General features: G+C 72.1%; 53 protein-coding genes (2 of these 53 only partly in view). 35 read left to right on the top strand and 18 right to left on the bottom strand.

The window, feature by feature from the left end:
* The 3 genes from AY578_RS18730 to AY578_RS18740 form a co-directional block, all read left to right on the top strand.
* Positions 1-275 carry the final stretch of a response regulator transcription factor gene (locus tag AY578_RS18730; protein WP_019526478.1) on the top strand. 454 nt of this gene lie to the left of the window's left edge, so only the last 275 of its 729 coding nucleotides appear in the window; the start codon falls outside the window, past its left edge; the stop codon is at positions 273-275.
* Between the two features lie 48 nt (positions 276-323).
* On the top strand, positions 324-1727 hold the full coding sequence (locus tag AY578_RS18735) for a sensor histidine kinase (protein WP_258903125.1): 1404 nt from the start codon (positions 324-326) through the stop codon (positions 1725-1727).
* A gap of 73 nt (positions 1728-1800) precedes the next feature.
* Complete coding sequence (locus tag AY578_RS18740; protein WP_019526480.1) at positions 1801-3066, top strand: ArgE/DapE family deacylase; 1266 nt, start codon at positions 1801-1803, stop codon at positions 3064-3066.
* Positions 3067-3087: 21 nt separating this feature from the next.
* On the opposite strand, the gene AY578_RS18745 is transcribed toward AY578_RS18740, so the two are convergent.
* The 4 genes from AY578_RS18745 to AY578_RS18760 form a co-directional block, all read right to left on the bottom strand.
* Positions 3088-3717 carry a VOC family protein gene (locus tag AY578_RS18745; protein ID WP_136238120.1) on the bottom strand — a complete coding sequence of 210 codons (630 nt, stop codon included), beginning with the start codon at positions 3715-3717 and terminating at the stop codon, positions 3088-3090.
* 69 nt (positions 3718-3786) lie between these two features.
* Positions 3787-5289 (bottom strand): SulP family inorganic anion transporter, encoded by a 1503-nt coding sequence (locus tag AY578_RS18750; protein WP_019526482.1) that lies wholly within the window; start codon positions 5287-5289, stop codon positions 3787-3789.
* Between the two features lie 364 nt (positions 5290-5653).
* Entirely contained in the window at positions 5654-6148 is a 495-nt protein-coding gene (locus AY578_RS18755; protein ID WP_051101707.1) for a DUF4396 domain-containing protein, read from the bottom strand.
* A 106-nt stretch (positions 6149-6254) separates the two neighbouring features.
* The gene (locus AY578_RS18760; RefSeq protein ID WP_258903126.1) at positions 6255-7133 is read right to left on the bottom strand and encodes an alpha/beta fold hydrolase; all 879 of its coding nucleotides are present in this window, start codon (positions 7131-7133) and stop codon (positions 6255-6257) included.
* Positions 7134-7446: 313 nt separating this feature from the next.
* Here AY578_RS18760 and AY578_RS18765 point away from each other — a divergent pair, with 313 nt between their 5' ends.
* Positions 7447-9390 (top strand): AfsR/SARP family transcriptional regulator, encoded by a 1944-nt coding sequence (locus AY578_RS18765; RefSeq protein WP_258903128.1) that lies wholly within the window; start codon positions 7447-7449, stop codon positions 9388-9390.
* A 184-nt stretch (positions 9391-9574) separates the two neighbouring features.
* Entirely contained in the window at positions 9575-10537 is a 963-nt protein-coding gene (locus AY578_RS18770) for a phosphotransferase family protein (RefSeq protein ID WP_251143386.1), read from the top strand.
* A gap of 51 nt (positions 10538-10588) precedes the next feature.
* On the opposite strand, the gene AY578_RS18775 is transcribed toward AY578_RS18770, so the two are convergent.
* Entirely contained in the window at positions 10589-11197 is a 609-nt protein-coding gene (locus AY578_RS18775) for a hypothetical protein (RefSeq protein ID WP_189903154.1), read from the bottom strand.
* Between the two features lie 327 nt (positions 11198-11524).
* Between AY578_RS18775 and hemL the strand changes: the two genes are divergently transcribed.
* The 7 genes from hemL (at position 11525) to ccsB (ending at position 19396) form a co-directional block, all read left to right on the top strand.
* Positions 11525-12841, top strand: coding sequence for a glutamate-1-semialdehyde 2,1-aminomutase (gene hemL / locus AY578_RS18780; protein ID WP_137208958.1), 1317 nt, complete (start codon positions 11525-11527; stop codon positions 12839-12841).
* A gap of 47 nt (positions 12842-12888) precedes the next feature.
* Entirely contained in the window at positions 12889-13536 is a 648-nt protein-coding gene (locus tag AY578_RS18785; RefSeq protein WP_202503494.1) for a histidine phosphatase family protein, read from the top strand.
* Between the two features lie 154 nt (positions 13537-13690).
* Positions 13691-14971 (top strand): polysaccharide deacetylase family protein, encoded by a 1281-nt coding sequence (locus AY578_RS18790; RefSeq protein WP_258907412.1) that lies wholly within the window; start codon positions 13691-13693, stop codon positions 14969-14971.
* Between the two features lie 77 nt (positions 14972-15048).
* Complete coding sequence (locus AY578_RS18795; protein ID WP_020700193.1) at positions 15049-15708, top strand: TlpA family protein disulfide reductase; 660 nt, start codon at positions 15049-15051, stop codon at positions 15706-15708.
* Position 15709: 1 nt separating this feature from the next.
* Positions 15710-16483, top strand: coding sequence for a cytochrome c biogenesis CcdA family protein (locus AY578_RS18800; RefSeq protein ID WP_019526493.1), 774 nt, complete (start codon positions 15710-15712; stop codon positions 16481-16483).
* Positions 16484-16487: 4 nt separating this feature from the next.
* Positions 16488-18287: a cytochrome c biogenesis protein ResB gene (gene resB, locus AY578_RS18805; protein WP_028959995.1), complete on the top strand. Its 1800-nt coding sequence runs from the start codon at positions 16488-16490 to the stop codon at positions 18285-18287.
* Positions 18284-19396, top strand: a complete 1113-nt coding sequence (gene ccsB, locus AY578_RS18810) for a c-type cytochrome biogenesis protein CcsB (protein ID WP_019526495.1) — start codon at positions 18284-18286, stop codon at positions 19394-19396. The genes resB and ccsB overlap by 4 nt, the downstream gene beginning before the upstream one ends.
* A gap of 72 nt (positions 19397-19468) precedes the next feature.
* Here ccsB and AY578_RS18815 read toward each other — a convergent pair whose 3' ends face one another.
* The 5 genes from AY578_RS18815 to AY578_RS18835 all read right to left on the bottom strand — a co-directional run bounded on the left by AY578_RS18815 (position 19469) and on the right by AY578_RS18835 (position 22856).
* Positions 19469-19927 (bottom strand): nucleoside deaminase, encoded by a 459-nt coding sequence (locus AY578_RS18815; RefSeq protein WP_028959996.1) that lies wholly within the window; start codon positions 19925-19927, stop codon positions 19469-19471.
* Positions 19928-19934: 7 nt separating this feature from the next.
* Positions 19935-20279 carry a hypothetical protein gene (locus AY578_RS18820; RefSeq protein WP_019526497.1) on the bottom strand — a complete coding sequence of 115 codons (345 nt, stop codon included), beginning with the start codon at positions 20277-20279 and terminating at the stop codon, positions 19935-19937.
* A complete protein-coding gene (locus tag AY578_RS18825; RefSeq protein WP_019526498.1) occupies positions 20276-20821 on the bottom strand; it encodes a DUF6232 family protein in 546 nt (181 codons plus the stop codon). The genes AY578_RS18820 and AY578_RS18825 overlap by 4 nt, the downstream gene beginning before the upstream one ends.
* Before the next feature lie 360 nt (positions 20822-21181).
* Positions 21182-22411, bottom strand: coding sequence for a hypothetical protein (locus tag AY578_RS18830; RefSeq protein WP_215188227.1), 1230 nt, complete (start codon positions 22409-22411; stop codon positions 21182-21184).
* Between the two features lie 118 nt (positions 22412-22529).
* Positions 22530-22856 (bottom strand): PLD nuclease N-terminal domain-containing protein, encoded by a 327-nt coding sequence (locus tag AY578_RS18835; RefSeq protein ID WP_028959998.1) that lies wholly within the window; start codon positions 22854-22856, stop codon positions 22530-22532.
* A 66-nt stretch (positions 22857-22922) separates the two neighbouring features.
* Here AY578_RS18835 and AY578_RS18840 point away from each other — a divergent pair, with 66 nt between their 5' ends.
* Together AY578_RS18840 and mqnP are read left to right on the top strand one after the other, a co-directional pair.
* On the top strand, positions 22923-24380 hold the full coding sequence (locus tag AY578_RS18840) for a menaquinone biosynthesis decarboxylase (RefSeq protein ID WP_019526501.1): 1458 nt from the start codon (positions 22923-22925) through the stop codon (positions 24378-24380).
* Entirely contained in the window at positions 24377-25282 is a 906-nt protein-coding gene (mqnP, locus tag AY578_RS18845) for a menaquinone biosynthesis prenyltransferase MqnP (RefSeq protein WP_028960000.1), read from the top strand. The genes AY578_RS18840 and mqnP overlap by 4 nt, the downstream gene beginning before the upstream one ends.
* 10 nt (positions 25283-25292) lie before the next feature.
* Here the strand turns inward: mqnP and AY578_RS18850 are convergent, their stop codons facing one another.
* Complete coding sequence (locus AY578_RS18850; protein ID WP_258903132.1) at positions 25293-25898, bottom strand: rhomboid family intramembrane serine protease; 606 nt, start codon at positions 25896-25898, stop codon at positions 25293-25295.
* Positions 25899-25989: 91 nt separating this feature from the next.
* On the opposite strand from AY578_RS18850, the gene AY578_RS18855 reads away from it, so the two are divergent.
* From AY578_RS18855 to AY578_RS18895, 9 genes are all read left to right on the top strand, one after another.
* Positions 25990-26676, top strand: a complete 687-nt coding sequence (locus AY578_RS18855; protein ID WP_078504653.1) for a UbiX family flavin prenyltransferase — start codon at positions 25990-25992, stop codon at positions 26674-26676.
* 113 nt (positions 26677-26789) lie between these two features.
* On the top strand, positions 26790-27248 hold the full coding sequence (locus tag AY578_RS18860; protein WP_019526505.1) for an Lrp/AsnC family transcriptional regulator: 459 nt from the start codon (positions 26790-26792) through the stop codon (positions 27246-27248).
* A 49-nt stretch (positions 27249-27297) separates the two neighbouring features.
* Positions 27298-28461 carry an aminofutalosine synthase MqnE gene (mqnE, locus tag AY578_RS18865; protein WP_019526506.1) on the top strand — a complete coding sequence of 388 codons (1164 nt, stop codon included), beginning with the start codon at positions 27298-27300 and terminating at the stop codon, positions 28459-28461.
* Between the two features lie 711 nt (positions 28462-29172).
* On the top strand, positions 29173-29697 hold the full coding sequence (locus AY578_RS18870) for a GNAT family N-acetyltransferase (protein WP_019524421.1): 525 nt from the start codon (positions 29173-29175) through the stop codon (positions 29695-29697).
* A gap of 118 nt (positions 29698-29815) precedes the next feature.
* Positions 29816-30133 carry a DUF4229 domain-containing protein gene (locus tag AY578_RS18875; protein ID WP_019524422.1) on the top strand — a complete coding sequence of 106 codons (318 nt, stop codon included), beginning with the start codon at positions 29816-29818 and terminating at the stop codon, positions 30131-30133.
* A 318-nt stretch (positions 30134-30451) separates the two neighbouring features.
* Entirely contained in the window at positions 30452-31771 is a 1320-nt protein-coding gene (locus tag AY578_RS18880; protein WP_019524423.1) for a dicarboxylate/amino acid:cation symporter, read from the top strand.
* A gap of 164 nt (positions 31772-31935) precedes the next feature.
* Entirely contained in the window at positions 31936-33594 is a 1659-nt protein-coding gene (locus AY578_RS18885) for an SPFH domain-containing protein (RefSeq protein ID WP_215048296.1), read from the top strand.
* Positions 33591-34916, top strand: coding sequence for an SPFH domain-containing protein (locus AY578_RS18890; RefSeq protein WP_161231952.1), 1326 nt, complete (start codon positions 33591-33593; stop codon positions 34914-34916). The genes AY578_RS18885 and AY578_RS18890 overlap by 4 nt, the downstream gene beginning before the upstream one ends.
* A gap of 23 nt (positions 34917-34939) precedes the next feature.
* Positions 34940-35632: a TetR/AcrR family transcriptional regulator gene (locus AY578_RS18895; RefSeq protein WP_019524426.1), complete on the top strand. Its 693-nt coding sequence runs from the start codon at positions 34940-34942 to the stop codon at positions 35630-35632.
* Here the strand turns inward: AY578_RS18895 and AY578_RS18900 are convergent.
* On the bottom strand, positions 35602-36462 hold the full coding sequence (locus AY578_RS18900; RefSeq protein ID WP_019524427.1) for a MaoC family dehydratase: 861 nt from the start codon (positions 36460-36462) through the stop codon (positions 35602-35604). The genes AY578_RS18895 and AY578_RS18900 overlap by 31 nt on opposite strands.
* A 1-nt stretch (position 36463) precedes the next feature.
* Positions 36464-37771, bottom strand: coding sequence for a 3-oxoacyl-ACP reductase (locus AY578_RS18905; RefSeq protein WP_019524428.1), 1308 nt, complete (start codon positions 37769-37771; stop codon positions 36464-36466).
* 100 nt (positions 37772-37871) lie between these two features.
* Here AY578_RS18905 and AY578_RS18910 point away from each other — a divergent pair, with 100 nt between their 5' ends.
* Positions 37872-39158, top strand: coding sequence for an acetyl-CoA C-acetyltransferase (locus AY578_RS18910; RefSeq protein ID WP_028960009.1), 1287 nt, complete (start codon positions 37872-37874; stop codon positions 39156-39158).
* A gap of 241 nt (positions 39159-39399) precedes the next feature.
* Positions 39400-41322 carry an AMP-dependent synthetase/ligase gene (locus AY578_RS18915; protein WP_019524430.1) on the top strand — a complete coding sequence of 641 codons (1923 nt, stop codon included), beginning with the start codon at positions 39400-39402 and terminating at the stop codon, positions 41320-41322.
* Positions 41323-41330: 8 nt separating this feature from the next.
* Here AY578_RS18915 and AY578_RS18920 read toward each other — a convergent pair whose 3' ends face one another.
* From AY578_RS18920 to AY578_RS18930, 3 genes are read right to left on the bottom strand one after another with little or no spacing between them, the layout of a single operon-like run.
* The gene (locus tag AY578_RS18920) at positions 41331-42017 is read right to left on the bottom strand and encodes a class I SAM-dependent methyltransferase (protein ID WP_136238129.1); all 687 of its coding nucleotides are present in this window, start codon (positions 42015-42017) and stop codon (positions 41331-41333) included.
* A 49-nt stretch (positions 42018-42066) separates the two neighbouring features.
* Positions 42067-42381 carry a branched-chain amino acid transport AzlD family protein gene (locus tag AY578_RS18925; protein ID WP_019524432.1) on the bottom strand — a complete coding sequence of 105 codons (315 nt, stop codon included), beginning with the start codon at positions 42379-42381 and terminating at the stop codon, positions 42067-42069.
* On the bottom strand, positions 42378-43082 hold the full coding sequence (locus tag AY578_RS18930) for an AzlC family ABC transporter permease (RefSeq protein WP_136238130.1): 705 nt from the start codon (positions 43080-43082) through the stop codon (positions 42378-42380). Before AY578_RS18930 ends, AY578_RS18925 begins: the two co-directional genes overlap by 4 nt.
* A 68-nt stretch (positions 43083-43150) precedes the next feature.
* On the opposite strand from AY578_RS18930, the gene AY578_RS18935 reads away from it, so the two are divergent.
* A complete protein-coding gene (locus AY578_RS18935) occupies positions 43151-43717 on the top strand; it encodes a helix-turn-helix domain-containing protein (protein WP_136238131.1) in 567 nt (188 codons plus the stop codon).
* 198 nt (positions 43718-43915) lie between these two features.
* Here AY578_RS18935 and AY578_RS18940 read toward each other — a convergent pair whose 3' ends face one another.
* Positions 43916-44119: a cold-shock protein gene (locus AY578_RS18940; protein ID WP_006133199.1), complete on the bottom strand. Its 204-nt coding sequence runs from the start codon at positions 44117-44119 to the stop codon at positions 43916-43918.
* Positions 44120-44417: 298 nt separating this feature from the next.
* On the opposite strand from AY578_RS18940, the gene AY578_RS18945 reads away from it, so the two are divergent.
* Positions 44418-45266: a menaquinone biosynthetic enzyme MqnA/MqnD family protein gene (locus AY578_RS18945; protein ID WP_019524435.1), complete on the top strand. Its 849-nt coding sequence runs from the start codon at positions 44418-44420 to the stop codon at positions 45264-45266.
* A 181-nt stretch (positions 45267-45447) separates the two neighbouring features.
* Positions 45448-47250 (top strand): serine/threonine-protein kinase, encoded by a 1803-nt coding sequence (locus AY578_RS18950; RefSeq protein WP_258903138.1) that lies wholly within the window; start codon positions 45448-45450, stop codon positions 47248-47250.
* 24 nt (positions 47251-47274) lie between these two features.
* Here the strand turns inward: AY578_RS18950 and AY578_RS18955 are convergent, their stop codons facing one another.
* Positions 47275-51981: an FtsK/SpoIIIE domain-containing protein gene (locus AY578_RS18955; RefSeq protein ID WP_258903139.1), complete on the bottom strand. Its 4707-nt coding sequence runs from the start codon at positions 51979-51981 to the stop codon at positions 47275-47277.
* Between the two features lie 329 nt (positions 51982-52310).
* On the opposite strand from AY578_RS18955, the gene AY578_RS18960 reads away from it, so the two are divergent.
* The 7 genes from AY578_RS18960 to AY578_RS18990 all read left to right on the top strand — a co-directional run.
* Positions 52311-52610: a WXG100 family type VII secretion target gene (locus AY578_RS18960; protein WP_078492978.1), complete on the top strand. Its 300-nt coding sequence runs from the start codon at positions 52311-52313 to the stop codon at positions 52608-52610.
* A gap of 100 nt (positions 52611-52710) precedes the next feature.
* Complete coding sequence (locus tag AY578_RS18965; RefSeq protein ID WP_136238133.1) at positions 52711-53034, top strand: hypothetical protein; 324 nt, start codon at positions 52711-52713, stop codon at positions 53032-53034.
* Complete coding sequence (locus AY578_RS18970) at positions 53031-54551, top strand: putative T7SS-secreted protein (protein ID WP_136238134.1); 1521 nt, start codon at positions 53031-53033, stop codon at positions 54549-54551. Before AY578_RS18965 ends, AY578_RS18970 begins: the two co-directional genes overlap by 4 nt.
* A gap of 186 nt (positions 54552-54737) precedes the next feature.
* Entirely contained in the window at positions 54738-55943 is a 1206-nt protein-coding gene (locus AY578_RS18975) for a hypothetical protein (protein ID WP_258903142.1), read from the top strand.
* 3 nt (positions 55944-55946) lie between these two features.
* Positions 55947-56498 carry a hypothetical protein gene (locus AY578_RS18980; RefSeq protein WP_136238136.1) on the top strand — a complete coding sequence of 184 codons (552 nt, stop codon included), beginning with the start codon at positions 55947-55949 and terminating at the stop codon, positions 56496-56498.
* A 94-nt stretch (positions 56499-56592) separates the two neighbouring features.
* A complete protein-coding gene (locus AY578_RS18985; protein WP_136238137.1) occupies positions 56593-57084 on the top strand; it encodes a hypothetical protein in 492 nt (163 codons plus the stop codon).
* Between the two features lie 94 nt (positions 57085-57178).
* Positions 57179-57671 carry the 5' portion of a hypothetical protein gene (locus tag AY578_RS18990; RefSeq protein WP_258903144.1) on the top strand. The gene runs 269 nt beyond the window's last position, so only the first 493 of its 762 coding nucleotides appear in the window; its start codon is at positions 57179-57181; its stop codon lies beyond the right edge, outside the window.

Here is a 57671-nt window from a genome sequence, read left to right on the forward strand (position 1 = left end):
GCATGGACCCGCAGGCCCGCCGGGCCTGGCGCGGCGACCGCGAACTGGAGCTGACCCGCACCGAGTTCGAGCTGCTGGAACTGCTGATCCGCAACGCGGGCGTGGTCCTCGAGCACTCCACCATCTACGACCGCATCTGGGGCTACGACTTCGGCCCCGGCTCCAAGAACCTCGCCGTCTACGTCGGCTATCTGCGCCGCAAGCTCGACGAGCCCGGCGCCCCGCAGCTCATCCACACGGTGCGCGGGGTGGGTTACGTCCTGCGGGAGGGCTGAGTGGCCGTCGGCGGCGGTGCGCACGGGCCGTCGGTTGCGCGTCACCGGATGCGGCTGCTGTCGCTGGGCACCACCTTCGCGGTGGCGTTCGCGGCGGTGACGGCGACCGTGACGCTGCTGGTCGGCTTCCTGTCGTACAACGCGGCCGCGCGGCTGGTACGGGTGGACCAGCAGTCCGTGTTCGACGAGGTGGTGCGGGACCTGCGGGACGAGGTCCGGACGAACCGGATGTCGCCGCACGACTTCTCCTCCGCCGCGCCCGGCCACGACCTGGTGCGGCCGGCCCGCACGGACGTGCAGGTGCTCGGGCCGGACGGCCGGATCGTCGACCCCGGCGACCCCGGGCTGCCCGTGGAGGACGACGACCGCCGGGTCGCGGGCGCCGCCGCGGCGGGGCGGGTGGTCGTGCACGCCGGGGTGGACGTCGGCGACGACGTCTACCGGGTGGCGACCGTCTCCCTGGGCGGCGGCCGGGGCGCGGTGCAGGTCGCGCAGGAGTTCAGCGACACGGAGGACCTGCTGCGGGCGCTCCAGCGGCGTACGTTCCTGCTGATGGCGGCCGTGGTGGTGGCCGCCGGGCTGTTCGGCTGGTGGCTGGCCCGGCGCATCACACGCCGTCTGGTGGTGCTCACCAACACCGCCGAGGCCGTCGCCCGCACCCGCCACCTCGGCATCCAGGTGCCGGTCGCCGGCTACGACGAAGTGGGGCGGCTCGGGCGTGCCTTCGACCGGATGCTGGGGCGGCTCGCCCAGTCCGAGGAGGACCAGCGCCGGCTGGTCCAGGACGCGGGGCACGAACTGCGCACCCCGCTGACGTCCCTGCGCACCAACATCTCGCTGCTGCGCCGCATCGACGAGCTCCCGCCCGACAGCCGCGAGGAGCTGGTCGCCGATCTCGCCCAGGAGGCGCGGGAGCTGACCGACCTGGTCAACGAGCTGGTCGACCTGGCGGCGGGGCAGTCCGACACGGAGCCGCCGCAGCGGATCGACCTCGCGGACGTCGCCGAGGAGGTGGCGGGCGTCGCCCGGCGGCGCACGGGACGCGAGATCGTGGTGCACGCCGGCGGCGACACCACGACCCACGGGCGGCCCGGGATGCTCACCCGGGCGCTGTCCAACCTGGTGGAGAACGCGGTGAAGTTCGACCGGGAGGGCCGGGCGCCCGTGGAGATCCACGTGGCGGGTCCGGCCCGCCCGGGCACGGTGCGGGTGGAGGTCCGCGACCGGGGCCCGGGCATCGCCGACGCGGACCTGACCCGCGTCTTCGACCGCTTCTACCGCGCCGCCGACGCACGGTCGCTGCCGGGTTCGGGCCTGGGCCTCTCGATCGTCCGCGAGGTCGCCCTCGCCCACGGCGGAGCGCCCTACGCCTTCCACCGGGAGGGCGGCGGCACGGTCACGGGCTTCACGGTGGCGGGGGCGACGGGGGAACGGGGCGACTCGGGGGCGTAGCCCTCGCGTCGGGTGCGCAGGATGCATGCGGGGGGCCGGGTCGGGCCGGCCCCGGCATGAGGGGAGGGGCGTCGTGCTGAGCGACGAGGAGAGTGCCGCGCTGGCCGCGGTGGACGCGGCGGCGACCGCGCGGACGCTGATGGAGCTGATCTCCGTGCCGAGCGTCACGGGCAGCGCCGCCGAGGCGGAGCTGCAGCATCAGCTCGCCGGGCGGCTGGAGTGGCTGGGGCTCGACGTCGACCTGTGGTCGATGGACCTGCCCGCGCTGCGCGCCGACCCGGACTTCCCCGGCACGGAGGCGCCGCGCGAGGAGGCGTGGGGGCTGGTCGGGACGACCCCCGACGGGGGCGACGGACCGACGCTGATCCTCCAGGGCCACGTGGACGTCGTACCGCCGGGGGACCTGGCCGCGTGGGACGGGGACCCGTTCGTGCCGCGGGCGGAGGGCGACCTGGTGCACGGGCGCGGGGCGTGCGACATGAAGGCCGGTCTCGCGGCGCACCTCGCCGCGCTGGCCGCGATACGGGCGGCCGGGACACGGCTGCGCGGCCGGGTCGCCGTGCACTTCGTCGTCGGGGAGGAGGACGGCGGCCTCGGCGCGTTCGGCACGCTGCGGCGCGGTCACACCGGCGACGCCTGCGTCATCGCCGAGCCCACCGCCAACACGCTGATCACCGCCAACGCGGGCGCGCTGACGTTCCGGATCGCCGTGCCGGGCAAGGCCGCGCACGGCAGCTCCCGGGAGCAGGGCGTCAGCGCGGTCGACGCCTATCTCCCGCTGCACCGGGCGCTGGCCGCGCTGGAGGAGGAACGGAACCGGGACCCGGACCCGCTGCTCGCCGAGTACCCGATTCCGTACGGCCTGTCGGTGGGCACGGTACGGGCCGGGGACTGGGCCAGCAGCGTGCCGGACCTGCTGGTCGCGGAGGGCAGGTACGGCGTGCGGCTCGGCGAGGACCCGGCTCAGGCGCGCGCGGAGCTGGAGCGGTGCGTGGCCGAGGCGTGCGCCGCCGACCCGTGGCTGCGGGAGCATCCGGCGACGGTGACCTGGCCGGGCGGGCAGTTCGCGAGCGGCATGCTGCCCGAGGGGCACCCCCTCGCGGACACGGTCGCCGCCGCGCACGCCGACGCGACGGGCGGTCCGGCGCCGCGGCGGCGCGGGGCGCCGTACGGCAGCGACCTGCGGCACTACACGGGCGCCGGGACACCCACCCTGCAGTACGGTCCCGGCGACATCGCGGTGGCGCACAGCGCGCGGGAGCACGTGAGCGTGCGGGAGGTGGTGGAGACGGCGCGGACGCTGGTGCTGACGGTGCTGCGGACGGTGGGCACGAAGTGAGCGGGCGCGCCGCCCCGTGTCTCACTCGTCCGGCTTCCGCTCCGGCGCCTCGCAGACGAAGCCGTCCGGGTCGGTGAAGGGGCCGACCGGGCTGACGAGCGTGATGCGGTGGGAGCCGCCGCCCTCGACGGGCACGCCCGCGACCTTCGCCAGCGCCTTCCGCTTGTACAGGGACAGCTTGATGCTGCCGGGGTCTCCCGCGAACTCGACGTACTTGCCGCCGAAGCTCTTGCCGACGGTGAGCCCGCGCTCGACGTAGAACTGCTTGCTCGCCTTCACGTCCTCGACGCCGAGCAGCAGCACGATCTCGTCGATCGTCCGGGTGACCGGGACGGTGTTCTTCTTCGTCGAGGTCACCAGCTGCCAGATGGTGCCGTCGGGCGCCTGGACGACGCCGCCGTAGCCCCACAGGGACTTCTCGGCGGGCTTCAGCTGGGTGGCGCCCGCGTCGAGCGCGGCCCGGTGCAGCGCGTCGACGTCGCCGGGCTGGGACGTCACCAGCGACAGGGTGAAGCCGCGGAAGCCGCTCGTGGGCTCGTCGGAGGGGCGCAGGCGCACCCGCTCACGGTCCAGGCCGAAGGCGTCGGCGTAGAAGTGCGCGGCGGCCGTGGGGTCGGCCACCTCCAGCGTGACGGAGTCGATGGAGTTCATGCCGTCGACGGTAGGACCGCCTCGGCCGCCGGCGCTTCTCGGAAACTGACCGCTTGCCCCGCCTTCCGGTCAGCCGCCGGTGAGCTCGCCGCTGAGCGTCTTGTGCATCCGTGCGCTGGGCTCGTTCAGGCCGACGATCTCGACGGTCTTGCCGCGCTGGGCGTACTTCGTCTCGACGGCGTCGAGCGCGGCCACCGAGGAGGCGTCCCAGATGTGGGCGGCGGACAGGTCGATCACGACCCGGTCCGGGTCGGTGGCGTACGAGAACTGGCCGACCAGCTCGTTGGAGGAGGCGAAGAACAGCTCGCCGGTGACCTGGTAGACCACCGTGCGGCCGTCCGGGTCGGTGACCGCGGTGACCTCGGCCAGCCGGGCGACGCGCCGCGCGAACACCACCATCGCGGCGATCGAGCCGACGACGACGCCGATGGCGAGGTTGTGGGTGGCGACCACGCAGACGACGGTGACCAGCATGACGACGGTCTCCCCGACGGGCATGCGCCGCAGTGTCCTCGGCGCGATCGAGTGCCAGTCGAACGTCGCCACCGACACCATCACCATGACCGCGACCAGCGCCGCCATCGGGATGTCGGAGACGACCGGCCCGAACACGATGCACAGCACCATCAGGAACGCGCCCGCCAGGAACGTCGACAGCCGGGTCCGCGCCCCGGACACCCGCACGTTGATCATCGTCTGGCCGATCATCGCGCAGCCGCCCATGCCGCCGAAGAAGCCGGTGACGATGTTGGCGACTCCCTGCCCGACGGACTCACGGGTCTTGGAGGAGCGGGTGTCGGTGATGTCGTCGACCAGCTTGGCCGTCATCAGCGACTCCATCAGACCGACCAGCGCCATGGCGAACGCGTACGGCGCGACGGTGGTGAGCGTGTCCAGGGTGAACGGCACGTCCGGCAGCCCCGGCACGGGCAGCGACGACGGCAGGTCGCCCTTGTCGCCGACGGTCGGCACGGCGATCCCGGCGGCGACGGTGATCACGGTGAGGATCACGATGGACACCAGCGGCGCCGGCACCACCGTGGTCAGCTTCGGGAAGAACACCATCATCGCCAGGCCCGCCGCGATCAGCGGATACACCGGCCACGGCACGTCCGTCATCTCCGGCACCTGCGCCATGAAGATCAGGATGGCGAGGGAGTTCACGAAGCCGACCATCACGCTGCGCGGCACGAACCGCATCAGCTTCGCCACCCCGAGCGCGCCCAGCACGATCTGGAACACACCGGCCAGGATCACGGCGGCCACCAGGTACCCGAAGCCGTGCTCGCGGTTGAGCGGCGCGATGACGAGGGCGACGGCGCCGGTCGCCGCCGAGATCATCGCGGGCCGCCCGCCGACCAGCGCGATCGTCACGGCCATGGTGAACGAGGCGAACAGCCCGACCGCCGGGTCGACCCCGGCGATGACCGAGAAGGAGATCGCCTCGGGAATCAGCGCCAGCGCCACGACCAGACCGCCGAGCACCTCGGTGCGCAGCACCTTCGGGTCGGAGAGCCAGGACGGACGCCGGGGGCCGCGCAGCCAGGCGGACGGGGACAGGGCGGAGGACATGGACAAGGAAAGGGACCTGTCGTTGCTCGGGCGCGCCGGGGACGGGGCGGGGCACGCGGGAGGAGGGGGGTGCACCCAGCGGGCTGAGTGCCGTTGATCAGCGGGCTCGGCGCCCGGGGACCACGGGGGTGCGGCGCGGAGGGACTCCGGACGCCGACGGGGGGCGAAGGGTCACGGCGGGAAGGCAGCGGCGCGGGGCATCACGGACATGCGCTCGCTCTCTCCTGCGGACTGCGGTCTTCGCCGGGGGCTTCGTCGGCCCCGACACGGCTGACCCGTCCACCTTACCGGGCGCCCGCGCCCGCCCGAGTGCCGTGCGGACTCGGGCGGGCGCGGGCGGAAGAGTGTTCGGGCGCGGGCGGGGTCAGTGGTGGGCGTGGACCACCGCGTGGCCCTTGCCCCGGCCGATCATCCACTTGTTGACCGGGGTGGTGACCAGGAAGGCGACGGCGAAGCCGCCGAGCAGCGCGTACCAGAACAGGCCGTCGGACAGCTGGGCGTCCATCGCCCCCGGGGTCAGCGCGACGATGGCGTTGTCGATCAGCTCCATCACCGCGATGGAGACGGTGTCGGCGGCCAGCGCGATCTTCACGGCGGACTTCAACGACACCCCGGCGCGCACGACGGCGAAGAGGGTGAAGGAGTAGCCGAAGACGAAGGCCAGGCCGATGGCCAGGACCATCGTCGGGACGTTGCCCCAGAGCAGGGCCGTGCCGACGACCATGCCGAGGATCTCGCCGATGGCACAGCCGAGCAGGCAGTGCAGCGTCGCCCGTACCGCCATCGGCCAGGTCGCGCCGGGCGGCGCCCCGTGCCCGGCACCGGTGTGCTGGTGCATGGCGTGGTCCACGGACCTCATCCCCCTTCGAAGCGTCACGGGGACGGTGTGTGTCCCCACGCACACGATGAACGGTATACCCCCTAGGGGTATTCCCGCCAGCGGTGATTGTCTACCTCGGGGCCCGTCACCGGGCCAACAGGTCCCGGATCGCCGCCGTCACCTCCTCGGGCGCCTCCTCGGCCATGAAGTGGCCGGCCTCGGTCAGCCGGTGGTCCAGGTCCGGCGCCCAGGCCCGCCACACCGCTGCGGCGTCGTAGCCCAGCTGGGCGCCCCAGTCCTGCTGGAGAACCGTCACCGGCATGGTGAGCCGGGTACCCGCATCGAGGTCGGCCCGGTCGTGCTCGATGTCGACGGTCGCCGAGGCCCGGTAATCGGCGACGATCGACGGCACGGCGGCGCGGCTCGCCCGCAGGTAGGCGTTCCGCACCTCCGGCGGCAGCGCGGCCGGCCCGGTCGCCCAGGCGTCGAGGAACGACCCGAAGAAGGCGTCCGCGCTGCTCGCGATCATCGTCTCCGGCAGGCCGGGCGGCTGCGCCATCAGATACAGGTGGAAGGCGACCGCCGCGGAGACGCCGTGCAGGACGTCCCACATGTCGAGCGTCGGCACGACGTCGAGGATGCCGAGGTGGGTGACCGCCTCCGGGTGGTCGAGCCCGGCGCGGAAGGCGACGAGGGCTCCCCGGTCGTGCCCGACGAGCGCGAAGCGGTCGTGACCGAGGGCGCCGGCCAGGGCCACGACGTCGGCCGCCATCGTGCGCTTGGCGTACACGCCGGGGGAGTCGGCGTCCGGTTTGTCACTGGCGCCGTAGCCGCGCAGGTCGGGACAGATCACGGTGTGCTCGACGGCGAGCCGCTGGGCGACGTGCCGCCACATGAGGTGGGTCTGCGGAAACCCGTGCAGCAGCACGACGGGACTGCCGTCCCCGCCGACAGCTGCGGCCACCTCGACGCCGTCCACGCCGGGAAGGCGGAGGTACTCGAAGCCGGGGATGGTGGGGGTCATGGGATGCGTCCGTTTCTCCGGGGGTGCGGTGACCGGAGCAGCGTGGGGGAGGGCGATGAGCAGCGGATCAGTACGGCGGGGGCATGCGGTTCCGGCCCACCTGCTTTCAGCCCGTCCGGCGCGTGAGGACGAGGCCCGCCAGGGGCCGACGAGGGGACGTGGGGCGCAGCCCGCTTTCAGCCCGTCCGGCGTTTGAGGACGAGGCCCGAAGGGCCGAAGGGGGTCTGGGGCGCAGCCCCAGGGACGGGACGGGAAGGGGCGGCGGGGGCGACTCAACCCAACCCGCACCTCCCTCACCCGCGAAGATGACCCCATGCGCATCGACGTCCTAGGCGCCGTCCAAGCCTCCAGGGACGACGGCACCCCCGTCCCCCTCGGCGGCCCCCGCCACCGCGAACTCCTCGGACGTCTCGTCGCTGCCGAGGGCCGACTGGTCACCACCGCCACCCTCATCGACGACCTGTGGCCTGAGCACCCCCCACCCCGCGCCCTCGGCTCCGTCCGCACCTTCGTCGCCGCCCTGCGCCGCGCCCTCGAACCCGACCGCCCACCCCGCACCCCACCCCGCGTCCTGCTCACCGAGGGCCCCGGTTACGCCCTGCGCCTGCCCCGCGAGGACGTCGACGCGCACCGCTTCCAGGACGCCCTGGCCCGCGCCCGCCGCACCCCCGGCGAGGTGACCGCGCTCGGCGAGGCGCTCGCGGCCTGGCGCGGCCCCGCCTACGCCGACGTCACCGACTCCGCCTGGGCGGAACGCGAGCGCGCCCGGCTGGACGAACTGCGGGCGGAGGCCGTCGAACTGCGCGCCCGCATCCTCCTCGACCGCGGCGAAGGCGCCGGCCTGGTCACCGACCTGCGCGACCACATCGCCGTGCACCCCTGGCGCGAGCCCGCCTGGACGCTCCTCGCCCGCGCCCTCCACCACGCGGGCCGCCGCGCCGACGCGCTGGACACCCTCCGCCACGCCCGCGCGACCCTCGCCGACCAGCTAGGACTCGACCCCGGCCCCGACCTCCTGCGCCTGGAGACGGACCTCCTCACCGGTGCCGCCCCGTCCACCCACGCCCCGGCCACCTCCTGGACCGGCCCCGGCGTCCCGCTCGGCCCGCGCACCACCGTGGACCTGGCTCGCACCCTCGCCCTGGCCGGCGGTGACGCCCTCGTCCGCTCCCGCAGCGACCGCCTCGCCGCGATCACGGCGGCCGAACGCACCGGCGACCTCGCCCTCACCGCCCGGATCATCGGCGCGTACGACGTGCCCGCCCTGTGGAGCCGGGCCGACGACCCCGCGCAGTCCCGGGCGGTCGTCGAGGCCGCCGAACGTACGCTCACCGTGCTCGGCCCCGACGCCCCCGCCGACCTGACCGCCCGCCTCCTCGCCACCGTGGCGGTCGAGAGCCGCGGCGCCGACCTCACCCCGCCCGAGCAGGACCGCGCCCGCGACGCGGCCCGGCAGGCGGAGAGGCTGGCCCGCGACCTGGGTGACCCCGGCCTGCTGGCGTTCACCCTCAACGGCGTGTTCCTGCAGTCCTTCACCCGCCCCGGACTCGCGGCGGCACGCGACCGCACCGGCGCCGAGATCCTCCACCTGGCCACCGCCCACGACCTGCCCGCCTTCGCCGTACTCGGCCGGCTCGTGCGCCTCCAGTCCGCCTCCGCCCTCGGTGACCTGGACGCCGCGACCGCGCACGCGGAGGCCGCCGAACGGCTCGCCGCGACCACCGAGGCACCCCTGGTCCCCGTCCTCACGGCGTGGTTCCGCGCCCGCGCCGCGGCGACCCGCAGCACCGAACCCGGCGGCCCGTCCCCCGCCACGGTCGCCGCGCAGTACCGCACCGCCGACGACGCCCTCCGCACGGCAGGCATGCCGGGCCTGCACCGCGGACTGCTCCCGCTCGCCCTGCTGGGCCTGCGCCTGCTGCACGGCCGCCCCGCACCCACCGACCCCCGCCTCGACCGGGGCCCGTACCGCCCCTGGACAGAACCTCTCCTCCTGCTCGACCAAGGCCGGACCACAGAGGCCCGCACCGCCCTCGCCGCGGCTCCCGCACCACCACCCGACCACATGCAGGAGGCGCTGTGGTGCCTGACCGCCGGCGCCGCCGCCCGCCTGGGCGACCCCGACACCGCGGCCCGCGCCGCGAGAGCCCTCCGAGACGCCCGCACGGAACACGCGGGCGCCGCCTCCGGATTGCTGACGCTGGGCCCGGTGGCGACGTACCTGGAGGAGGCGGAGGAGTGCGCGTCGACGCGATGACCGCACCCGCCGCCTCAGGACTCCCGCGTGCGCCGCGCTCTCTCCAGCACCGACGTCAAAAAGCGCCGCACAGCGTCCAGTTCATGCGCCTCGAAACCGCCCGAGGCCGCCACCACCTCATCGATCACCGGCCCGAAGGCACCGCGTCCAACACCCGCCACCGCGCGTCCGTATGCTGCCCCGCATGGGGACCACAACCGAAGACGCGTCCGCACACTCCTGGTCCTCCACCCGCGCCTGGGTGGAGAAGACCCTGTCCGCCGGGGAGCGCGTCGAGCGGGTGGAGAGGCTGCGCGGCGGCTGGACGTCGGAGATGCGCCGCCTGGACGTCACCGGCCCGGACGGCCCCCGCTCCCTGGTCCTGCGCTCCTTCGTCACGCCCTTCTTCGTGCGGCACGCCGAGGGCCTGCTGACGCGCGAGGCGGACATCCTGCGCCTGCTCGCCGCGACGGACGTCCCGGCGGCCGCACTCGTCGCGGTGGACGCGACCGCCCAGCACTGCGACCACCCGTCCCTGCTGATGACCCGGCTCCCGGGAGCCGTCCGCCTGGACGACGAGGGCGCGGAGGCGAGGGCCGACGCACTGGCCCGCCTCCTGGTCCGCATCCACGCCCTGCCCGTCCCCGCGCACGACCGCCCCCGCACGTACCAGCCGTGGGCCTCCGCGGACCGAGTGACACCGCCGGCGACCACCCGCCGTCCCGAGCTGTGGCACAGGGCGGCCGACGTGATCCGCCGCGAACCCCCGCCGTACGAGAGCCGTTTCCTGCACCGGGACTTCCACCCCGGCAACGTCCTCTTCACCGGCCCCGACGACGCCCCGCAGGTCAGCGGTGTCGTCGACTGGGTGGAGACCTCCTGGGGCCCGGCCGACCTGGACGTGGCCCACTGCGCGACGGCCCTCGCCCTGCTGCACGGCGCCGAGGCGGGCCTCGCCTTCGCCGACCGCTACACGGCCGCCGGCGGCACCCTCACCCCGGACGCCCCGGCCCACCTCTACTGGCGGCTGCTGGACACCCTGGGCTACGGCGACGCGGAAAAGGTGGCGGCCCCGTGGCGCACCCTGGGCCGCACCGACCTGACGCCGGAGGTCCTGGCCGGCCGCCTGGAGGCCTACCTGGACGCCCTGTTCACCCAGTACGGCTGAGCATGGAAAAGGGCGGGACACCGAAGTCCCGCCCTGTTCATACGACCTGGCTCACGGCCACACCAAGCAGTACGGCTGATGCCCCGCCTCGTGCAGCCGGTGGCTGAAGTCCTGCCACTCGTGCAGCAGCTGGTACACGTTGAACGCGTCGCGCGGGCCGCCGCGGTCCGGGACCGTGGACCAGATGAAGGCCGCCGCGCCGACCGCTTCCTCGCCTATGTCCCGCAGCGGGTCCACCACCGTCATGGGCAGCTTCACGACCGCGTAGTCCGGGTGCAGGACGACCAGCTCGAGCGGCGGGACCTTGTGCAGGGGGACGCCCTCGATGCCCGTGAGGACCATCGCGGCCATGGTCTCCGGCTTGATCTTGGTGAACATGCCGCCCATGCCCAGCTCGTCCCCGCCGAGCTCCTCGGGGCGCATGGAGATCGGGACGCGGGCCGCGGTGGCGCCGTCCGGCGCACCGAAGTACTTGTACGTCACCCCCACCCGACCACCATTCCTGCTCCCCGCCCCGCTCAGTGGGCCGATCCGCTCCGGCTCGTCGTGTGCACGACGCGTCTGATCCGCTTCCTCCGCTTCGCGTCGGTGCCTTCCCCGCCGGGCACGTCGAGGACCCAGGTCGTCGGTCCCCTCGCCCAGTCCGCCACCGCGATGCATATCTCCACCCGACTGCTTTTCTAGGACGCGTGGCCCCCGCCGCGCAACCCGATCATCGTGACAGTGACCTCCCCCACGGCCGCCCGCCGAAACGTGCGGTGAACCATCCGTCCGCGAGTTTGTCGCGGGGCCCGGCCGCACCGGCCGTGCGAGCTGTGTGCACCAGGGGTCAGTTTCGCAGATCACGGCCGGTCCGGGGCCCCGATCAACAGGTCGTCGGGGCGCGGACGCCACGGCGGGCCCCTGGCCTACCCTGAAACGAGTCACAGCAGCCGCAGCCCGGCGAGAGACCCGGGACGTCGGAAAAGGTCGGAGAAGTCGCAGGTCATGAGCGAACTGCCATATTCGTACGAAGCCCCAGCCTCGCAGGCGCTGTTCGATCGTGCCGCGGCCGTCACTCCCGGTGGTGTCAACTCACCGGTGCGTGCCTTCCGCGCCGTCGGCGGCACGCCCCGGTTCATGGTCTCCGGCTCCGGGCCCTATCTGACCGACTCCGACGGGCGCGAGTACGTCGACCTGGTGTGCTCCTGGGGGCCGATGATCCTTGGGCACGCGCACCCCGAGGTGATCGCCGCCGTGCAGGAGGCCGTCGCGCGCGGCACCTCCTTCGGCACGCCCGGGGAGGGCGAGGTCGCGCTCGCGGAGGAGATGGTCGCCCGGATCGAGCCGCTGGAGCAGGTCCGGCTGGTGTCCAGCGGCACCGAGGCCACCATGTCGGCGATCCGTCTCGCCCGCGGCTTCACCCGGCGCACCAAGGTGATCAAGTTCGCCGGCTGCTACCACGGCCACGTCGACTCGCTGCTCGCCTCCGCGGGCTCCGGTGTGGCGACGTTCGCGCTGCCCGACACCCCCGGCGTCACCGGCGCCCAGGCCGGCGACACGATCGTGCTGCCGTACAACGACCTGGACGCCGTGCACGCCGCGTTCGCCGCGCACCCGGGCGAGATCGCCTGCGTGATCACCGAGGCGTCCCCCGGCAACATGGGCGTCGTCCCGCCGCTGCCCGGCTTCAACCAGGGCCTCAAGGACGCGTGCGCCGCGAACGGCGCGCTGTACATCTCCGACGAGGTGATGACCGGCTTCCGTACCAGCCGCGCCGGGTGGTACGGCGTCGACGGCGTGCGGCCCGACCTGATGACCTTCGGCAAGGTCATGGGCGGCGGCTTCCCGGCCGCCGCGTTCGGCGGGCGCGCCGACGTCATGGCGCACCTCGCCCCGGCCGGCCCCGTCTACCAGGCGGGCACCCTCTCCGGTAACCCGGTCGCCACCGCCGCGGGCCTCGCCCAGCTGCGGCTGCTCGACGACGCCGCGTACGAGAAGGTGGACGCGGTCTCCGCGCAGATCCGCTCCCTCGTCACCGAGGCGCTCACCAAGGAGGGCGTCGCGCACACGCTGCAGAACGCCTCCAACATGTTCTCCGTCTTCTTCACGGAGAACCCGGTCCGCGACTACGAGGACGCCAAGAAGCAGGAGTCGTTCCGCTTCACCGCGTTCTTCCACTCGCTGCTGGCGAACGGCGTCTACCTGCCGCCGTCGTCCTTCGAGTCCTGGTTCGTGTCCACGGCCCACGACGAGCGGGCCGTCCAGCGCATCGCCGACGCCCTCCCGGCGGCGGCCCGAGCAGCGGCGGAGGCCACCGCGTGAGCTCCGAGAAGACCTTCGACGACGAGGACGTCACCGTCGTCCACCTGATGCGGCACGGTGAGGTCGAGAACCCGGACGGCGTCCTCTACGGCCGCCTCCCCGGCTACCACCTCTCCGAGCTGGGCCGCCGGATGGCCGACCGGGTCGCCGAGCACCTGGCGCCCCGCGACATCGTGCACGTCGGCGCCTCCCCGCTGGAGCGGGCGCAGGAGACGGCCGAGCCCATCGCCAAGGCGCACGGCCTGGACATCGCCACCGACCGGCGGCTGATCGAGGCGGAGAACGTCTTCCAGGGCAAGACCTTCGGCATCGGCGACGGCGCGCTGCGCCGCCCCGCCAACTGGAAGCATGTCGTCAACCCGTTCAAGCCGTCCTGGGGCGAGCCGTACGTCGACCAGGTCGTCCGCATGATGGGCGCGCTGGAGGCGGCGAAGGACGCGGCGCGCGGCCACGAGGCGGTGCTGGTCAGCCACCAGCTGCCGATCTGGATCGTGCGGTCCTACGTGGAGAAGCGCCGGCTGTGGCACGATCCGCGCCGCCGTCAGTGCACCCTGGCCTCGCTGACCTCGTTCACCTACCGCGGCGACAAGATCGTCTCCGTGGGGTACAGCGAGCCCGCCCTCGACCTGGTGCCCGAGCATCTGCGGGCGGGCGCCAAGCCCGCGAAGGGCGCCGGCAAGGCGTACGGCGCGTGACGCCCGTGTGAGGGCGGTGCGCCGCCCTCACGGGTCTTCGTTGCGAAACCTCCGCATCCGACGGGAACCTCCCTCTTCGTCAACTCCTCTGAATGGGTGACCACTCAGGGACATGACGAAGGGGGACGCCATGCGCGCTCTCTCCCGCAGGGGAATGCTCGGGCTCGGCGCGGGGGCCGCGGCCGCCGTCTCCTTGGCCGGCTGCGGCCACACAGGCTCCGACGGATCGACCCCCGCCGGCGGTTCCCGCCCGGGGGCCGGCGAGGGCCCCGCGTCGCCGAAGCCGAAGCCGAAGCCGACCGCGACGGTCCGGCCCATCGGCGACGGCTCCACCTCCTTCACCGGCAAGCAGCCCCATCAGCCCGGGCGGCCCGTGCCGCTGAAGCCGGGTCAGACGCCCCCGCAGTTCGTCGTGTTCTCCTGGGACGGCGCCGGCGAGGTCGGCAACGGGCTCTTCCCGCGCTTCCTCGACCTCGCCAAGCAGTACGGCGCGTCCATGACGTTCTTCCTCTCGGGGATCTATCTGCTTCCCGAGTCGAAGAAGCGCCTCTACGACCCGCCGAACAACCCGCGCGGCGCCTCCGACATCGGCTACCTCACCGACGCGCACATCAAGGACACCCTGCGGAACCTGCGCCGCGCCTGGCTCGAGGGCCACGAGATCGGCACCCACTTCAACGGGCACTTCTGCGCCGGCTCCGGCAGCGTCGGCACCTGGACGCCGAAGCAGTGGCGTGACGAGATCGAGCAGGCGAAGTCGTTCGTCAAGGAGTGGCGCACCAACTCCGGATGGACCGACGTGGAGTCCCTGCCGTTCGACTACGACAAGGAGCTGGTCGGCGGCCGCACCCCCTGTCTGCTGGGGCAGGACCAGCTGCTGCCCACCGCCCGTGAGCTGGGCTGGCGCTACGACGCCTCCTCGCCCGGCGGACGCCAGGTCTGGCCCTCCAAGAAACAGGGCATATGGGACCTTCCGCTCCAGCAGATACCTTTCCCCGGACGGTCTTTCGAGGTCCTCTCGATGGACTACAACATGCTCGCCAACCAGTCGCTCAACTCCACCAACGCCCCGGCCCACAACTATCCGGGCTGGCGGGAGCAGTCGGCACAGGCGTACATATCCGGCTTTCAGCGGGCATACGAGACCAACCGGGCGCCCTTCTTCGTCGGCAACCACTTCGAGCAGTGGAACGGCGGCATCTACATGGACGCCGTCGAGGAGGCCCTGAAGCACATCGCGCGCGCGAAGGAGAAGGGCGGCGACGTGAGGATCGTCTCCTTCCGGCAGTTCTGCGACTGGCTCGACGTGCAGAAGCCCGAGATGCTCGACCGGCTGCGCACCCTGGACGTCGGCCAGGAACCCTCCGGCGGCTGGCAGGCGTTCACCCGCGACCTCGCAGGCAACGCGTCCACGGAGGCCGCCGACCCCGCCTGAGATGCGGGTCTCCGCCCGGGACGAGGCGCGCAGGGGGGTGCGCAAGATCCCCAGAACGGGCATGCGAAACTTTTCACATGAGTGCCGCCAGCCGCGCCCCCCAGCGCTCGAACCGAGCCGCGCAGAGCTCGTACCGCGCCGCCCGTGCCGTGCGCGCCCGCCGTCGTGCCGCCCTGGCCGCCGGCGCCGCCGCGGCCGCCCTGCTCCTCACCGCCTGCGGTGACGGGGGCACCTCCGGCGGGGGCGGCGACACCGGCTTCGTCACCGGCACCGACGGCATCTCCACCGTCCCCGCGGGCAAGCGAGTCGCCGCGCCCGACCTGTCCGGGGAGACCCTGGAGGGCGAGCAGCTCGACGTCGGCGACTACAAGGGCAAGGTCGTCGTCCTCAACGTATGGGGCTCCTGGTGCAACCCGTGCCGCGCTGAGGCCAAGTACTTCGCCGAGGTGTCCAAGGAGTACGCGGGCAAGGACGTCCAGTTCGTCGGCATCAACACCCGCGACGGCAGCACCACCGCCGCGCTCGCCTTCGAGAAGGACTTCGGCATCACCTACCCGAGCCTGTACGACCCCACGGGCAAGCTGATGCTCCGCTTCGAGAAGGGCACGCTCAACCCGCAGGCCATCCCCTCCACCCTGGTGCTGGACCGGGAGGGCCGGGTCGCCGCCCGCTCGCTGACCGCCCTCGACGAGGAACGGCTGCGGAAGATGCTCGAACCGGTCGTCGCGGAGAAGTGACGTGACGGCCCTGCACACGCTCGCCGCGGAGACGGGCTACAACGGCACGGTGCTCAACGGCGCCCTGCTGGTGGCCCTGCCCATCGCCGTGCTCGGCGGCCTGGTCTCCTTCTTCTCGCCCTGCGTCCTGCCGCTCGTCCCCGGCTACCTCTCCTACGTCACCGGCGTCTCCGGCACCGACCTGGCCGAGGCCCGGCGCGGCCGCATGGTCGCCGGCGCCTCCCTGTTCGTCCTCGGCTTCACCGTCGTGTTCGTCTCGGGCGGCGCCTTCTTCGGCTACTTCGGGCAGACGCTCCAGGAGCAGTCGGGCGTGCTGTCCAAGGTGCTCGGCGTCTTCATGATCCTCATGGGCGTCTTCTTCATGGGCCTGATGCCCTGGCTCACCCAGCGGGAGTTCCGCTTCCACAAGCGCCCCGCCACCGGTCTGATCGGCGCGCCCGTGCTCGGCGCCCTCTTCGGCATCGGCTGGACCCCCTGCATCGGGCCCACCCTCGCCTCCGTCCTCACCCTGTCCGCGCAGCAGGAGAGCGCCGGACGGGGCGCACTGCTGACCGTCGCGTACTGTCTCGGACTGGGCGTGCCCTTCGTGCTCGCCGCCGTGGCCTTCCGCAAGGCGCTCGGCGCCTTCGGCTGGGTCAAGCGGCACTACGTCTGGGTGCTGCGCATCGGCGGCACGATGATGATCGCGACCGGTGTGCTGCTGCTGACCGGCGCGTGGGACACCCTCGTGGCGGAGATGCAGACCTGGTCCAACGGCTTCACGGTGGGGATCTGACCCGATGAGCGACACCACGACGGACAACTCCACGCAGACCGGTGACGACCAGGACCTCGGCGCCGCCGGCTCCCAGCTGTCCACCGCGCCCGTGGAGGACGCGCCCTCGCCCAACCTGCCCGCCCTCGGCGTGATCGGCTGGGCCCGCTGGTTCTGGCGGCAGCTCACCTCCATGCGGGTGGCGCTGCTGCTCCTGCTGCTGCTGTCGCTCGCCGCGATCCCCGGCTCGCTCATCCCGCAGACCGGCGTCGACGAGACGCGGGTCGCCGACTTCCGCGAGCGGCACGACGTCCTCGCGCCCGTCTACGACAAGCTCGGGCTGTTCCACGTCTACAGCTCGGTGTGGTTCTCCGCGATCTACATCCTGCTGTTCGTCTCCCTCATCGGCTGCATCGTGCCCCGCACCTGGCAGTTCGTCGGCCAGCTGCGCGGCCGCCCGCCGGGCGCGCCCCGCCGGCTGACCCGGCTGCCCGCGCACACCGCCTGGCGCACCTCGGCGACCCCCGAGGAGGTCCGCGAGGCCGCCCTCGCGCTGCTGAAGAAGCGCCGCTTCCGGGCGCACACCGTCGGGGACGCCGTCGCCGCCGAGAAGGGCTATCTGCGCGAGTTCGGCAACCTGGCGTTCCACCTCGCGCTGATCGTCATGCTGATCGCGTTCGCCTGGGGCCAGCTGTTCAAGTCCGAGGGCAACAAGATCGTCGTCGAGGGCGACGGCTTCTCCAACACGCTCACCCAGTACGACGACTTCAAGTCCGGCAACCTCTTCACCAACGACGACCTGGTGCCGTTCAGCTTCGACGTCAAGGAGTTCACCGGCACCTACGAGCGCACCGGCCCCAACCGGGGCACCCCGCGTACGTACGAGACCGAGGTGACGTACACCGAGGGCGCCGACGGCGACGAGAAGCACACCGTCATCAAGGTGAACAAGCCGCTGAAGATCGGTGACGCCAAGGTCTACCTCGTCAGCCACGGCTACGCGCCCGTGGTGACCGTCCGCGACGGCAAGGGCGAGATCGTCTACCAGGACGCCGTGCCGCTGCTGCCGCTCGACAACAACGTCACCTCCAACGGCGTCGTCAAGGTCCTCGACGGCTACCGCAACCCGCAGGGCAAGAAGGAGCAGCTGGGCTTCCAGGCGTTCTTCGTGCCGACCTTCGGCGGGTCCGCGAGCGGCACGATGCTCTCCCAGTTCCCGGCGCTGGACTACCCGGTGCTCGCGCTCAACGCCTACCACGGCGACCTGAAGGCCGACTCCGGCATTCCGCAGAGCGTGTACCAGATGGACAAGACGAAGATGAAGGAGTTCAAGGACGCCGACGGGCAGCTGCTGAAGAAGCTGCTCACCCCCGGCGAGACCATGAAGCTCCCCGGCGGCGCCGGCTCGATCACCTTCGAGAAGGACATCAAGGAGTGGGCCGGCTTCCAGGTCGTGCAGGAGCCGGGCGGCGGCTGGGCGCTCGGTGGCGCCCTCACCGCGATCGGCGGCCTCGCCGCCTCCCTGTTCGTGCAGCGGCGCCGCGTGTGGGTGCGCGCGGTGCGCGGCGACGACGGCGTGACCGTCGTCGAGATGGCGGGCCTCGGCCGCAGCGAGTCCGCGAAGGTGCCCGAGGAGCTCGGCGACCTCGCCGGGGTCCTGTACGAGCGGGCGCCCGGCGTGGCGGACCCCGAGCCGGACGGCACACCGCAGCCGGACGCCGCCCCGCCCTCAGAAGACCCCGGAGCGTCCGACGCGTCCGGAACCACCACGTCCACCGACACCGACTCTCAAGCCGTGCCTGCCGAAGGGGCTGAGCAGCAGTGACTCTCGCCGCCGCGACCAACGAGAACCTCGCGGAGATCAGCAATGTGCTGATCTACTCCGCGATGGCGGTCTACACCCTCGCTTTCTTCGCGTACATCGCCGAGTGGATCTTCGGCAGCCGCAGCAAGGTCGCCCGCACGGCGGCCGCGCTCACCCCGAAGGCCTCCGCGGCGGGGACGGCGCCGGCCGTGACCGTGAGGCAGGGCGGCGGCACCGCCGTCCTGGAGCGGCCCAAGGTCACCGTCCGGGCCGCGTCCGGCTCCCGTGACGTGCCCGACGGCCCTGGGGCGCACGGCGGCGACGAGCAGGGCGACCTCTACGGGCGTATCGCCATCTCGCTCACCGTGCTCGCGTTCGCGCTGTCCTTCGGCGGGGTGCTCACCCGCGCGCTGTCCGTGGAGCGGGCGCCGTGGGGCAACATGTACGAGTTCAACATCACCTTCTCCACGACCGCGGTGGGCGTGTACCTCCTGCTGCTGGCACTGAAGAAGAACGTGCGCTGGCTCGGCCTGTTCCTGACCACGTCGGTCCTCCTCGACCTCGGTCTCGCCGTCACCGTCCTGTACACCGCCAGCGACCAGCTGGTTCCCGCCCTGCACTCGTACTGGCTGTACATCCACGTCTCCACGGCGATCCTGTGCGGCGCGGTGTTCTACGTCGGCGCGTTCACGACGGTCATGTACCTCTTCAAGGACTCGTACGAGAACAAGCTGGCGAACGGCGGCAAGCCGGGCAGCTTCGCCACGTCCTTCCTGGAGCGGCTGCCCGCGGCGGCCTCGCTGGACAAGTTCGCCTACCGCGTCAACGCGGCGGTGTTCCCGCTGTGGACGTTCACGATCATCGCGGGCGCCATCTGGGCGGGCGACGCGTGGGGCCGCTACTGGGGCTGGGACCCCAAGGAGACCTGGTCCTTCATCACCTGGGTCGCCTACGCCGGCTACCTGCACGCCCGCGCCACCGCCGGCTGGAAGGGCCGCAAGGCCGCCTATCTGGCCCTGCTCGCCTTCGGCTGCTGGCTGTTCAACTACTACGGCGTCAACATCTTCGTCAACGGCAAGCACTCCTACGCCGACGTCGGCCTGGGCGTGCTCCAGGCGGCAGGTTTCTGACCGTTCCCGCCCCGCCACGCATCCGCACGGAGGCCGCCCCGGACGAGAGTCCCGGGGCGGCCTCCGCCGCGTTCATTCCCCGATGTCCTCGCCCCACAGCTCCGGGTTCCGTGCGGTGAACTCCCGCATCATCGCCACGCACTCCGGGTCGTCGAGCACCACGACCTCCACGCCGTGCCCCGCCAGCCAGTCGTGCCCGCCGTGGAAGGTGATGGCCTCCCCGACCACCACCCGCGAGATCCCGAACTGCCGCACCAGCCCCGAGCAGTACCAGCAGGGCGACAGCGTGGTCACCATCGTCGTCCCCCGGTACGACCGCTGCCGCCCCGCCGCCCGGAACGCCGCCGTCTCCGCGTGCATCGACGGATCCCCGTCCTGCACCCTCCGATTCCGCCCCCGCCCCAGCAGCGCCCCGTCGGGCCCGTACAGAGCGGCCCCGATGGGGATGCCCCCTTCAGCCAGCCCGGCCCGCGCTTCCTCCAGCGCGGCGGCGAGCCAGGTGCGGGCGGTCGCCTCGTCCAGCGGCTCCACCGGAGGATCAGCCGCCGAGCAGCGCGAGGACGCTGTTCACGGCCTCGACGACGGGCTGGCCGACCGCTCCCACGGTGGCGGCGATGCCCGCCACCGCCAGCAGGGCGCGATGGCGGTGCTGCGGCTCGACGGCGGGCGAGGCGATGTCCGGCAGGGCTTCGTCGAGGGACTGGGCCCGGGCCGGCGGCACCTGCGCGCGCAGCTCCGTGACCAGCTCGACGAGCTGCCGGAGAGCCGCCTCCAGTTCGGGAGACGTCTGTGCCGGGGCGGCCTGGTTCTTGACGATGCCGGTGTTCCCCAGCCCGCCGTGCATCGAGACGCTGTCGCCGAAGTAGTAGGTGTCGCCGCTCATGAGTGACCCACTCCCACGTTGCCGGATCCGCCGTACATGTTGACGTTGTCGCCGAAGTAGTAGTTGTTGGGATTGACCACGAGCTGCTCCACCTTGACCTGGAACTCCGCCTCGGGATTCTCGATGGCCTGCACGATGGGCTCGACGAGCCGGTCCAACTGCCGCGCATCTGCACTGGTCACCATCGCGATGGACGGGCCCGAGGTCTCCATCGCCAGCACGTACTGGGGCGGTGCCCCCAGCACGGAGAACATGCTCACCGCGCTGGACACCACGACCGCGCCGGCCACCAGCCAGATGACGGTGAGGAGCCCGGTGGTCGAGGACTCGCCGCGGTCGGCCATCCTCACCAGCTCCGCGGTGATCGTCAAACCCAGAGCCACCGCGAGGGTCACGGCCGTCCGCCTGAAGAACCGGAATGCGGCCTCCTTGCGACGGGGCTGCATGGTGAAGGTGTAGACGCGGGTGATGTTCTGCAGCGGGTACGCGGCCCCGCCGACCCACAGCAGCCGTTTGCCGACCCGTAGGTCGATGGAGTGCACGCTCCGCGGCGGCGCCACGGGCGGCGGGGGCACGTCGTGCTGCCCCGGAGGCTCGGTCCGCCGGGCCTGTGGCGGGAACGCCGGGTACGGCTGGGGGACCGGACCGGGCGGTGGAGTACCAGGTACGGGTGGCGGGGCGCTCTCCGTGCTCACCGGGGTCTCCGTCATCTGAGAGGGTGTCAACGGGTGACCCATTAACCACGCTCGGTGGCGTCGGCGCAAGCCGATTGCCTGCACGGGCCACTCATGGCTGACTTCCTCTCACCATCCGTATGCGCAGAGTTATTTGAGGCGGGGTGGGCTGCTGGGCGGAAAGATGTGACGTTCCGACAGCAGTCGCGGGCGCGGGCGTGAGCTCGTTCACCGGGTGAGTGCCGCGCTCTCCGCCAGACGCGTCCGCGTGATGTGCCACAGCTGCTTCTGGTAGGCATCCGGCCGGGACGCGAGGTCCACCCGTGCGGACAACGCCAGCGGATCGGCGTCCGGGCCGCGCAGCAGATCCACCGAGGCCTGCGCGAACCGCTGCCGCAGCCCCGCGCGTTCGGCCTCGGCCAGCACCTCCCGGAGCCGAGCCATGGCTGCCCGGGCCTCCAGGCGTCCGTCCCGGTCCGTGTCCAGCATGAGCCGCCACCCCGAAGCCGGCGCCGCCGCGGCCAGCCGCCGGTCCAGGACGTCGGCCAGGCGTCTGCCCTCCTCCGCCGCGCTCCGCGCCTCCGGCCCGGCCTCCACCAGCACCCGCAGGGCCGTCAGCAGCTTCGCGGTGCCCGGGTCGGTGGCATCCGTGTCCAGCCGTACCGAGGTGTCCTCGGCCACCGCGTCGGACTTGCGACGGGCGGCTTCCCACACCTTCTCGGCCGCGCGCTGCCCCAGCCCGGCGGCCTCCGTGATGCCCCACGCCCCGGCGTCCAGGACGTCCTGCACGCTGCGGATGCCGTGCCGTGGCAGCTCCGCCACCGGGACGAGCGGCCCGGCGGACCACCGCAGCCTCCCGACCGGAATCCCCTCCAGCACCTTCCGCACCCGCTCCTCGTGCAACGGTGTCCAGGCGTCCCGTACCGCGTCTACCGCACGCTCGTGGTCCCGGGCGACCTGGGCCGCCATGTCCCGCAGCCGCTCGGCCCGCCGCACGGTCCGGGCGTCGAGGCCGCTGAGCCCGTACAGGCTCTGGACGGTGCCGCCGACGACGCCGACGAAGGTGACGAGAACTCCGGCCGTCACCAGCAGGTCGGACGCGTCGACCCACCGCCCGCCGGTCTCGTCCAGCTCCGGGGTGTACAGCTCGCCCTTGTTCTCACCCTCGGCGACCACGAAGCCCGTGTCCCAACCGAGGTTGGTGCCCGGCCGGTATTCGGGGGCCTTGAGGACCGGGTCGCGGTCGGCGTCGCAGAGGTACGGGGCCTCGCGTTCCGTGTCGCCGAACGGGTCGGTCCACCGGACCGTGCAGGCCCCGTCGGGTTCCTCGTCCAGCACGGTGAGGTCGATCTGTTCCAGCTCGGGGTACTCCGGAGCGTGCCAGTAGACGGCGATCGAACAGCCGATCAGCAGCAGTCCGAGGACGACGACCCAACGGAAGAAAGACACACGCTTCATCGGCCGCCCCCTGCCGCCGTCCACCACGCCGTGGCTCAGTGTGGCGAGGGGTGCACGCCCCGTGCAGGGGGCGGAACCGGCAGTCGCCGTGCCCGGAGACTTCCGGGACCCGGCAGGGTCAGTCGGTCCTGGGATCCTCGTCCGCGTCGCGGTCCTTGTCCCGCTTCTTCTCCTCGTCGAGCGACTTCAGGAAGTCCGGGTTGTCGTCCGGCGCGACCCACTGGCCGCGGCCGCCGCCCCAGACGGAGCCGCCCGCCCCGGCGGGCTGCCGCTTCTTGCCGGCGATGATCCAGGAGATCGAGCCGACCAGCGGGAAGAGCAGGACGAGGATCGCCCACAGCGGCTTGGGCATGTGCCGGATGTCCTCGTCGCTCGTGCTGATGCAGTCGATGAACGCGTAGACGCTCAGGGCCAGCGGCACGAGGAACATGAGCACCCGAAGCATGGGCCTCTCCAGCGAAAGAGGTGGGCGGTACCGGTCCAGCGTAGCCGCTCGGGGATACTGGACCCCATGGCTTACGACGATCTTCGCTCCCTGCTCAGGGCGCTGGAGCGCGAGGGCGACCTCAAGCGCATCAAGGCCGAGGTCGACCCGCATCTGGAGGTCGGTGAGATCGTCGACCGGGTGAACAAGGCCGGCGGTCCCGCCCTGCTCTTCGAGAACGTGCGCGGCTCCTCGATGCCCCTCGCCATGAACGTCTACGGCACCGACCGCCGGCTGCTGAAGGCGCTCGGCCTGAAGTCGTACGCGGAGATCGGGGAGAAGATCGCCGGGCTGCTGAAGCCCGAGCTGCCGCACGGCTTCGTCGGGGTGCGCGAGGCGTTCGGGAAGCTCGGCGCGATGACGCACGTGCCGCCGAAGAAGGTGAAGTCGTCCGACGCGCCCGTGCACGAGGTCGTCCTCACCGGCGACGACGTGGACCTGGAGCAGCTGCCCGCACTGTTCACCTGGCCCAAGGACGGCGGCTCCTTCTTCAACCTGGGGCTCACCCACACGAAGGACCCGGTCAGCGGCGTCCGCAACCTCGGTCTGTACCGCCTCCAGCGGCACGACAAGCGCACCATCGGCATGCACTGGCAGATCCACAAGGACAGCCGCAACCACTACCAGGTGGCCGCGCGCCGCGGTGAGCGGCTGCCGGTCGCCATCGCCTTCGGCTGCCCGCCGGCCGTCACGTACGCCTCCACGGCGCCGCTGCCCGGCGACATCGACGAGTACCTGTTCGCCGGGTTCCTGCAGGGCAAGCGGATCGAGATGGTCGACTGCAAGACGGTCCCGCTCCAGGTGCCCGCGCAGGCGGAGGTCGTGATCGAGGGCTGGCTGGAGCCCGGCGAGATGCTGCCCGAGGGCCCCTTCGGCGACCACACCGGCTTCTACACCCCGCAGGAACCGTTCCCCGCGCTGACGATCGACTGCGTGACGATGCGGAAGCGTCCGCTGCTCCAGTCGATCGTGGTCGGCCGGCCGCCGACGGAGGACGGCCCGCTGGGCCGGGCCACGGAACGGTTCTTCCTGCCCCTGCTGAAGATCATCGTCCCGGACATCGTGGACTACCACCTGCCCGAGGCAGGCGGCTTCCACAACTGCGCGATCGTCTCGATCGACAAGAAGTACCCGAAGCACGCGCAGAAGGTCATGCACGCCATCTGGGGCGCGCACATGATGTCGCTGACCAAGCTGATCGTGGTCGTCGACTCCGACTGCGACGTGCACGACCTGCACGAGGTCGCCTGGCGTGCCCTCGGCAACACCGACTACTCGCGTGACCTCACCGTCGTCGAGGGCCCGGTCGACCATCTCGACCACGCGTCGTACCAGCAGTTCTGGGGCGGCAAGGCCGGCATCGACGCGACGAAGAAGTGGCCCGAGGAGGGGTACACGCGCGACGGCGGCTGGCCCGACATGGTCGAGTCCGACCCGGAGACCGCCGCGAAGGTCGACCGCCGCTGGAAGGAGTACGGACTGTGACCTCGGCCTCCGCCGCCCTGCCGCAGCAGCCGGGACGCACCAAGGCGTTCCTGCGCCTGGTGATGATCGAGCACTCGGTGTTCGCGCTGCCCTTCGCCTACATCGCCGCGCTCACCGCGATGTACGAGTGGGACGCGAACATCCACTGGGGACGGCTGTTCCTCGTCACCCTCGCCATGGTCGGCCTGCGCACCTTCGCGATGGCCGCCAACCGGATCATCGACCGCGAGATCGACGCCCGTAACCCGCGCACCGCGCACCGCGAGCTGGTCACCGGCGCGATGTCGGTCAAGCACGCCTGGACCGGCGCGCTGATCGCCCTCGCCGTGTTCCTCGGCGCGGCCGCCCTGCTCAACCCGCTGTGCCTGGCGCTCGCGCCCGTCGCCGTGATCCCGATGGTGGTGTATCCGTACGGCAAGCGGTTCACCAACTTCCCGCAGGCCATCCTCGGTCTCGCGCAGGCGATGGGCCCGGTCGGCGGCTGGCTGGCGATCACCGGGTCATGGTCCTGGGACGCGGTCGTCCTCGGTCTCGCGGTCGGCATCTGGATCGGCGGCTTCGACCTGATCTACGCCTGCCAGGACGTCGAGACCGACCGGGAGGTCGGCGTGAAGTCCGTCCCGGCCCGCTTCGGCATCCCCGCGGCGATCTGGGGCGCCCGCGCCTGCCACACCGTGACGACGGCCCTGTTCGTCTGGTACGCGGTGCTCACCGACGCCGGCGCCTTCTTCTGGCTGGGCCTGCTGATCGTGGCCGCCGCGTTCGTCTACGAGCACACCATCGTCCGCCCGCACGACCTGACCCGCCTCAACCGCGCGTTCTTCAGCGTCAACGGCTTCATCGGCATCGCACTGTTCCTCTGCGCGCTGCTGGATCTGCTGGTGCGCGGGCTGACGGTCTGAGCGGGCGGGGCTACACGACCGGTTCGCGGGATCGCGTCGGGCGGCGGCGGAGGACGAAGGCCGCCGCCACCCCCGCGGCCAGGCCGATCAGGTGACCCTGCCAGCTGATGCCGGACTGGGTGGGGGCGAGGCCCGCGAGGATGGAGCCGCCCCAGACCGCGGCGATCAGGACGCCCACCAGCACGCCCAGCGGGCGGCGCTCCACGAAGCCGCTGACCAGCAGGTAGCCGAACAGGCCGAAGATCAGGCCGGAGGCGCCCGCCGTGTTGCTGTCCGCCGGGGATGTCAGCCACACGCCCAGACCGTCCGCGACGACGATCAGCGCGCACACGGCGAGGAACCGGCGTATCCCGCCGAGCGCCGCGAGGAAGCCCAGCACCAGCAGCGGCACGCTGTTCGCCGCCACATGGGAGAAGCCGAAGTGCACGAAGGCGGACGGCACCACGTCCACCAGTTCGGACGGGGTGCGCTGCACGATGCCGTAGTCGTCGAGGGCGTGGCCGCTCGCCACGTCGGCCACCTCGAGCACCCACAGCAGCGCCACCCAGCCGGCCATCAGCACGGCGGCGGCCCGCACCCGGTCGCCCCGTGACCACGTGAGACGCGTGTCCGTCATCGTCCACCCCCACCGCCGGACCGTTGTGAGGGACAACGCCCACGGACCCTGGCCCGGTTCCCGTCCTGCGACTTTGGATAGGCTCGGTCCCGTGAACCCAGCCAAGCCAGGAGAGACGCGGCGATCGCCTTGGATCGTAGGGGTCTCGGGCGCCTCCGGCACCCCCTACGCCGCGGCCGTGCTGCGCGCGCTGCTCGCGGCCGGGGAGAGCGTGGACCTCGTCGTCAGCCGGGCCTCGCGGCTCACTCTGCTGGACGAGACCAAGATCGCCTTCCGGGACGCCCATTGGCGCGACGACCTGCGCGCATGGCTGTCCCGGGGGGCGGACGGCAAGCCGGACACCTTCTCCGTCGACCTCGACGACGTGCGGTACTGGGCCGCCGGCGACCTCGCGGCCGGACCGTCCTCGGGGTCGTACCCGAGCAAGGGCATGCTGATCGTGCCCGCCTCCACGGCGAGCGTCGCCGGGGTGGCGCTCGGGCTGTCCAAGGACCTGCTGCAGCGGGCGGCGAGCGTGACCCTCAAGGAGGGCCGCCGCCTGGTCGTGGCCGTACGGGAGACCCCGCTGAACGGCCAGACGCTGCGGCACCTGGTGACGCTGGACGACGCGGGCGCCACCGTACTGCCCGCCTCACCGGCCTTCTACGCGGGCGCGACGCACATCCAGGATCTGGTGGACTTCGTCGCGGGACGCGTACTCGACGCGGCGGGCGTCCCCCACACCCTGTACCGCCGCTGGGAGGGCGAACTCGGCGGAGGATCCCGCGCGGACGACTGAACCATCCGCCCCGCGGCCCGGCGCCCCGCCGGACGGGGGCGCACCTCACGGCACCACCTCTCGGCACCACCTCTCGGAAACTTCGTACCTCTTCAGTGGAAGGCATCGATTCGATGGACGCGGTGGACAGGCAGCTCATCCAGGCCCTGCGGGAGAACGGCCGGGCCTCCTACGCGGAGCTGGGGCGCCTCGTCGGTCTGTCGGGACCCAGCGTCACCGACCGCATCAACCGGCTGGAGGCGGCCGGCGTCATCACCGGCTACCGCGCCACGGTGGACGCCCCCTCGCTCGGCCTCGGCGTCACCGCCCTCATCGGCATCTCCCTGTCCGACGCCGCCGACCACGAGGACGTGGCGCAGCGGCTGAAGGACCTCCAGGAGATCGAGGACTGCTGGTTCATCGCCGGCGACGACTCGTTCATGCTCAAGGTGCGCGCCACGGACGTGGACGGCCTGGAGAGGATCATCCGCAGGCTGTCCGGCACCAAGGGCGTGTCCCGTACCCGCACCACGATCGTGCTCTCCACCAAGTGGGAGAACCGCGTCGGTGAGCTGCCCGAAGAGGTCGGCTGACCGGGGCGTACGGTGGGACGGGTCTGTCTTCTGGGAAAGAGGTAACGGCATGGACGTCGGGCTCAAGCGCGAGCTGGAGGAGAAGGTCCGCTCCGGTGAGCGGCTGACCCGCGAGGACGGCATCGCGCTCTACGAGTCGGACGACCTGGCGTGGCTGGGCGGCCTCGCCCACGAGGTGCGGACGCGGAAGAACGGCGACGTCGTCCACTTCAACGTCAACCGCCACCTCAACATGACCAACGTGTGCACCGCGTCGTGCGCGTACTGCTCCTTCCAGCGCAAGCCGGGGGAGAAGGACGCCTACACGATGCGCATCGAGGAGGCGGTGAAGCTCGCCGAGGAGATGCGCTCGGAGAACCTCACCGAGCTGCACATCGTCAACGGCCTGCACCCGAACCTGCCTTGGCGCTACTACCCGCGGTCGCTGCGCGAGCTGAAGGCCGCGCTGCCGGAGGTGTCGCTGAAGGCGTTCACCGCCACGGAGATCCACCACTTCGAGACGATCTCGGGCCTCAGCGCGAGCGAGATCCTCGACGAACTCATCGACGCGGGGCTCGAGTCCCTCACGGGCGGTGGCGCGGAGATCTTCGACTGGGAGGTCCGGCAGCACATCGTGGACCACCGCACCCACTGGGAGGACTGGTCGCGGATCCACCGCCTGGCGCACGAGAAGGGCCTCAAGACGCCCTGCACGATGCTCTACGGCCACATCGAGGAGCCGCGCCACCGCGTGGACCACGTGCTGCGGCTGCGTGAACTCCAGGACGAGACCGGCGGCTTCCAGGTCTTCATCCCGCTGCGGTACCAGCACGACTTCGTCGACATGAAGGACGGCAAGGTCCGCAACCGGCTCCAGGCGCGGACGCAGATGGCTACGGGCGCGGAGGCGCTGAAGACGTTCGCGGTGTCGCGGCTGCTGTTCGACAACGTGCCGCACGTGAAGGTGTTCTGGGTGATGCACGGCGTGCAGACGGCGCAGCTGGCGCTGCAGCACGGGGCGGACGACATGGACGGGTCGGTGGTCGAGTACAAGATCACGCACGACGCGGACAATTTCGGCACGCCGAACAAGCTGACGCGGGAGGATCTGCTGGATCTGATCCGCGATGCGGGGTTCCGGCCGGTGGAGCGGAATACGCGGTACGAGATCATCCGCGAGTACGACGGTCCCGACCCGGCGCGCCGGGAGTCTCCGCAGCCGATGCGGGTCTGACTCCCGTCGGGGGTTCTGGTCGTCGCCGCCCGCGGCGGGTGGGTGCTGATCGCGCAGTTCCCCGCGCCCCTGAGGGGTAGTGACGGTTTCGTCGTCGGCCGCGGGCCGGTGGGGGCTTGTCGCGCAGTTCCCCGCGCCCCTGAGGGCGGGACGGTGGGGGTTTGTCGGGCAGTTCCCCGCGCCCCTGAGGGGTGGTGACGGTTTCGTCGTCGTCCGCGGGCCGGTGGGGGCTTGTCGCGCAGTTCCCCGCGCCCCTGAGGGCGGGACGGTGGGGGCTTGTCGTGTAGTTCCGCGCGTTCTTTGAGGGTGCCGCGGTGAACGCGCCCCGAAGGGGCGCGGGGAACTGCGCGAGCAACCCACGACTACCCGCAGGGGTAATCCAGGGGCGCGGGGAACGGCGCGAAGAACCGGCGACTACCCGCACCGGGAATTCAGGGGCGCGGGGAACGGCGCGAAGAACCGGCGACTACCCGCACCGGGAATTCAGGGGCGCGGGGAACGGCGCGAAGAACCGGCGACTACCCGCACCGGGAATTCAGGGGCGCGGGGAACTGCGCCAAGAACCGGCGACTACCCGCACCCGGAACTCAGGGGCGCGGGGAACTGCGCGGCCGGCCCACCACCCGGCGGCACCCGGCCGCACCCGTACCTCCCCGGCGGGCGGCCGGAATTCGACTGCGCGCCCGACAGGGTAAGGGCTACGCTCGCCCCATGCCCCTTACCTTCACCGCCGACCCCGACATCACCCCCACCCTCCGCGACGGCATCCTCGACCTCTGGACCGACGTCAGCAACGCCGGCGGAGCCGTCGGCTTCGTCGCGCCCGTGACGCGGGAGGACATCCGCCCCGCCCTGCTGAGGCAGTTCACGGACATGGCGGAAGGCAGGTCCCGCCTGGTCGTGGGGCACGACGAGGACAACCGCGTCGCGGCCACCGCGTTCCTGACGCGGAACACCCACCCCCTGATGACCCACTGGATCTGGCTCTACACGGTGATGGTCCACCCCCGCCACCAGGGCAAGGGCTACGGCCGGGACCTCCTCGCCGAGGCCGAGCGAACCGCCCGCACCATGGAGGGCGTCGAGGCGATCCGCCTCGGCTGCCGCGGCGGCCTCGGCCTGGAGCGTTTCTACGGCTCCGCCGGCTACAAGGAGGTCGGCCGCGTCCCGGACGCGATCCGCGTGGCGCCGGGCGACGACCGCGACGACGTGATCATGCACCTCACCCTCACGTGAACCCGTACAGCCCCGTGCGGCCCCGTACCCCGTTGAAAGATCGCCCGCCGCTCGTGCTTCACTGGACGTCGTCCCGTAAGGGACCGTTTCTGACCGTACGCACGGAAGAGTGGATGAGATGCTCCGCTACACGCTGATGCGCCTCGGGATCTTCGCGGGCTGCCTCGTTGTCGTCTGGGCCCTCGTCTACTCCGGTCTCGCGCCGCGCGGTCTCGGCGACTCCAACGGCCTGTGGATCGTGCTGCTGGCGCTGCTGATCTCCGCGCCGATCAGCTTCGTCGTCCTGCGGGGCGAACGCGACCGGGCCTCCGAGCGCATCGTGCGCCGGGTCGAGCGCGCCAAGGCCAACCTGGAGGCCAACCGCACCCAGGAGGACGCGGCCGACGACACCGCCCGCGCGCAGGGCCAGGCCTCAAGCCAGGCGCAGACGTCGTAACGTCCGCCACACCCGCGCACCGCACCCGGGCGCCCCGGACTCCTCCCGACCAGGGAGGACCGGGGCGCTTTGCGTTCCATGTGTGCGTTTGCCTTCCCGCCTTTCAAAGTAAGGCTTTGAGCTTCTCAAAGTTCAGGTGTTACGGTCTTCGGGTGAAGTCAGCAGCCGTGTTCCCCACGCCCCGGAGTGTTCCGCTCGTGGCGCGCCTGCACGTGGATCTCTGCCGGGTCACCGCCGCGAACTGTCAGTCCTGACACCGCGCCCCGCCCCGAGCCCTTCCCGTCACATCCCTCACGCGTCCCCCCCCCTCACCGGAGCATGTCCGTGTCCTCGAACACGCAGTTGAAGCGGTCCGTCCGCGTGCCCTTCTGGGCCCAGATACTCATCGGCCTCGCCCTGGGCGTCCTGCTCGGCTGGATCGCCCGCAGCCAGGACGTGTCCTGGCTGGTCACCACCCTGGAGAAGGTCGGCGGCACCTTCGTCGGCCTGCTGAAGCTGGCCGTCGCCCCGCTGGTCTTCTTCGCGATCCTGGTCTCCATCACCAACCTCAGGAAGGTCAACAACGCGGCCCGGTTGGCCTCGCGGACCCTCCTCTGGTTCATGATCACCTCGCTGATCGCGGTGGCGATCGGCCTGGCCATCGGCCTGATCACCAACCCCGGCGCCGGCACGGGCCTCAGCCCCGCCGACGGCAGCCTGCCGGAGAAGACCGGCTCCTGGATCGACTTCCTCACCGGCATCGTGCCGACCGACGTGATCACGCCGTTCACCGAGCTGAACGTGCTGCAGATCGTCTTCATGGCCGCCGTCGCCGGCATCGCCGCCCTCCAGCTCGGTGAGAAGGCCCAGCCGATCCTCACCCTCAGCGAGTCCGTCCTGGAGCTGCTGCAGAAGGCCCTGTGGTGGGTCATCCGCCTGGCCCCGATCGGCACCGCCGGCCTCATCGGCAACGCCATCGCCACCTACGGCTGGGACCTGATCGGCAAGTACGCCACGTTCACCGCCGACATCTACGTCGGCTGCCTGATCGTCCTCTTCGGCGTCTACCCGGCGCTGCTCGCGACGGTCGCCAAGGTCGGCCCGGTGCAGTTCTTCAAGGGCGCCTGGCCCGCGATCCAGCTGGCCTTCGTCTCCCGCTCCTCGGTCGGCACCATGCCGCTGACCCAGAAGGTCACCGAGCGCCTGGGCGTGCCGAAGGAGTACGCGAGCTTCGCCGTGCCGTTCGGCGCGACCACGAAGATGGACGGCTGCGCCGCGATCTACCCGGCCATCGCCGCGATCTTCGTCGCGCAGATCTTCGACGTCCCGCTCGGCGTCGGCGACTACCTGCTGATCGCGTTCGTCTCGGTGGTGGGCTCCGCCGCCACGGCCGGCCTCACCGGCGCCACGGTCATGCTGACCCTCACCCTCTCCACCCTCGGCCTGCCGATGGAGGGCGTGGGCCTGCTCCTCGCCATCGACCCGATCCTGGACATGATCCGCACCGCGACGAACGTCGCCGGCCAGGCCCTGGTCCCGGTCGTCGTCTCCGCCCGCGAGGGCCTGCTGGACCACGACAAGTACAACGCGGTCCACGCCTCCCCGGTCGACGAGACCCCCGAGACGGAGGACACCCGCCCGGTGCCCGCGACGGCCTGACCCTTCGCGACCGCGCTCAGGGGCGCATTCCGGCAACGAGACACCCGTGACCGTTGCTGGGGTGCGCCCCTTACGCGTGTGTGCCTACGTGGTGTGTGATCACTGGACCACACGATTCCCCGCGACCCAGTGCGGGGAGGGCACCACAGGCGAAGGGGGACCCCGTGGCACGTACGCGGGCGCAGAGCCTACGCAACGTCGCACAGTCGGTCGCCGGAGGCGCGGATCCGCGCGCCGCGGCGCGGGACGAGCTGCTCCGGCGCACCGGAGCCGGCGGCGGGCAGCCGTCGGGCGACTCGGGCGAGGACGAGCGGTTCGAGACGGGCGAGGGCATGGATCCGGCCGACTTCCCGGCCGCGCGGGAGCAGGACGGCAGCTCCGTCGACACCGTGATGCGGCAGAAGACCGTGTCGCTGGACGAGGCCGGCGAGGCGCTGAGCCGCAGCGAGCAGCTGCGGGAGGGCGGCGAGACCGTGCACGCCATCTACCCGATGGTGATGCCCAAGGGCCGCTCGCTGCTGTCCATGCTGCCGGTGCTGTCGCTGCTGGTGATCGGGCTGATCGGCACGTCGGTCGTGTCCGCGGCCGGGGGCTGGAGCGTGACCTCGCCGCTGTTCGGGCTGCACTACTGGCTGATCGCGGTGGCCGCGGTCGCGTTCGTGTGGTGGCGGCAGGGCCTGGTCATGGTGCCGGACGGCTGCCAGGCGATGATCACCCGGTTCGGCAAGCTGGAGAAGGTCGTCGGACCCGGCCGGGTCACCCTGCTGAGCCCGTGGAAGCGGGTGTCGTACATCGTCAACACCACCCGCGAGTACCCGTTCAACGCGCCGGTGCGGGAGGCCCCCACCAAGGGCGGCGTGAAGGCGTCCATCGACCTGTTCATCCAGTTCCGGATCAGCGACCCGGTGGAGTTCGTCTACACCCTCGGCGCGGTGCGCGGCTTCGAGGAGAAGCTCGGCAACGCGGTCAGCGAGACCATCCGCAGCCTGATCTACGAGCAGGAGGCGGCCGGCATCTACGACATGGTCGGCGAGGACAGCGGCCGGCTGCTCGAGCAGCTGAACCAGCAGTTCCGCCCCGCCGTGGAGCTGACCAACGCCAACATCACGCACGCCGAGCCCGCGGACCGCCGTTACCGGATGGACCTGGCCGCGCCCGAGATGGTGCGCATGGCGAAGGAGGCGTACACCCACGAGTACGCGCTCCAGCTGCGCAAGGAGCAGGACGAGGGCGACCTCAACCGCGAGCTCGCCTCCAGTCACGAGACGCTGTCCGCGATCCAGGCCGACATCGCGCAGTACCAGGCGCAGATGGACACCGCCGTGGAGCGCGAGACCAACCGCGCCGAGGCGCTGGCCCGCCAGCGCTACGTGCAGGCCGAGTCCGAGGCGAAGGCCAACGCGGCCCTGCTGGAGGCGCAGGCCCTGGACATCCGCGCGGTGACCGCCGCGGAAGCGCCGGAGATCCTGGAGTACCGCTACCAGCAGCAGGTGCTCGACACCCTGGAAGAGGTCGCCGACCATCTGCCGCGCCTGGTGCGCATCGGCGGCGGGGGCGACGCGGCGGCCGGGATCGACTTCCTGGAGCTGGCCCGCGAACTCGTGGGCGAGCGCGGCGCGGAGCTGTTCGACGACGCCGAGATGGCCGCCGTACGGGAGCGGCTGGCGGAGGTGTCCGCGCGGATCGCCTCCCGTCAGGAGGAGATCACCGCGCTGCTGGAGGCCGAGCGGCCGACCGTCGTGCCGCAGATGCCGGGCGAGCCCGCCGAGAGCGACACCAACGAGGCGCCCGCAGGCGCCGCAGCCGAGGAGGTCCAGGCGTGAGTTCCGTCCGCAGTCACCGTCGTTCGGTCATCTCCGAGGCCGTCGCGCCCTGGAGCGACATCGCCCGCCTGCTGCGCGGCGGCGACGCCGGCACCCTGCTGCCGGTCATCATCCCCAAGCACCGCCGCCGCCTGTGGTGGATGCTGCCGCTCTGGTTCGGCGGATACGCCCTGCTCTCGGGCGTGATGCTGTCCCTGAAGGAGTCCGGCTCCGACGGGCTCGGCGGCATGGCCGCCGGCGCCCTGGCCACCCTCTCGTACACCTTCGGCGTGCTGCTGCTGGTGATCGGCGGGCTGTGGTGGTGGCGCTCCTCGATCGTCGAGATCGAGCAGGGCACCCACGGCGTGCTCACCCGGTACGGGGCCGTCGTCCGCACCCTGGACGCGGGCCGGCACTATCTGTGGCACCCGTGGTCGCGGGTCGACTTCGTCGTCGACACGGCCACCGAGATCCCGTACTCGGCGCCCGTCATGGCCTGCCCCACGCAGGAGAACGTGCCGCTGCGCTCCATCGAGTTCTTCCTGAAGTTCCGCATCACCGACGCGGTGCTGTTCGTCCGCACCATCGGTGCGGGCAACTTCGACCTGGTGCTGTCCAGCGCCGTGCAGGACGCGATCCGGCAGCGGGCCCGCCAGGTGCGCACCGAGCGCGCCTACGACCTGCGCGGCTCGGACGTCGCCGACATGCAGGACCTGCTCAACCGCCAGCTGGACCGCTATGGCGTGCGCATCACCGGCTGCAACATCCCGGACGTGCAGCTCCCGGCGCAGTACCAGCAGCACCTCGCCACCCGTGAGCAGGTCGCCAAGGAGCGCACCGCCTACGAGCAGGAGTGGGGCCTGATCCGCAAGCGCCGTATCGACAGCCTCGGCATGGACATCGAGCGGGCGAAGAAGATCCGCGACGCCCGGATCGTCGAGGTGCGGGCCGCGCTGAACCGGGCCCGCGAGGAGGTCGCCCAGCTGCTGGAGCGGCAGGAGACCGAGGCCCAGCGGGTGCGTTTCGAGATCGAGACGCGCGGCCGCAGCGGTCTGATCGCCGCGGAGAACGAGGCCCGCGCCCAGCAGGCCCTCGCCAAGGCGTACCGGGACAACCGGGCGGTGCTCCGGTACGAGCTGGCCCGCAGGCGGCTCGAGGTCGGCTCGCGACTGGCGGAGAAGGCGCCGCGTCCTGTGGTGGTGCGCACCGACGGCGGCACCGACACCTCGGCGCTGTCCACGCTGTTCACGGCGCAGCTGCTGCCCCGGCTCACGTCGGGCGACCGGGTGCTGAACGCCGGTGCGCTCCTGTCGGCGGAGGACGGCGGCCACGACCAGCGGTAGCGGCTGACCGTACGCTGTGTCCCATGGGTGCCGTGAAGACGAAGCGGATGCCGCGTGCGGTCCGCGAACAGCAGATGCTGGACGCAGCCGTACGGACCTTCGGGAACCGGGGGTACATGGCCGCGTCGATGGACGAGATCGCCGAACTGGCGGGCGTGTCCAAGCCGTTGGTGTATCTGTACCTCAACTCCAAGGAGGACCTGTTCACCGCGTGCATCCGTCGTGAGGCCAGGGCGCTCACCGAGGCGGTGCGCGCGGGGGCCAGGCCAGGACTGCCGGCGGACCGGCAGCTCTGGTCGGGCCTGACCGCGTTCTTCGAGCACACCGCCCGCCGTCCCGACGGCTGGGCGGTGCTGCACCTTCAGGCGCGCACCCACGGCGAGGTGTTCGCCGCCGAGGTGGCCGCGATGCGCACGGAGATCGTCGCGTTCGTGACGCAGCTGATCCTGGCCGCGGCGCGGGAGGCCCACCGCGACCCCGACCTGCGGGAGGCGGAGGTGTCCGGGCTGGCGGAGGCGCTGGTCGGGGCGGCCGAGTCGCTTGCCGACTGGGCCAACGCCACCCCGGGTGTCTCCGCCCGGCAGGCGGCGACCACGCTGATGAACTTCGCGTGGGCGGGGCTCGGCGACCTGATGGCGGGGCGGCACTGGACCCCGCCCGACGACGGCGCGGACGCCCCGGCGCCTCAGAGCGAGGTCACCTCGCCGGTGAGGTGAACCCGGCCGCGGTCCCCGCGCAGGGCGAACCGCCCGCCGTCCGCCGCGTACGTCACCGTGCCGGGCAGCAGCACCGGCGCCCGGAAGTCCGCCCGGACCTCGGCCGCGTCCGGGACGCCGTGGGCGGCGAGACAGCGGGCGACGGTCCACATGCCGTGCGCGATGGCGCGGGGGAAGCCGAAGAGGCGCGCGGTGAGCGGGTGCAGGTGGATCGGGTTGCGGTCGCCGGACGCGGCGCCGTAGCGGCGGCCCAGGTCACCGGGGAGCCGCCACTCCTCGACGGCGGGCAGCTCGGGGCCCTCCTCGGACCGCTCCGGGCCCTTGGCGTGCGTGGTCCTGTGCCGGGCCAGGTACGTGCTGCGCGACTCCCACACCCGCTCGTCGCCGGAACGCAGTTCCGTGACCACGGCCGCCTCGGTGCCGCGCCGGTGCGGGGCCAGTCCGTCGACGTACACGGAGAGGTCGTAGAAGCCGGCCGCCGGGGTCGCGCGGTGCCGGGTGATGCCGATCGACGTGTGCACGAGTCCGAGCAGCGGCAGCGGGAAGTCGCGGGCGCTCATCAGCCGCATCGCCAGGGGGAAGCCCAGCACGTGCGGGTAGGTCACCGGCAGGGTGTCCGCGGCGGCGGGGAAGCCGCACACCTTCGCGTACGCGGCCAGTTTCGCCGGGTCGGGGCGCAGGCCCGGCAGTACCAGCCGGGTGCGGGGGTGCGCGGCGGCCGGGTCCGGGCGCCGGAACGGCGAGAGGACGGCGCCGCGGGCGAGCAGCGGGGCGAGGGACGGGGAGCGGGTGAGGACGGCCTCGGCCCGCTCCGGCGGGGTGGTCGTCATGTCACGCTCCCAGCAGGCTCTGGCCGCACACGCGCACGACCTGGCCGTTGACCGCGCCCGAGCCGGGGTGGGCGAACCAGGCGGTGGTCTCGGCGACGTCGACGGGCAGACCGCCCTGGGCGAGGGAGTTCATCCGGCGTCCGGCCTCCCGGATGAACAGCGGGACGGCGGCCGTCATCTTCGTCTCGATGAAGCCGGGCGCGACCGCGTTCACCGTCACCCCGTGCTCGGCGAGCGCGCGGGGCGCCAGGGCACGGACGAAGCCGGTGACGCCGGCCTTGCTCGCTCCGTAGTTGGTCTGGCCGGCGTTCCCGGCGATGCCCGCGATGGACGCGGTGGCGACGATCCGGCCGTCGCGGCGCAGCGCCCCGGCATCCAGGAGGGCGTCGGTGGTGCGCAGCACGCTGCCGAGGTTGACGTCCAGCACCGAACTCCAGCGGTCCTTGGGCATGTTGACCAGCCGGCGGTCGCGGGTGATGCCGGCGTTGTGGACCAGTACGTCCAGTCCGCCGGGGAGCGCCTCGGCGATGCGGGCGCCCGCGTCGGCGGCGGTCATGTCGAGCAGCAGCACGCTGCCGCCGATCCGCTCGGCCACCCGGCGTGCGTCCTCCTCGGCCTGCGGCACGTCGAGGACGACGACCTCGGCGCCGTCCCGGGCCAGGGTCGCGGCGACGGCCTCGCCGATGCCCCGCGCGGCGCCGGTGACCAGGGCGGTGCGGCCGGACAGGGGGCGGTCGGCGTCCTCGGCGGCGGGGCTCTCCTGGTCGCCGACGGCGATGACCTGGCCGCTGACGTAAGCGGACCTGGGGGAGAGCAGGAAGCGCAGGGTGGACTCGGCGGCGGAGGCGTCGGTGAGGCGGACCAGGTTGACGGTCCTGCCGCCGCCGGTTTCCTTGCCGAGGGAGCGGGTGAAGCCCTCCAACGCCTGCTGGACGGCGGCCTGGTGGTGGTCGGCGGCGTCGAGCGGGGCGCCGAGCACGACGATCCGGCCGCTCTCGGCGACCGACCGGACGACGGGGTGCAGGGCGGCGTGCACCTCGTCGAGGTCCGCGACGGTGCGCACCCCGGTGGCGTCCAGGACGACTGCGGCGGGCTTCCCGGCGACCTCGTCCGTGGGGAGCCCGGTGCGGGCGAGGACGGGCGCGAGGTCGAGGCGGGAGGCGCCCGCGGTGAGGTGGAGCAGCCCGCCGTCCAGCGCCGGACGCTCGGCCGACCAGCGGCGCAGCGGGGCGGGCCGGGGCAGCCCCAGGCGGCGCGTGAGGAAGCGGCCCGGCGCGGTGCCGGTGAAGCTCAGATAGCGGTCGGCCATCGGGGACTCCCAGGTGTGCGGGCGAGGGGCTCGCCCAGTGCTGACTCTGGAGTAAGGTTACCGGAGGTAAGCCTATGTCACGGTTGAGGAGCAGGTCGAGATGAGCACCCTGAAGCCGGCCACCGTGCGGCGCGTCGCGGTCATCGGCGGCAGCCGCGTCCCGTTCGCCCGCTCCGACGGGCCCTACGCCACCGCCTCCAACCAGGAGATGCTCACCGCCGCCCTGGACGGCCTCGTCGACCGCTACGACCTCGGACAGCCGGGCGCGGTCGACGAGTTCGTGGCCGGCGCCGTCCTCAAGCACAGCCGCGACTTCAACCTCGCCCGCGAGACCGTCCTCGGCTCCCGCCTCGACCCCCGCACCCCCGCCTACGACATCCAGCAGGCCTGCGGCACCGGACTCCAGGCCGTGATCTCCGCCGCCAACAAGATCGCCCTCGGCCAGACCGAGGCCGCCGTCGCCGGCGGCTCCGACACCGCGAGCGACGCGCCCCTCGGCGTCAACGACGACCTGCGCAAGGTGCTGCTGGAGGCGCGCCGCGCCACGTCCCTCGGCGCCCGCCTCAAGGCGCTCGCCAAGGTGCGCCCCGGCCACCTCGTCCCCGACATCCCGCGCAACGCCGAGCCGCGCACCGGTCTTTCCATGGGCGAGCACGCCGCCGTCACCGCCCGCGCCTGGGGCATCACCCGCGAGGCCCAGGACGAACTCGCCGCGACCAGCCACCAGCGACTCGCCGCCGCCTACGAACGCGGCTTCTTCCAGGACCTGGTGGTGCCCTTCCGCGGCCTGGCCCGCGACCAGAACCTGCGCCCCGGCTCGACGGTGGAGAAACTCGCCACCCTGAAGCCGGTGTTCGGCATCGACGGACCCGAACCCACCATGACGGCGGGCAACTCCACCCCGCTCACGGACGGCGCCGCCGTCGTCCTGCTGGCGAGCGAGGAGTGGGCCGAGGAGCGCGGCCTTCAGCCGCTGGCGTACCTCACCGCGTACGAGACGGCCGCCGTCGACTTCGTGCACGGAGACGTCGCCGACGGCGAGGACGGCCTGCTGATGGCGCCCGCCTACGCGGTCCCGCGCATGCTGGAGCGGGCCGGTCTCGGCCTGGACGACTTCGACCTGGTCGAGGTGCACGAGGCGTTCGCCTCGCAGGTGCTCGCCACCCTGGCCGCCTGGGAGAAGCGCGGCCTGCCGCCCGTCGACCGGGCCCGGCTGAACGTGGCCGGCTCCTCGCTCGCCACCGGCCACCCCTTCGCCGCCACGGGCGCCCGCATCGTGGCCACCCTCGCCAAGCTGCTCGCCGAACGGGACGCCCCCGGCCGCGGTCTGATCTCGGTCTGCGCCGCCGGCGGACAGGGCGTCACGGCCGTCCTGGAACGCCCCTGAACAGCGCCGTTCCATCCATGGTCGGGGGCAAACCTGAGTGACCCTCACGTAACCCCCGACACTGCACACGCTTGATCCCGCTCCATCTCCGAACCGGCACGAACCCCTCACGCCAGAGCCGTACGATCCCCGCACGACCGGTGGCGTCCCGAGCCGCGGACGCCTCCGGTGAGCGCCTCGGCGTGCGAGGCACGTACGTCGTGGCACCCCGCAGTTCGCCTGCACGCCCCAGGAGCCGCCCGTGTCCACCCCGCACCACGCCACCGCTCTCGACGCCGACGTCCACGGGGCGCCCGTCCTCGTGCCGCCGGCCACCCGCCGGCTGGACGGGGCCGTGCGCGAGGCGTCCGTACCGCCTTTCGCGCAGCCGGTGCGGCACGGATCCCTCGCCGACCTGCCGTTCGAGAACGCGGCCGTCGCGCCCGGTGACGTCGTCCTCAGCCGCAAGACGGGGGACGGCTCCTGGCGGGACGTCACGGCGGAGCGGTTCGCCGCCGAGGTCCTGGCCGCCGCGAAGGGACTCGTCGCCGAGGGCCTGACACCGGGCGACCGCATCGCGATCATGGCCCGCACGGTCTACGAGTGGACCGTCCTGGACTTCGCCGCCTGGGCCGCCGGCCTGGTCACCGTCCCCATCTACCCCACGTCGTCCGCCTACCAGGCCCGCTGGATCCTCCAGGACTCCGGCGCCGTCGCCCTCTTCACCGAGACCGCGGGCCAGGCGGCCGCGATCGGCCCGGAACTGCCGCACCTGCCCGACCTGCGGCATGTGTGGGTCATGGAGAAGGGGCACGTCGACGCCCTCACGGACGCCGGCGCGCACATACCCGACCACGAGATCGAGGTGCGCCGGGGCATGCTCGGCCCCGACACCCTCGCCACCCTCGTCCACACCTCCGGCACCACCGGCCGCCCCAAGGGCTGCGCCCTCACCCACGGCAACTTCTTCGCCGAGGTGGACAACGCCATCGAGCTGCTCTACCCGGTCTTCCAGGACCGTACGAACGACGAGGCGTCGGTCCTGCTCTTCCTGCCCATGTCCCACGTCTTCGGCCGCATGGTCGCCATCGCCTGCGTACGCGCCCGGGTGCGGCTCGGGCACGCGCCCAGCCTGGCCGCCGAGGACCTGCTGCCCGACCTCGCCAGCTTCCGGCCCACCTGCCTGCTGACCATCCCGTACATGCTGGAGAAGGTGTTCAACTCCGCCCGCGCCAAGGCCGAGGCGGGCGGCAGACAGTCCACCTTCGACCGCGCGGCCACGGTGGCCCGCCGCTACGGCGAGGCCCTGGAGGCCCGGCAGACCGGCGCCGGCAGCGGCCCCTCCCGCTCCCTGAAGACGGCCCGCGCCTTCTACGACCCGCTGGTGTACCGAAGAATCCGCAACGCCATGGGCGGCAGGGTCCGCTACGCCATCTGCGGCGGCTCCCCGCTGGGCCGCGATCTCGCCGCCTTCTTCGCCGGGGCCGGCATCGAGATCTTCGAGGGCTACGGTCTCACCGAGACCACCGGCGCCTCGACCGTGACACCCCCGCTGAAGCCCCGCCTGGGCACCGTCGGCTGGCCGCTGCCCGGCACGAAGATCCGTATCGCGGCGGACGGCGAGGTCCTGGTCTCCGGCGAGCACGTGCTGCGCGGCTACTGGGACCCGCAGGCGGGCGGGGTCGTGCCCGCCACCCGGGACGGCTGGTTCGCCACCGGTGACATCGGCGAGCTGGACGACGAGGGCTATCTGACCATCACCGGCCGCAAGAAGGAGCTGATCATCACCGCGGGCGGCAAGAGCGTCGCCCCGGCCCCGCTGGAGAACTGGCTCCGCTCCCACCCCCTGATCTCCCAGGTGATGGTCCTCGGAGACCACCGCCCCTACGTGACCGCCCTGATCACCCTCGACCTCGACGGCATCACCCACTGGCGCCGGATGAACGGCAAGCACCCCGTCCCCGCGAAGCTCCTCGTCGACGACGAGGAACTGCGGGCGATCCTGCAGCGCGCCGTCGACGAGGCCAACAAGATGCTGTCCCGCCCGGAGTCCATCCGGCGCTTCGCCGTCCTCCCCGTGGACTTCACCGAGGAGGACGGCCATCTCACACCGTCCATGAAGCTGCGCCGCGAGGCGATCCTGAAGGACTTCGCGGACGACGTGGAGGCGCTGTACAAGACGTGACCTGGCGGTCAGGCGGAGTCCGGGCCGCCCGGCGCGCGGGCTATCAGGAACGCCTGCGGGGTGGGCTCGCCCCGCCCCGCGTCCGGCTCCCGCACGGTGCGCTGCACCAGGGCGAAACCGGCAGCCTCCAGCAGCTCCGTGACCCGCCCGGGCCGCATCCGCCGGAAGTCCAGGGTGACCGGGTGACCCCAGGGGTGCACGTGCCGCCGGGGCTCGTCGCCCATCTGGAAGGCCAGCAGGAGCAGCCCTCCGGGCGCCAGCACCCGCCGGAACTCCGCGTACACGGCGGGCAGGTCCTCCGGCGGCATGTGGATCGTCGAGTACCAGGAGACGAGGCCGGCGAGGGAACCGTCGGCGTGGTCCAGGGCGAGCATCGAACCCTGCTCGAACCGCAGCTCCGGGTTCTCCCGGCGGGCGATCGCCAGCATCGACGCGGACAGGTCGACGCCGTGGACGTCCAGACCGAGCGAGGCGAGACACCCGGTGACCCGGCCGGGACCACAGCCCACGTCGGCCACCGGCGCGCCTGGGCCGACCAGCTCGGCGAACCCGGTCAGCAGGGAGCGGTCCAGCGGGGTCGCGGCGGGCAGGTCCCGGAACATCGCGGCGTAGTCCTCGGCGATCGCGTCGTAGAAGGCGCGGGTGGCGAGGACGTGCTCCGGCTGGTCGGCGTGCGCGGGTCGGCTCGTGGTCATGGGCGGACGCTACCGGCGGCCACTGACAGCCCCTCAGGACGCGTGCTGCCTACTGCACTCCGGCGGCCCGCAGCACCGCAGTGGCCGCCGCCGCGCCCAGCACCACCACGACGAACGGCGCCCGGCGCCACGCCAGCACCCCGCCCACGGCGACCCCGGCGGGCCGCGCCCACCCGGCGAACTCCCCGCCCTCGGTCAGCGCCCCCGTGGCCAGCAGCGCCACCAGCAGCACCACGGCCCCGGCCGACAGCAGCACCCGCACGCGGTCCGGCAGCTCCACCCGCCCGTGCAGCACGGGCCCCACCAGCCGGAAGGCGTACGTCCCCACCGCCAGCACGAGCACCATCAGGGCGGTGCCGCTCATGGCTGGGCCTCCCTGCTCCTCGCGGGCGTACGCCCGTGCAGCAGCAGGCCCGCGAGCGCGGCCAGCACGGGCACGCCCGCCGGTACGGCCGGGGCGAGGGCCAGGGCGAGTACGGCGCCCGCGAGGGCGGCGCGACGGACGCCCGCGTCCTCGCGCAGGGCGGGCAGCACCAGGGCGACCAGGACGGCGGGGAAGGCCGCGTCCAGGCCGTAGCGGGCGGTGTCGCCCAGGGCGCTGCCGGCCAGCGCGCCCGCCGCGACGCACGCGTTCCACACGGTGAAGAGACCGATCCCGGAGACCCAGAAGGCGGCGCGGCGCCGGGCCGGGTCCCGCTGGGCGAGGGTGAAGGCCACGGTCTCGTCGGTCACCAGATGCGCGCCGACCAGGCGGGCGAGCCGGGTGCGCCCGATGTGCTCGGCGACCGCGAGGCTGAACGCGGCCGTGCGGGTGTTGAGCAGCAGGCCCGTCGCGGCCGCCGCGACCGGACCGCCGCCCGCGAGGAGCACGCCGACCGCGCTGAACTGGGCGGAGCCCGCGTACACCACCAGCGACATCACCACCGGCACCCACACGGGCAGACCCCCGGCGACCGCGATCGCCCCGAACGACACGCCGACGACGCCTCCGGCGAGGCACACGAGGGAGACGTCCCGGAGCAGTGCGGCGTCGACGGCCGACGGTGTTCGCTGTACCGAACGCATGTTTTCTACCATGGACAGACGCCCTCGCGTTCGTCAAGCCGAACGAATCGACTCCTGGAGCGAACGACATGACCGACGGCACGCCGTCCCGCCTGCCCCTCGACTGGATCGCCGCGGCCCTGCGCCGTGAGCGCACCCGCACCGGTCTCTCCCTTTCCGAGCTGGCCAAACGCGCCGGGATCGCCAAGTCCACGCTGTCCCAGCTGGAGGCGGCCGGCGGCAATCCGAGCATGGAGACGCTGTGGGCGCTGGCGGTGGCGCTCGGGGTGCCGTTCAGCGCGCTGGTGGAGCCGCCGGCGCCGACGGTCCAGGTGATCAGGGCGGGTGAGGGGCCGACGGTGCGCTCCGAACAGTCCAGCTATGTCGCCACCCTGCTGTCGGCGAGCCCGCCCGGCGCGCGGCGCGACATCTACACCGTGGATCTGGAGCCGGGGACGGTACGCGCCTCGGACCCGCACATGCCGGGGACGGTGGAGCACATCGTGGTGAGCGCCGGGCGGGTGACGGCGGGCCCCGAGGGCGAGCAGGCGGAACTCGGCGTGGGGGACTACATGGCGTATCGCGGGGATGTGCCGCACCGCTATGAGGCGCTGGAGCCCGGCACGAAATTCGTGCTGATCATGCAGCACGTCTGAGGGCGAATTCGGCCCGGGCCGGGGTGATCCCGTACGGGTGGGGGCGCGCCGTTCGGCGGGAATTCACCGGAGATTCTCCGGGGGTCTTCCGATGAGCCGGCCCCGGAAGGCCCCGGAGAAAAAGGCAGGAGCCCCGTTCGCCTCGCGGCGTGGGGCTCCTTGGGTACTGCTAGTCGTTCCCGGATCGGAGGATCAGGGTCAGGCCGGGGTGACGTTCTCCGCCTGCGGGCCCTTCGGGCCCTGCGTGACGTCGAAGGTGACCTGCTGGTTCTCCTCGAGGGACCGGAAGCCGGTCGCGTTGATCGCGGAGTAGTGGACGAAGACGTCGGGGCCGCCGCCCTCCTGGGCGATGAATCCGAAGCCCTTTTCGGCGTTGAACCACTTCACGGTTCCGGTAGCCATAAGCCCTCCTTGGGCTCAAAGGGTTGCCCTGCTCCAGAACCAGCAAGTGTGAAGACTATTCCGCACAACTGCATCCGTCTGAGAACGACGAGAGCCCGCGGTCACATGCTCCGCAGGCTCTGTACTGCAAGGGAAACCAAACTGCAACTTGCGATGAGCCTAGCACGGGGGAGCCGGTTCGCAATAGAGGTCAAGATCACGTCACCCGAATGTTTGAACGTCCCGTTCGTCACGCATGTGCGTTCGAACCGGTGGGGGTGACCGCTGTGCCGCCCGGCGCAAGGTCTAGCCTCACGATGTGGACAATCCTCGCACCCGGCCGCGCGTCGGCCACATCCAGTTCCTGAACTGCCTGCCCCTCTACTGGGGGCTCGCGAGAACGGGCACGCTCCTCGACTTCGAGCTGACGAAGGACACCCCCGAGAAGCTCAGCGAGCAGCTGGTGCAGGGCGACCTCGACATCGGGCCCATCACCCTGGTCGAGTACCTCAAGCACGCGGACCAGCTCGTCGCCTTCCCCGACATCGCCGTCGGCTGCGACGGCCCGGTGATGTCCTGCGTGATCGTCTCGCAGGTCCCGCTGGACCGGCTGGACGGGGCGCGGGTCGCCCTCGGGTCGACCTCCCGCACCTCCGTACGGCTCGCCCAGCTCCTCCTCGCCGAGCAGTACGGCGTGCAGCCGGACTACTACACCTGCCCGCCCGACCTGAGCCTGATGATGCAGGAGGCGGAGGCCGCCGTCCTGATCGGCGACGCGGCCCTGCGCGCCAACATGGTCGACGGCCCGCGCTTCGGCCTCGAGGTGCACGACCTGGGCGCCCTGTGGAAGCAGTGGACGGGCCTGCCCTTCGTGTTCGCCGTCTGGGCGGCCCGCAAGGAGTACGCCGAGCGCGAGCCCGACCTCACACGCAAGGTGCACGAGGCCTTCCTCTCCTCCCGCAACCTCTCCCTGGAAGAGGTCGACAAGGTGGCCGAGCAGGCGGCCCGCTGGGAGGCCTTCGACGAGAAGACCCTCGCCCAGTACTTCACCACCCTCGACTTCCGCTTCGGCGCCCCGCAGCTGGAGGCGGTCGCGGAGTTCGCCCGCAGGGTGGGGCCGACCACGGGGTTCCCGGCGGACGTGAAGGTCGAGCTGCTGACGCCGTAGCGCACGGGACGACCCGGGCGGCCGTAGGCGGCCCGGGTCCGTGGCGCACGGGGGCGGGCGGCCGTGACGCCGTGACCCGGGGGCGGGCGCCCGCGTGGCCGGTCCGGGTCCCCCGCCCGGTCCGGCCACTACGCTGCTGGATGGCAACGGCGTACCGGTGCGACGGGGGAGGGGTGGCGCCATGCGGCCGCTCGACACGGACGAACCCACGGTCGTGGGACCGTACCGGCTGCTCGGCCGGCTCGGTTCCGGCGGCATGGGCCGGGTCTACCTGGGCCGCAGCGCCGGAGGCCGGACGGTCGCGGTGAAGATCGTGCACCCCCACTTCGCGCTCGACGAGGAGTTCCGCGCCCGCTTCCGGCGCGAGGTGGACGCGGCCCGGCGGGTCGGCGGCGCCTGGACCGCGCCCGTGCTGGACGCCGACCCCGACGCCCGTGTCCCCTGGGTCGCCACCGCCTACGCCGCCGGGCCCTCCCTCACGGCCGCCGTCACCGAGCTGGGCCCCCTGCCCGAACACACCGTGCGCACGCTGGGCGCGGGGCTCGCCGAGGCGCTGGCGGCGGTGCACGGCCTGGGCCTGGTGCACCGGGACGTGAAGCCGTCCAACGTGCTCCTCACCCTCGACGGCCCCCTGCTGATCGACTTCGGCATCGCCCGGGCCACGGACGGAACGGCGTCCTTGACCTCGACCGGCGTCTCGATCGGCTCGCCCGGCTACATGTCCCCCGAGCAGATCCTCGGCAAGGGCGTGACCGGCGCGGCGGACGTCTTCTCCCTCGGCGCCGTCCTCGCGTACGCGGCGACCGGCGCGCCGCCCTTCCCGGGCGACTCCTCGGCGGCGCTGCTCTACCGGGTGGTGCACGAGCCGCCCGAGCTGGACGGGCTGACCGGCGAGCTGCGCGAGGTGACCGAGGCATGCCTCGACAAGGACCCCACCTCCCGCCCGTCCCCGGCCGACATCACCCGCCGCCTCGCCGGCGAGGGCGGCGCGGCCCGTCTGGTGTCGGGCGGCTGGCTGCCGGGCGCCCTGGTGGAACAGGTGAGCCGGGCGGCGGTGAATCTGCTGAACCTGGAGACGACGGCGGGCGGGGCGGAGGCCGGGGCGGCGGGTGGTGCGGCCTCGGGGCCGGTGGGGTTCAGCAGTCCGTCGGTGGGGGAGGGGACGGAGCCGGGGTCTCCAGGGGCTGCGGGCGCGGATGCCGCGACCTCCGGGCCGTCGGTCTCCGGGCCCGCCCCGTCCGGGGTGGTCGCCGCTGGATTCGGGCCGCCACCCGTGATGCCGTCGCCGTCGGCGGGCAGGGGCAGCGGGGAGCTGGCCGGTACCGGCGTACCGGAACAGAGGCACGGGACGTCCGCCCCGCATCCGCCGACGGAACCGGGGGACGGGGGCGGTCCCGCGAAGCCCGGACGGCTGTCCCTCTCCGTCTCCGCGGACTCCACGCCCGGCGCCGGGGGACGCGGCCGCCGGGTCAGCTGCACGGTGGCGCTGGCGGTGGCGGGCGCCCTGGCCGCCGTGACCGTCGGCTCGGCGTTCGTGTTCGACCTGCTGCCGGGCTCCTCCGGGGGCGCCGACACCGGCCAGGGCCCGAGCAACGCCCAACCCTCACCGTCCGCCTCCGCGACCTCCGGCACCGTGCCCGCCGCCTACGTCGGCACCTGGGAGGGACAGGCCACCTCCCGCGAGAGCATTACCATCCCGCTCGGCACGTTCCGCGTCACCCTCGAGGAGGCGCGGGTGGGCGAGCGGGTCGGCACCCTGCGGCACACGGACATCTTCGGCGGGATCTGCGACGACGTGCTGACCCTCAAGGAGGTCACCGCCAAGCGCATCGTCACGACGTCCGTGGGCGCGCCGGGCAACCGGGACGTCTGCAACCAGGCCCGCCACACCGTCCTCCTCACCCCGGTCGGCGACGACCTGGTCTACGAGTCGGACAGCAAGGACTCCGGACGGCCGGAGGCCCGGCTGTCGAGGATCGAGTAGCCGGGCCCGCGATCGGGCGGGGGGTCACCCCGGGACGACGACCGTCCGCAGTTCGCCGTCGCCGAGGTGCAGCATGCCCTTGCCCGGGGCGATCTGGCCGCCGACCATCCCCCGGGACAGCCGGACGCCGATGAGGTCGCCGCTGGAGGACTCCTGCGGGGAGAGCAGGATGCCCCGGCGGGCCTTCTTCGCGTCGACCTGCCAGCCGGAGAAGCCGCTGCACACGTCCTCCTCGTCACCGGCGATGACGAGGGCGAGGCCGCGCTCCGTGCCACGCGACACCAGCTTCTTCAGCTGGCTCTCGGCGTCGCAGTCCTCCAGGATCTCGCCGTCGTCGACGAGCACGGCGACCGGCTCCTGCGGGGACGCCTTGTCGACCAGCTCCTCGAACTCGTCCTCGTCGATGTCGTCGCCGGTGAAGACCTTCAGCACGCCCTCCGTGCCGTCCAGTTGGCGCAGTGGTGACTGGCGGGGCGCGGCGATCACCAGCCGCGTGCCCTGGGCGAGGAACGACTGGGCGAAGTTCATCAGCACCGTCGAGCGGCCCGACTTGGCCGGACCCGCGATCACGAACGCCGGTACGCCGTCGGCGAGATCGGGCCCGAAGCCGACGATCTCGTCGCCGCCGATGCCGGCCAGACCGAACAGCTTCGACCGCGAGGTGTCCGGGTCGCGCATCTCCCACGCCTCGGGGAACGAGATCCGGCTCGGCAGGCTGTCCACGCGGAACGGCCGCCGCGCACGCGGCACTTCGGCGTCCCGGGCGGCCGCCGCCTCGCCGATCGCGGTGAGCGCGGCCGCCTGCCCCTGACCCGTGGTGTCCTCGGCGAGCAGCGCGAACTGCGTCTCCGTGCCGGACTCGTTGCGGAAGGCGCGGCCCGGCGGGATCTCCTCCGGCACCTTGCGGGTGGGGATGCCCAGCGAGGAGAAGTCGCTGCGGTCGGCGAGCCGCAGACCGTACTTGTCCTCCGTGAGGCTCGCGATACGGCCCACCAGCAGCGTGCGGTCGCCGGTCAGCACCAGGTGGATGCCGACGCTCGCGCCCTCCCGCATCATCGTCTGCAGTTCGTCGGTCAGCGACCCGTGGTCGATCTCGCCGAGGGTGGGCACCCAGCCCTCCCAGCGGTCCAGCAGCACCACGATGTGCGGCAGCCGCTCGTCCTCGGCGGACGCGGCCCGCTGCTCCCCGATGTCCGCGAAGCCGGCCTCCGCCAACAGGTCCTGGCGGCGCGACAGTTCGCCCTTGAGCCGGTTGACCAGCCGGACCACCCGCTCGGTCTGGTTACGGCCGACGACCGCGCCGCAGTGCGGCAGCCGGGTCAGCGCGTTGAGCGCGCCGTTGCCGCAGTCGATGCCGTACAGATGCACGTCCGCCACGGAGTGGGTGCGGGCCAGGGAGCCCGCGATGGTCCGCAGCACCTGCGAGCGGCCGCTGCGCGGGGCGCCGCCGATCATCAGATGGCCGAACGAGGAGAAGTCGACGACGACCGGGCGGCGGGCCTGGTCGGCGGGCAGGTCCTCGACGCCGAACGGCGCCGGCGGCAGCGTGCCCGGCGCGGGCGCGTACGACGGCACCTCGATGTCGTCCAGCAGCAGCGTCTCGTCCAGGGCGGGCAGCCACGGGCTGTGCTGGGCGGGGATGCCGAGCGCGGCGTTGGCGTCGCGCACCGCGTCCACCAGCACCTTCAGGTCGGTGATCTCCTCGTCCTCACGCGCCTCGGACTTCGGCTTGGTGAGCGCCGCCCGGCCCAGGTCCTCCCAGGTCAGCGGGCCCACCCAGGGCGCGAGCGCGGCCGGGTCGGCGGCGCCGGGCCGCCGGCCGCCGACACGTCCCGACTGGAACGGGACGAGCGAGGCGTGTCCGAGCCGGGCGTAGGCGCGGCCCGGGGTGCTCTTGGAGATGTGCCCGGCCTCGGGCGAGTCGATGACGTCCGTCGACTCGCCGGCGTCCGTCACGCGCAGCGCGATACGGAGGTTGGTGTTGGCACGAATCTCGGGGGAGACCACACCGCTCGGCCGCTGCGTGGCGAGCAGCAGGTGGATGCCGAGGGAACGGCCCCGCTGGGCGATGTTCACCAGACCGGTGACGAAGTCCGGCAGGTCGCGCACCATCGAGGCGAACTCGTCGATCACGATGAGCAGCCGCGGCACCGGCGGGTGCGAGGGGTCGCGGCGCACCAGGTCCTGGTAGTCCTCGATGTCCTTGGCGTCGGCGGCGGCGAGGATGTGCTCGCGCCGCTTCAGCTCCGCGCCCAGCGACTCCAGCGCGCGCTCCACGAGATGAGCGTCGAGGTCGGTCACCATGCCGACGGTGTGCGGGAGTTTGACGCAGTCCTTGAACGCGGAGCCGCCCTTGTAGTCGACGAGGACGAACGTCATGTTCTCGGGAGTGTTGGCGACGGCCAGCGCCGCCACGATCGTCTGCAGCAGCTCCGACTTACCGGAACCGGTTGTACCGGCGATGAGGCCGTGCGGACCGTCCTTACGCATGTCGATGCCGAACGGCCCGTCGTACGACTCGCCGATCACCGCGAGCGTCGACTGCCCGCCCATCCGCCAGCGCGCCGCGATCGCGTCGCTCGTCGGCGGCTCCAGCTGCAGCACGTCCAGGAGGCGGCTGGACCCGGGCAGCGCCGAGTCCTCCGTCTCCCCGCTGATGTCCCGCAGCGGCGACAGGGAACGCGCCAGCCGCAGACACCAGGCGGGCGACACGAAGTCCGGCCGTACGTCCTCGATGCGTTCGGCGCCGGCCTCCTCCACGCGCAGCCGCAGCTTCTCGGGCGCCTGCTCGGCGCCGCGGCCGGGCTCGGGGGCGTTGCCGTGCCACGCCTGGAAGGAGGGGAAGCCGCCCGCCATGGCCGGCTGGGCGGCCGCACGGTCGCTGTGCTGCCTCTCCTGCTCCTCGGCGTGCGGCTCGGCCACGACGAACGCCTGGCACTCGCCGGGCAGGAACCGCTCCTCGGCGTCCAGGCAGATCGCGTACATCGACACCGAGGGGCCTTCGCGCAGCAGCCGCACCACACCGGGCAGCGACCGCAGCCGCCGCGAGCCGTCCCACACGACCACGATGTCCGGGTCGCTGAACGTCGTGCCCTGCGAGCGGTTCTGCTCGGCGGCCTTCTTACGGGCGTCGAGGATCTGCGTCAGCTCGCCGATGCGGGCGCCGACCGTCTCGGCGTCGGTGCCTATGAGGACGTTCACGTCGTGACCGCCGGAGGGACGGGCGTGCGGCAGCCAGCGCACCCAGTCCCAGGACTCCTGCGCGGAGTTCTCGCTCAGCACGTAGAACTGCACGTCCATCGGGCTGTGCAGCGCGGCGGTCTGCCCGACGGCCCACCGCCCCAGCGCACGCGCTGAGTCGCCGGGCCCGGCCACGCCGATCACGCCGAGCCCGCGCAGGTTCAGGGCGACCGGGGCGTCCTCGATCTTCCAGGTGACCTGGCGCCGGTGGTCGTCCTGCTCGGGGTCGTCGAGGACCACCTCGGACGGCATCTGCCCGGTGCCGAACCGCAGCAGCAGATGGTCGCGGTCGGTGCGGCGCCGCTCCCACAGGCGGGTGCGGGGCCCGGTGCCCAGGGACAGCACGGTCGCCGGGTCGGGGATGGCGTGCCGCCGGTCGTCGCGCTCCTGGACCAGCGCGTCCTGGGCGTCCTTCTCGATCCGGGCCTTCTGCTCCTTGTACTCCTTGACTTCCTTCGCGTGGGACTTGCGGCCGTGCTTCTTGTCGTTGAAGTAGTTGGCGAAGAGGAGGACCGGGCTGAGCGCCGCCATGATCAGGTAGTACCAGCGCTGGAAGAGCGTCGCCATGACGACCGCGCCGACCAGCGGCGTCAGCGCCATGATCCAGGGCAGGGGCCGGGCCTCGTAGTCGCGCGGCTTGGAGGGCAGCCGGAAGTTGGTCTGCCGCTCGGGCCGGCGGAGCCGGGGCGGCCGGTTGTAGTCGAGCCCGACGCCGTCGTCGGACCACTTGAGGGCGGCGTTGGGAGGGGAGTAGCGGACGAGTTCGAGGAGGCTGTTCCCGACGGCGATCTGCCCGCCGAGCGGCCAGTCGAACCGTCCGCCGCGCTTGGGCCCCTTACTGCCGCTGTCGTCCTTCTTCTTCTTTTTCTTCTTGGGCTTCTTTTTCTTCTTGGAGGAACCGTCGGATTCGTCGCCGCTGCTCTCGGCGCGGCGCTTCTCCTCCTCCCGGCGCTCCTGGGCGTCGGCGATGGGCTCGCCGTCGAGGGTGACGGTGTCGTGCTCGCCGTGCACGACGACCTGGCAGGTGCCGTCGGTGGCGACGGAGAGGGTCAGCGCGCGGGCCTCGACCTCGGGGTCGTCGACGCGGACGTAGGAGGCGTTGCCGCTGCCGATGTCGTAGCGCCCGACGCCGAGCCGGTGTACGAAGCCGGCGGCGGGTCCGCCGACGACGCGCAGTTCGACGAGGCCGGTGGGCTCGCCGGGCAGACAGCCGGAGGGGTCCTGGAGGGAGACGACGGCGCCGTCGCGCAGGGGGGAGCCGACGACGGTCGCGGAGGGGTCGACGGCGTACCCGTCGACGTACACCATCGGCGTGTTCCCGCCGGGCGTCCGCCCCTGGTGCCCGATGGGGATGACCTGCGCGCCGGTGAGCCCGACCTGCGCGGCCAGTTCACGCGCGACGTCGCCCACGGTCGACTCGGGATCGGCATCGAGTACGACATCGGCGGAGTCCCCGCCGTACGGATCGACGACGGTCAGAGTCAGGCGCACGCTTGTCCTCCCCAGGCCCTGCGGCCGCTTCCACCCCGCGGCGCACAGTCCCGCCGACGATATCGGCTCGCCCCGCCCGGAAGGCAGTCGGGGAGCGGGCCCGGTGTTCCCGGCAGCAACGGCGTCCACAGCTTGTGACCGTTGCCTTCACAAGGTGGGGATGTGGCGGCGCAGTTCACCCCCGTAAGCTTCTGCCGCAAGAGCGGACGATCGTACCGGCGGGCCCGAAAGGCCCCTGAGCCGCAGGGGCCGCGACGGCAGGCCGGCAGTTCCGCAAACAAGGGAGCCACGGGGGTTGGCCCTGCGGCGTTGCGAGAGGGAGCGGCTTCATGGCCAAAGACCTTGACATCACATATCAGGACATGCGGGAAGCTGCCAAGCATGTCGTGAAGGAGAAGGAAAAGCTTCAGGAGAAGCTGGACGGCCTCCGCAAGTACATCAACAACCTCGTCAACTCGGGCTACGTCACGAAGAGCTCCTCGAAGGCCTTCGACGAGAACTTCGACGACTTCACCAACGGCGCGAAGACCACGCTGGACGGCCTCGACGGCATGGGCGACTACCTCACCATGGCGGCGGACAAGTTCGAGCAGATCGACGACGAGCTGGCGAAGGCGGCGCGGAAGTAACTTCCGGCCGCCGGGTGCGGTTAGACCGGCCGGTGGGGCGGGGCGTGATGGAACGTCTCGTCCCACCGGGCCGTGTTGTGACGCACTCAGTGGGGGCAGGTTGTCGGACCAGACCGCCGACATCGGACGTATCAAGCAGAGTTCCAAGTCCCTGGCGGACATCCACAGGCAATTCACCCGGAACGCCAATCCCGCCGACGGACTGGGCGTGGCCGTCCTGGGTGACCAGGGACTGGTCGACGTGTTCGACGACTTCGGTGACAACTGGACAATCCACCGCGAGCGATTGTCGGACGAGCTGAAGAAGCTGTCCACGCTGCTGTCCACCGTGGCGAAAACGTACGAGGACGTCGATCATGCCCTCGCCGAGGCCCTGCGCCGAACGGACCGGCAGAAGCCGGGCACCCACGGCGGCGCGAGGTGAAGCGCCCGCGGGCCGAGGAGTGGGCGGCGATCGGAGAGCAGGCCGATCCGGTCCCGGGTGACCCCGAGGAAGTGGCGAAGCTCGGCCGGGAGCTGAGAAGGACAGCCGAATCCATCAGGAAACAGGCGGACGAGATCCGGGCGCTCTCCCGCGTCGACCAGTGGAAGAGCAAGGCGGCGAAGGAGTTTCGCGCCGAGGCCGAGGAGGCCGAGGGCAAGCTCCGGAAGGCCATGAGGCGTTACGACGCGGCCGCCGACGCGCTCGGGGAGAAGGTGTCCGACGCGGGCTGCTCGCAGCAGTACGCCTCGGAGTTGCACCGGGCCCAGACGATGGCCGACAAGGCGCTCCGGGAGGCGCGGGACGCCGTGGACGAACAGACGGCGAGCGCGGGAGCCCTCGACCGTCTTCCCGACGGCACACCCGACGACGATCCTCGGCGCCGGAAGCTCGAGAAGCGGCAGGAGGCAGCGGCCACAGCTCTCGAAGGGGCGAGGAAACGGCTTGAGGCGGCCACAGCGGTGCGCGACGCGGCAGCCAGGCGGGCGCGCGAGTCCATCCGGCACGCCATCGACCATGACGGCCTGAAGGACGACGTCTGGGACAAGGTCAAGGACTGGGTACACGACAACGCCGAGTGGATGAAGACGGCCCTGGACGTCGCTGGCTGGGTGGCCACCGTCTGCGGCACCCTGGCTCTCCTGGTCGGCTGGGTCCCCGTCCTGGGGCCGGTCCTCGCCGGGGCCCTCGGCACCGTCGCGCTCGCCGCGACCCTCTTCTCCCTCGTGGGCCACACCCTCCTGGCGGCGGCCGGCGAGGGCAGCTGGTTCGACGTCGCCCTCGACGTCGTGGGCATCGCGACTCTGGGCATCGGCAGGGGTGCTCTTGCCGCCGCCAAGGGAGCGACGACGGCAGCCCAGAGCCTGGGGCGGTCGGCAGCGGCCCGGGCTCTCCGCCAGAGCATCAAGGCCAAGCCCGGTACTGCGGCATACAACAGGGCCGTCAACAAGGCGTGGCGAACGGCCAACGAGCTCAGCGGCAGCGCGGTGCGTGGGCAGTCCGCGGCACGGGCCGTGGCCACCGCTCCCAAGGGCTGGTTCCCCGGGGCGCAGCGGCTGGCGGATGCCTTCGATCCCCGGCTCATCTATGAGGAGTCCGCCGACAGCCTTAGGGCCGTCAAGGACCTGCGGCTGAGCGACCTCCGCCGGCTCGGCGACGCCGACACCTGGCGCGGCGTCCGGCCGGGGGTGAGCGACCCTGGCATCGCGGACCTGGAGAAGGGCCTGAGCCGGATGTCCCACACGCTCCGCGCCGACAGCGGTGTGCGGGCGGTGACCGACGTCTTCCAGACGCAGACCCGGATCTGGGCCGGCTCCACCGCCGTCGCGTCGACCACGGACCTGCTGGACAAGGGGGAGGTCACCGGCCCCGTCGGTGACCTCGCCGGGGTGTCGGGACTTGACGACGGGGTCTGGGAGGCGACCGGAGTCAAGGCCGCCATGACAACGAGCAACGGATGAACGGGGCCCAGGGTGACTGAGGCGAGCAGGCCGACAGCCCACTGCCCGGCGTACCGGCGGACGCCGCCGGAGACGGCAGAGGAGCCGGTGGTGCGCCCCGCGGGGATGCCACCGCACAACACCCACGCGGTGCGCCGGGCGCGCCTGTTCACCGACGGCCACGACCTGGTCGTACGGGACGCGCGGTTGCGGGAGCGCCGCTTCCCGGTCGGTGAGGGCGGCATCCGGCGCGCCGTCCACGTTCCGCCGGGAGACTTGTGGAGAACGGTGCGGCAGTCGCCCGGTGACCGCTGGGGCGTCCTCGTGTTCCAAGGAGCGGACGGGGACGACTTGCTCCGGGTGCCTCTCGCGGCGTGGCTGCCCGAGGCGGAACTGGTCGGCGTGCTGGAGCTGTCGCCTGCGCAGTGTCTGCGCCGGACCGGTCTGGAGGACTTGGTCACGCGCCTTGGGATCCCGCTGGAGGTGAGTGACGAGCCGTGGGACCCGGCGGCACAGGGCGGCGGGCGAAGCGGCAGCCAGGTGGCCCGGGCAGAACACAGAGTGCTGCCGCAGTGGCACAGCTGCGTCCGGGCACTGGGGACGCTGGGGTGGTTCGCCGCGCTGGTGGCGGCTTTCGCGGGCGGTCCCCCGTGGACGAGGGGTGTCGCGGCGGGCGCGTTGGTCCTTCTCCCCGGTGCGGATGTCGTCGTACGCGTGTCGGCGTGGTGGCGCAGGCGACGGTGTGGCGCCTTCGCCGGGACGGTGTCGGTCAAGCCGTCACCGGGAGCGGGAGAGGCCGTGACTGAGCGGTTCCTGCGGACGGCGGGGGTGCGGGTGTTGCCGGAGGACATCGTCCTGACGAACACGGTGGGCGAGGAGCGTTGGCTCGCACGCCGCGGCAACCACGGGGTGACGCGGCTGTCCAGGCTTGTCGCACCGGAGTCCGGATGCCCTCTCGCGGTCGAGTTCCGGGACGGGGACGGTGAGGGGCGGGCGCTCTTGCCATGGGCCCCTTGGTTTGCGGGACCGCAGGGAGAGGCCGTCTGGAAGGACCTCGTGCGGGCGCTGGGAGTTCCGGTCTCGGACGAACGGCACCAGCAGGCCGAGGGTGTCCAGCACTGGTCCGAGGGGCATGTCCTCGCGGAGGACGCCCGGTGCATGGCGCCCATGGGTGGGGCGGAGGCTCGGAGGCGGACGGGTTGGTACGGCTCGGTCGTCGGCAGGAACGAGCCCTTTGTGCTCGTTCTGTTGAGCGCCGTGTTCCTGCCGGGGCTGATCGGCGGTATGGGTGCGGCGGTCCCGGCCGGCGTCCTGGCCGGGCTGACTGTGGGGGTGGTTGTGGTGCCACAGCTGTGCCGGGTGTTGTTCAGCCGTATGTGGTTCGACCGGGCGGTCGGAGAAGGGGCGGGGTGACGAATGACGGTCACACCCGTCGACTACGAGTTGTTGCTCCCTGAGGGTTGGTTCCGCGTCGGAGTCGAACCGGAAAGCCGGGAGCGTTCGGTCGACGCTCTGGTAGACCGACGGTTCGGTGGGGCGGACAACGTCCCGCACCTCAAGAGACGGCTCAGGGAGGAGCTTCTGGCGCAGGCCGCTGCGGCCTACGACCAGGGCGGCATCGAGTTGTATCTCAGCATGCAGCAGGCGGGTGCGCTGACGGTTCCGGCTTCGCTGCTGGTGACGTTGCTGCCGCCCGGCAGCGTGACCGAGGCGGCTGACGCATCGGCGGTCGAACTGGCTGCGGGGACCGCGGTGCGCCGACGCGGATGCGCTGGTGCGGGTCGTGGCGACGGTGAAACTCTCCCATCGGTCACGCTGGACTACCAGGTGCCGGTGCCTGGTACAGGGGCGCATCTGCTGTTGACCTTTTCCACGCCCCTCGTACAGATTGCCGACACGATGGTCGAGCTCTTCGACGCGGTGGCGGGCTCGCTGAGGTGGAGGGCGGGTAGCAGCGGCCGTGAGTGACATCCGTACATGCGGGATCGTCGTCCCGACCAACTGGGTTCCCCTGCCGCTGGAAGCGTCGGACGACGTGAAGGGGTGGGCCAGGAGCACAGCGGTGGAGCTGTACGAACGGGGTCGGGCAGCGGGCCATGAGCTGGACCGAAGGACACTGCGACGAGACCTCCGCACGCGAGCGGAGGACAGCCGCAGCAGGGATCCGTTCTACGCCTTCGCCCTGTACCTGGACGGGTTCGACTCGGCCCTTGCCCTGCTGGAGGTGGACCTGATCTGGCCCGACGAGACGGTCCCCCACCTCACCTTGGACTGGCTGGCCGAGACGTTCAGCGCTGACGACTTCGGCGGGCCGAAGATCACACGCACGGAACTGCCGGCCGGCCCGGCCGTACGCATCCGTCAGAACCTGGCGATGAGCGGAGCCTCGGGCACGGCTTCGGGGGTCCTCCTGGAGACCGTCACGTACGGGGTCCTGCCGACCGGTTCGCAGGCCGCGGTGATGCTGTTGGCATCCTGGTCGGTGCCTGGACTGACCGACGAGCTGGAAGAGGTTGTGGACGGCATCGCGCCGACGTTGACTGTGGAGTTCTGAGAGATGCTGTAGGAAAAACGGAAGCGCGAGGCGAGGCGGGAAGCGAGGGCTGATGCGGCGTCGGGTGGCGTGGGCGGCGGGCCTCGGGTGCTACGTGCTTGCCGTCATCGCCGGGATGTACGTCCTGGCTGATGATGTCGGCCTCGTGGTGCAGGTTCCCTTGTGGGTGGTGCACGGGGCGCTGCTGTTGCTGGGGATCAGGAAATTCGGGGCACGTGGGTCGAGCTCGTATGCGGCCCTCTTCATCGTGGTCGTGTCGTCGCTGGCGGTGGGGGTCGCGGGCATCGGGCGGGAGGACCTCACGTTGCAGCAGCGTGGGGAGACGGTGGTCGCCACAGTGGTGGGTGAGCGATACAACCGTGGCTCGTACTACACGTTGGAGCACGAGGACGGGACGCGTGTTCCCGGGCCCGAGATGCGGACTACGCCGGACCTCTACGACGTCGGGCAGAGGGTGACCGTCATCGAGGACCCGGAGGCCGACCTCCGGCCGCAGACGCCGGGGCAGGCCGACGCCACCGGGGAAGTCTTCGGCGCCGCGGGGTTCGCGCTGGCCGCTGTCGGCTCGGTCGTGTGGATGGCTTGGC

Source organism: Streptomyces thermocarboxydus, assembly GCF_024760485.1.
GTDB lineage: Bacteria > Actinomycetota > Actinomycetes > Streptomycetales > Streptomycetaceae > Streptomyces > Streptomyces cellulosae.

Excerpts from the sequence above, each read along its gene's own strand:
- AY578_RS18735 (WP_258903125.1), top strand. The coding sequence starts at position 324 with ATGCGGCTGCTGTCGCTGGGCACCACCTTCGCGGTGGCGTTCGCGGCG.
- AY578_RS18745 (WP_136238120.1), bottom strand. The coding sequence starts at position 3,717 with ATGAACTCCATCGACTCCGTCACGCTGGAGGTGGCCGACCCCACGGCC.
- AY578_RS18750 (WP_019526482.1), bottom strand. The coding sequence starts at position 5,289 with ATGTCCTCCGCCCTGTCCCCGTCCGCCTGGCTGCGCGGCCCCCGGCGT.
- AY578_RS18755 (WP_051101707.1), bottom strand. The coding sequence starts at position 6,148 with ATGAGGTCCGTGGACCACGCCATGCACCAGCACACCGGTGCCGGGCAC.
- AY578_RS18760 (WP_258903126.1), bottom strand. The coding sequence starts at position 7,133 with ATGACCCCCACCATCCCCGGCTTCGAGTACCTCCGCCTTCCCGGCGTG.
- AY578_RS18765 (WP_258903128.1), top strand. The coding sequence starts at position 7,447 with ATGCGCATCGACGTCCTAGGCGCCGTCCAAGCCTCCAGGGACGACGGC.
- AY578_RS18770 (WP_251143386.1), top strand. The coding sequence starts at position 9,575 with ATGGGGACCACAACCGAAGACGCGTCCGCACACTCCTGGTCCTCCACC.
- AY578_RS18775 (WP_189903154.1), bottom strand. The coding sequence starts at position 11,197 with ATGCATCGCGGTGGCGGACTGGGCGAGGGGACCGACGACCTGGGTCCT.
- hemL (WP_137208958.1), top strand. The coding sequence starts at position 11,525 with ATGAGCGAACTGCCATATTCGTACGAAGCCCCAGCCTCGCAGGCGCTG.
- AY578_RS18785 (WP_202503494.1), top strand. The coding sequence starts at position 12,889 with ATGCGGCACGGTGAGGTCGAGAACCCGGACGGCGTCCTCTACGGCCGC.
- AY578_RS18790 (WP_258907412.1), top strand. The coding sequence starts at position 13,691 with ATGCTCGGGCTCGGCGCGGGGGCCGCGGCCGCCGTCTCCTTGGCCGGC.
- AY578_RS18795 (WP_020700193.1), top strand. The coding sequence starts at position 15,049 with ATGAGTGCCGCCAGCCGCGCCCCCCAGCGCTCGAACCGAGCCGCGCAG.
- resB (WP_028959995.1), top strand. The coding sequence starts at position 16,488 with ATGAGCGACACCACGACGGACAACTCCACGCAGACCGGTGACGACCAG.
- AY578_RS18820 (WP_019526497.1), bottom strand. The coding sequence starts at position 20,279 with ATGAGCGGCGACACCTACTACTTCGGCGACAGCGTCTCGATGCACGGC.
- AY578_RS18830 (WP_215188227.1), bottom strand. The coding sequence starts at position 22,411 with ATGAAGCGTGTGTCTTTCTTCCGTTGGGTCGTCGTCCTCGGACTGCTG.
- AY578_RS18835 (WP_028959998.1), bottom strand. The coding sequence starts at position 22,856 with ATGCTTCGGGTGCTCATGTTCCTCGTGCCGCTGGCCCTGAGCGTCTAC.
- AY578_RS18840 (WP_019526501.1), top strand. The coding sequence starts at position 22,923 with ATGGCTTACGACGATCTTCGCTCCCTGCTCAGGGCGCTGGAGCGCGAG.
- AY578_RS18850 (WP_258903132.1), bottom strand. The coding sequence starts at position 25,898 with ATGACGGACACGCGTCTCACGTGGTCACGGGGCGACCGGGTGCGGGCC.
- AY578_RS18860 (WP_019526505.1), top strand. The coding sequence starts at position 26,790 with ATGGACGCGGTGGACAGGCAGCTCATCCAGGCCCTGCGGGAGAACGGC.
- mqnE (WP_019526506.1), top strand. The coding sequence starts at position 27,298 with ATGGACGTCGGGCTCAAGCGCGAGCTGGAGGAGAAGGTCCGCTCCGGT.
- AY578_RS18870 (WP_019524421.1), top strand. The coding sequence starts at position 29,173 with ATGCCCCTTACCTTCACCGCCGACCCCGACATCACCCCCACCCTCCGC.
- AY578_RS18875 (WP_019524422.1), top strand. The coding sequence starts at position 29,816 with ATGCTCCGCTACACGCTGATGCGCCTCGGGATCTTCGCGGGCTGCCTC.
- AY578_RS18880 (WP_019524423.1), top strand. The coding sequence starts at position 30,452 with ATGTCCGTGTCCTCGAACACGCAGTTGAAGCGGTCCGTCCGCGTGCCC.
- AY578_RS18895 (WP_019524426.1), top strand. The coding sequence starts at position 34,940 with ATGGGTGCCGTGAAGACGAAGCGGATGCCGCGTGCGGTCCGCGAACAG.
- AY578_RS18900 (WP_019524427.1), bottom strand. The coding sequence starts at position 36,462 with ATGACGACCACCCCGCCGGAGCGGGCCGAGGCCGTCCTCACCCGCTCC.
- AY578_RS18905 (WP_019524428.1), bottom strand. The coding sequence starts at position 37,771 with ATGGCCGACCGCTATCTGAGCTTCACCGGCACCGCGCCGGGCCGCTTC.
- AY578_RS18910 (WP_028960009.1), top strand. The coding sequence starts at position 37,872 with ATGAGCACCCTGAAGCCGGCCACCGTGCGGCGCGTCGCGGTCATCGGC.
- AY578_RS18920 (WP_136238129.1), bottom strand. The coding sequence starts at position 42,017 with ATGACCACGAGCCGACCCGCGCACGCCGACCAGCCGGAGCACGTCCTC.
- AY578_RS18925 (WP_019524432.1), bottom strand. The coding sequence starts at position 42,381 with ATGAGCGGCACCGCCCTGATGGTGCTCGTGCTGGCGGTGGGGACGTAC.
- AY578_RS18930 (WP_136238130.1), bottom strand. The coding sequence starts at position 43,082 with ATGCGTTCGGTACAGCGAACACCGTCGGCCGTCGACGCCGCACTGCTC.
- AY578_RS18935 (WP_136238131.1), top strand. The coding sequence starts at position 43,151 with ATGACCGACGGCACGCCGTCCCGCCTGCCCCTCGACTGGATCGCCGCG.
- AY578_RS18940 (WP_006133199.1), bottom strand. The coding sequence starts at position 44,119 with ATGGCTACCGGAACCGTGAAGTGGTTCAACGCCGAAAAGGGCTTCGGA.
- AY578_RS18950 (WP_258903138.1), top strand. The coding sequence starts at position 45,448 with ATGCGGCCGCTCGACACGGACGAACCCACGGTCGTGGGACCGTACCGG.
- AY578_RS18960 (WP_078492978.1), top strand. The coding sequence starts at position 52,311 with ATGGCCAAAGACCTTGACATCACATATCAGGACATGCGGGAAGCTGCC.
- AY578_RS18980 (WP_136238136.1), top strand. The coding sequence starts at position 55,947 with ATGACGGTCACACCCGTCGACTACGAGTTGTTGCTCCCTGAGGGTTGG.